Source organism: Candidatus Moraniibacteriota bacterium (genome assembly GCA_016699795.1).
In the GTDB taxonomy this organism is placed as follows: domain Bacteria; phylum Patescibacteriota; class Minisyncoccia; order Moranbacterales.
The window spans coordinates 575,500-633,170 of the sequence record CP065011.1; the positions used below are offsets into that span (position 1 = coordinate 575,500).

55 protein-coding genes, 2 tRNA genes and 1 pseudogene (2 of these 58 only partly in view) are annotated in these 57,671 nt (G+C 35.8%); 46 read left to right on the forward strand and 12 right to left on the reverse strand.

What is annotated here, in order from left to right:
- From tadA (IPN70_02805) to IPN70_02820, 4 genes are all read left to right on the forward strand, one after another.
- A protein-coding gene (gene tadA, locus IPN70_02805; GenBank protein QQS61823.1) for a Flp pilus assembly complex ATPase component TadA crosses the window boundary here: on the forward strand, positions 1-2,490 show its 3' portion. 564 nt of this gene lie to the left of the window's left edge; 2,490 of the gene's 3,054 nt are visible here — the last part of the coding sequence; its start codon lies off the left edge, out of view; it ends in the stop codon at positions 2,488-2,490.
- Between the two features lie 382 nt (positions 2,491-2,872).
- Positions 2,873-3,208: a hypothetical protein gene (locus IPN70_02810; GenBank protein QQS61847.1), complete on the forward strand. Its 336-nt coding sequence runs from the start codon at positions 2,873-2,875 to the stop codon at positions 3,206-3,208.
- A 69-nt stretch (positions 3,209-3,277) separates the two neighbouring features.
- Positions 3,278-4,684 carry a pyruvate kinase gene (gene pyk / locus IPN70_02815; protein QQS61824.1) on the forward strand — a complete coding sequence of 469 codons (1,407 nt, stop codon included), beginning with the start codon at positions 3,278-3,280 and terminating at the stop codon, positions 4,682-4,684.
- Between the two features lie 46 nt (positions 4,685-4,730).
- Positions 4,731-4,817 (forward strand) — tRNA-Ser (locus tag IPN70_02820).
- Between the two features lie 541 nt (positions 4,818-5,358).
- Here IPN70_02820 and IPN70_02825 read toward each other — a convergent pair.
- On the reverse strand, positions 5,359-5,976 hold the full coding sequence (locus IPN70_02825) for a hypothetical protein (GenBank protein QQS61825.1): 618 nt from the start codon (positions 5,974-5,976) through the stop codon (positions 5,359-5,361).
- Between the two features lie 298 nt (positions 5,977-6,274).
- On the opposite strand from IPN70_02825, the gene IPN70_02830 reads away from it, so the two are divergent.
- From IPN70_02830 to IPN70_02860, 7 genes and pseudogenes are all read left to right on the forward strand, one after another.
- Positions 6,275-6,841: a LemA family protein gene (locus IPN70_02830; protein ID QQS61826.1), complete on the forward strand. Its 567-nt coding sequence runs from the start codon at positions 6,275-6,277 to the stop codon at positions 6,839-6,841.
- The gene (locus IPN70_02835) at positions 6,841-7,722 is read left to right on the forward strand and encodes a TPM domain-containing protein (GenBank protein ID QQS61827.1); all 882 of its coding nucleotides are present in this window, start codon (positions 6,841-6,843) and stop codon (positions 7,720-7,722) included. Before IPN70_02830 ends, IPN70_02835 begins: the two co-directional genes overlap by 1 nt.
- Positions 7,723-7,831: 109 nt before the next feature.
- Positions 7,832-8,212 carry a hypothetical protein gene (locus IPN70_02840; GenBank protein QQS61828.1) on the forward strand — a complete coding sequence of 127 codons (381 nt, stop codon included), beginning with the start codon at positions 7,832-7,834 and terminating at the stop codon, positions 8,210-8,212.
- Between the two features lie 168 nt (positions 8,213-8,380).
- Complete coding sequence (locus IPN70_02845) at positions 8,381-10,216, forward strand: DNA primase (GenBank protein ID QQS61829.1); 1,836 nt, start codon at positions 8,381-8,383, stop codon at positions 10,214-10,216.
- Between the two features lie 429 nt (positions 10,217-10,645).
- A complete protein-coding gene (gene rpoD, locus IPN70_02850) occupies positions 10,646-11,779 on the forward strand; it encodes an RNA polymerase sigma factor RpoD (protein QQS61848.1) in 1,134 nt (377 codons plus the stop codon).
- Positions 11,780-11,941: 162 nt separating this feature from the next.
- A pseudogene (locus IPN70_02855) lies at positions 11,942-12,220 on the forward strand (GIY-YIG nuclease family protein).
- Positions 12,184-12,255, forward strand: a tRNA-Asn gene (locus tag IPN70_02860). The pseudogene IPN70_02855 and the gene IPN70_02860 overlap by 37 nt, the downstream one beginning before the upstream one ends.
- Here IPN70_02860 and IPN70_02865 read toward each other — a convergent pair.
- The 4 genes from IPN70_02865 to IPN70_02880 form a co-directional block, all read right to left on the reverse strand.
- A complete protein-coding gene (locus IPN70_02865; protein ID QQS61849.1) occupies positions 12,217-13,476 on the reverse strand; it encodes a recombinase zinc beta ribbon domain-containing protein in 1,260 nt (419 codons plus the stop codon). The two genes, IPN70_02860 and IPN70_02865, sit on opposite strands and share 39 nt — an antisense overlap.
- A 448-nt stretch (positions 13,477-13,924) precedes the next feature.
- Positions 13,925-14,383, reverse strand: a complete 459-nt coding sequence (locus tag IPN70_02870) for a hypothetical protein (GenBank protein QQS61830.1) — start codon at positions 14,381-14,383, stop codon at positions 13,925-13,927.
- Positions 14,384-14,794: 411 nt separating this feature from the next.
- Positions 14,795-14,953 carry a hypothetical protein gene (locus tag IPN70_02875; GenBank protein QQS61831.1) on the reverse strand — a complete coding sequence of 53 codons (159 nt, stop codon included), beginning with the start codon at positions 14,951-14,953 and terminating at the stop codon, positions 14,795-14,797.
- 58 nt (positions 14,954-15,011) lie between these two features.
- Positions 15,012-15,746, reverse strand: coding sequence for a hypothetical protein (locus tag IPN70_02880; protein ID QQS61832.1), 735 nt, complete (start codon positions 15,744-15,746; stop codon positions 15,012-15,014).
- 252 nt (positions 15,747-15,998) lie between these two features.
- Here IPN70_02880 and IPN70_02885 point away from each other — a divergent pair, with 252 nt between their 5' ends.
- From IPN70_02885 to IPN70_02915, 7 genes are all read left to right on the forward strand, one after another.
- Positions 15,999-16,319, forward strand: coding sequence for a hypothetical protein (locus IPN70_02885; GenBank protein QQS61833.1), 321 nt, complete (start codon positions 15,999-16,001; stop codon positions 16,317-16,319).
- A 7-nt stretch (positions 16,320-16,326) separates the two neighbouring features.
- The gene (locus tag IPN70_02890) at positions 16,327-16,770 is read left to right on the forward strand and encodes a hypothetical protein (protein QQS61834.1); all 444 of its coding nucleotides are present in this window, start codon (positions 16,327-16,329) and stop codon (positions 16,768-16,770) included.
- A 60-nt stretch (positions 16,771-16,830) separates the two neighbouring features.
- Positions 16,831-18,819 (forward strand): Dam family site-specific DNA-(adenine-N6)-methyltransferase, encoded by a 1,989-nt coding sequence (locus IPN70_02895; protein ID QQS61835.1) that lies wholly within the window; start codon positions 16,831-16,833, stop codon positions 18,817-18,819.
- Between the two features lie 21 nt (positions 18,820-18,840).
- The gene (locus IPN70_02900) at positions 18,841-20,655 is read left to right on the forward strand and encodes an AlwI family type II restriction endonuclease (GenBank protein QQS60816.1); all 1,815 of its coding nucleotides are present in this window, start codon (positions 18,841-18,843) and stop codon (positions 20,653-20,655) included.
- A 128-nt stretch (positions 20,656-20,783) separates the two neighbouring features.
- Positions 20,784-22,334 carry a hypothetical protein gene (locus IPN70_02905; GenBank protein QQS60817.1) on the forward strand — a complete coding sequence of 517 codons (1,551 nt, stop codon included), beginning with the start codon at positions 20,784-20,786 and terminating at the stop codon, positions 22,332-22,334.
- Positions 22,335-22,362: 28 nt separating this feature from the next.
- Positions 22,363-23,346, forward strand: a complete 984-nt coding sequence (locus IPN70_02910) for a hypothetical protein (GenBank protein QQS60818.1) — start codon at positions 22,363-22,365, stop codon at positions 23,344-23,346.
- Positions 23,343-23,903: a hypothetical protein gene (locus IPN70_02915; GenBank protein ID QQS60819.1), complete on the forward strand. Its 561-nt coding sequence runs from the start codon at positions 23,343-23,345 to the stop codon at positions 23,901-23,903. Before IPN70_02910 ends, IPN70_02915 begins: the two co-directional genes overlap by 4 nt.
- Before the next feature lie 16 nt (positions 23,904-23,919).
- Here the strand turns inward: IPN70_02915 and IPN70_02920 are convergent, their stop codons facing one another.
- Complete coding sequence (locus IPN70_02920) at positions 23,920-24,495, reverse strand: hypothetical protein (protein QQS60820.1); 576 nt, start codon at positions 24,493-24,495, stop codon at positions 23,920-23,922.
- A gap of 172 nt (positions 24,496-24,667) precedes the next feature.
- On the opposite strand from IPN70_02920, the gene IPN70_02925 reads away from it, so the two are divergent.
- The 6 genes from IPN70_02925 to IPN70_02950 all read left to right on the forward strand — a co-directional run bounded on the left by IPN70_02925 (position 24,668) and on the right by IPN70_02950 (position 27,611).
- A complete protein-coding gene (locus tag IPN70_02925; GenBank protein QQS61850.1) occupies positions 24,668-24,946 on the forward strand; it encodes a GIY-YIG nuclease family protein in 279 nt (92 codons plus the stop codon).
- Between the two features lie 106 nt (positions 24,947-25,052).
- Positions 25,053-25,409 (forward strand): hypothetical protein, encoded by a 357-nt coding sequence (locus IPN70_02930; protein QQS60821.1) that lies wholly within the window; start codon positions 25,053-25,055, stop codon positions 25,407-25,409.
- A 174-nt stretch (positions 25,410-25,583) separates the two neighbouring features.
- Positions 25,584-26,291: a hypothetical protein gene (locus IPN70_02935; GenBank protein QQS60822.1), complete on the forward strand. Its 708-nt coding sequence runs from the start codon at positions 25,584-25,586 to the stop codon at positions 26,289-26,291.
- Positions 26,281-26,454: a hypothetical protein gene (locus IPN70_02940; protein QQS60823.1), complete on the forward strand. Its 174-nt coding sequence runs from the start codon at positions 26,281-26,283 to the stop codon at positions 26,452-26,454. Before IPN70_02935 ends, IPN70_02940 begins: the two co-directional genes overlap by 11 nt.
- A 74-nt stretch (positions 26,455-26,528) precedes the next feature.
- A complete protein-coding gene (locus IPN70_02945; protein QQS60824.1) occupies positions 26,529-26,999 on the forward strand; it encodes an NUDIX hydrolase in 471 nt (156 codons plus the stop codon).
- Between the two features lie 267 nt (positions 27,000-27,266).
- Positions 27,267-27,611 (forward strand): hypothetical protein, encoded by a 345-nt coding sequence (locus IPN70_02950; protein QQS60825.1) that lies wholly within the window; start codon positions 27,267-27,269, stop codon positions 27,609-27,611.
- A 394-nt stretch (positions 27,612-28,005) separates the two neighbouring features.
- Here IPN70_02950 and IPN70_02955 read toward each other — a convergent pair whose 3' ends face one another.
- Positions 28,006-28,194 carry a hypothetical protein gene (locus tag IPN70_02955; GenBank protein QQS60826.1) on the reverse strand — a complete coding sequence of 63 codons (189 nt, stop codon included), beginning with the start codon at positions 28,192-28,194 and terminating at the stop codon, positions 28,006-28,008.
- 170 nt (positions 28,195-28,364) lie between these two features.
- Between IPN70_02955 and IPN70_02960 the strand changes: the two genes are divergently transcribed.
- The 4 genes from IPN70_02960 (at position 28,365) to IPN70_02975 (ending at position 32,924) form a co-directional block, all read left to right on the forward strand.
- Positions 28,365-28,787: a hypothetical protein gene (locus tag IPN70_02960; protein ID QQS60827.1), complete on the forward strand. Its 423-nt coding sequence runs from the start codon at positions 28,365-28,367 to the stop codon at positions 28,785-28,787.
- A gap of 505 nt (positions 28,788-29,292) precedes the next feature.
- Positions 29,293-31,116, forward strand: coding sequence for a hypothetical protein (locus tag IPN70_02965; GenBank protein QQS60828.1), 1,824 nt, complete (start codon positions 29,293-29,295; stop codon positions 31,114-31,116).
- Between the two features lie 217 nt (positions 31,117-31,333).
- Positions 31,334-32,206, forward strand: coding sequence for a hypothetical protein (locus IPN70_02970; protein QQS60829.1), 873 nt, complete (start codon positions 31,334-31,336; stop codon positions 32,204-32,206).
- 337 nt (positions 32,207-32,543) lie between these two features.
- A complete protein-coding gene (locus tag IPN70_02975) occupies positions 32,544-32,924 on the forward strand; it encodes a DUF1428 domain-containing protein (GenBank protein QQS60830.1) in 381 nt (126 codons plus the stop codon).
- Between the two features lie 385 nt (positions 32,925-33,309).
- On the opposite strand, the gene IPN70_02980 is transcribed toward IPN70_02975, so the two are convergent.
- The 5 genes from IPN70_02980 to IPN70_03000 form a co-directional block, all read right to left on the reverse strand.
- Positions 33,310-33,537: a DUF2892 domain-containing protein gene (locus IPN70_02980; protein ID QQS60831.1), complete on the reverse strand. Its 228-nt coding sequence runs from the start codon at positions 33,535-33,537 to the stop codon at positions 33,310-33,312.
- Between the two features lie 24 nt (positions 33,538-33,561).
- On the reverse strand, positions 33,562-36,819 hold the full coding sequence (locus IPN70_02985; GenBank protein ID QQS60832.1) for an efflux RND transporter permease subunit: 3,258 nt from the start codon (positions 36,817-36,819) through the stop codon (positions 33,562-33,564).
- Complete coding sequence (locus IPN70_02990; GenBank protein QQS60833.1) at positions 36,816-37,964, reverse strand: efflux RND transporter periplasmic adaptor subunit; 1,149 nt, start codon at positions 37,962-37,964, stop codon at positions 36,816-36,818. The genes IPN70_02985 and IPN70_02990 overlap by 4 nt, the downstream gene beginning before the upstream one ends.
- A gap of 23 nt (positions 37,965-37,987) precedes the next feature.
- On the reverse strand, positions 37,988-38,260 hold the full coding sequence (locus IPN70_02995) for a metal-sensing transcriptional repressor (protein QQS60834.1): 273 nt from the start codon (positions 38,258-38,260) through the stop codon (positions 37,988-37,990).
- A 289-nt stretch (positions 38,261-38,549) separates the two neighbouring features.
- Complete coding sequence (locus IPN70_03000; protein QQS60835.1) at positions 38,550-39,452, reverse strand: DUF1189 family protein; 903 nt, start codon at positions 39,450-39,452, stop codon at positions 38,550-38,552.
- A gap of 197 nt (positions 39,453-39,649) precedes the next feature.
- Between IPN70_03000 and IPN70_03005 the strand changes: the two genes are divergently transcribed.
- From IPN70_03005 to IPN70_03090, 18 genes are all read left to right on the forward strand, one after another.
- Positions 39,650-39,913, forward strand: coding sequence for a metal-sensitive transcriptional regulator (locus tag IPN70_03005; GenBank protein QQS60836.1), 264 nt, complete (start codon positions 39,650-39,652; stop codon positions 39,911-39,913).
- Between the two features lie 3 nt (positions 39,914-39,916).
- Positions 39,917-40,477: a DUF305 domain-containing protein gene (locus IPN70_03010; protein QQS60837.1), complete on the forward strand. Its 561-nt coding sequence runs from the start codon at positions 39,917-39,919 to the stop codon at positions 40,475-40,477.
- 18 nt (positions 40,478-40,495) lie between these two features.
- Entirely contained in the window at positions 40,496-42,760 is a 2,265-nt protein-coding gene (gene cadA, locus IPN70_03015; protein ID QQS60838.1) for a cadmium-translocating P-type ATPase, read from the forward strand.
- A 10-nt stretch (positions 42,761-42,770) separates the two neighbouring features.
- Complete coding sequence (locus tag IPN70_03020; GenBank protein ID QQS60839.1) at positions 42,771-43,805, forward strand: sulfite exporter TauE/SafE family protein; 1,035 nt, start codon at positions 42,771-42,773, stop codon at positions 43,803-43,805.
- 13 nt (positions 43,806-43,818) lie between these two features.
- Positions 43,819-44,223 (forward strand): cupredoxin domain-containing protein, encoded by a 405-nt coding sequence (locus tag IPN70_03025; GenBank protein ID QQS60840.1) that lies wholly within the window; start codon positions 43,819-43,821, stop codon positions 44,221-44,223.
- A 192-nt stretch (positions 44,224-44,415) separates the two neighbouring features.
- Positions 44,416-45,648 carry an SBBP repeat-containing protein gene (locus IPN70_03030; protein QQS60841.1) on the forward strand — a complete coding sequence of 411 codons (1,233 nt, stop codon included), beginning with the start codon at positions 44,416-44,418 and terminating at the stop codon, positions 45,646-45,648.
- Positions 45,614-46,288 (forward strand): SBBP repeat-containing protein, encoded by a 675-nt coding sequence (locus IPN70_03035; protein ID QQS60842.1) that lies wholly within the window; start codon positions 45,614-45,616, stop codon positions 46,286-46,288. The genes IPN70_03030 and IPN70_03035 overlap by 35 nt, the downstream gene beginning before the upstream one ends.
- Positions 46,272-47,270: a hypothetical protein gene (locus IPN70_03040; GenBank protein QQS61851.1), complete on the forward strand. Its 999-nt coding sequence runs from the start codon at positions 46,272-46,274 to the stop codon at positions 47,268-47,270. Before IPN70_03035 ends, IPN70_03040 begins: the two co-directional genes overlap by 17 nt.
- A complete protein-coding gene (locus IPN70_03045; GenBank protein QQS60843.1) occupies positions 47,267-47,440 on the forward strand; it encodes a hypothetical protein in 174 nt (57 codons plus the stop codon). Before IPN70_03040 ends, IPN70_03045 begins: the two co-directional genes overlap by 4 nt.
- Before the next feature lie 324 nt (positions 47,441-47,764).
- A complete protein-coding gene (locus tag IPN70_03050) occupies positions 47,765-50,590 on the forward strand; it encodes an SBBP repeat-containing protein (protein ID QQS60844.1) in 2,826 nt (941 codons plus the stop codon).
- A 122-nt stretch (positions 50,591-50,712) separates the two neighbouring features.
- Positions 50,713-51,078, forward strand: a complete 366-nt coding sequence (locus tag IPN70_03055; protein ID QQS60845.1) for a response regulator — start codon at positions 50,713-50,715, stop codon at positions 51,076-51,078.
- A gap of 28 nt (positions 51,079-51,106) precedes the next feature.
- Positions 51,107-52,753 carry a Flp pilus assembly complex ATPase component TadA gene (tadA, locus tag IPN70_03060; protein QQS60846.1) on the forward strand — a complete coding sequence of 549 codons (1,647 nt, stop codon included), beginning with the start codon at positions 51,107-51,109 and terminating at the stop codon, positions 52,751-52,753.
- A gap of 14 nt (positions 52,754-52,767) precedes the next feature.
- Complete coding sequence (locus IPN70_03065) at positions 52,768-53,862, forward strand: type II secretion system F family protein (protein QQS60847.1); 1,095 nt, start codon at positions 52,768-52,770, stop codon at positions 53,860-53,862.
- Entirely contained in the window at positions 53,859-54,311 is a 453-nt protein-coding gene (locus IPN70_03070) for a prepilin-type N-terminal cleavage/methylation domain-containing protein (protein QQS60848.1), read from the forward strand. Before IPN70_03065 ends, IPN70_03070 begins: the two co-directional genes overlap by 4 nt.
- A complete protein-coding gene (locus tag IPN70_03075) occupies positions 54,286-56,022 on the forward strand; it encodes a prepilin-type N-terminal cleavage/methylation domain-containing protein (GenBank protein QQS60849.1) in 1,737 nt (578 codons plus the stop codon). Before IPN70_03070 ends, IPN70_03075 begins: the two co-directional genes overlap by 26 nt.
- Before the next feature lie 10 nt (positions 56,023-56,032).
- Positions 56,033-56,542 (forward strand): prepilin-type N-terminal cleavage/methylation domain-containing protein, encoded by a 510-nt coding sequence (locus tag IPN70_03080; protein QQS60850.1) that lies wholly within the window; start codon positions 56,033-56,035, stop codon positions 56,540-56,542.
- Positions 56,520-56,933: a hypothetical protein gene (locus IPN70_03085; GenBank protein QQS60851.1), complete on the forward strand. Its 414-nt coding sequence runs from the start codon at positions 56,520-56,522 to the stop codon at positions 56,931-56,933. Before IPN70_03080 ends, IPN70_03085 begins: the two co-directional genes overlap by 23 nt.
- 216 nt (positions 56,934-57,149) lie before the next feature.
- Positions 57,150-57,671, forward strand: the start of a protein-coding gene (locus IPN70_03090) for a HAMP domain-containing protein (GenBank protein ID QQS60852.1). The gene runs 555 nt beyond the window's last position; the window shows 522 of its 1,077 coding nt (coding positions 1-522); its start codon is at positions 57,150-57,152; the stop codon falls past the right edge of the window.

Below are 57,671 nucleotides of genomic sequence, written 5' to 3' on the forward strand. Positions count from 1 at the left end.
GATATTCATTTTGAGCCCCAAGATGAAGGTGTTCGTATGCGTTATCGTTTGGATGGTGTCTTACAAGATATTGGAATACTTCCATTTGAATCATATAAATACATTGTTTCTCGTATAAAGATGATGGGAAACATGAAATTAAATATTCGAAAAAGTTCTCAAGACGGACACTTTTCCTTCGAAGTAAATAATCAAGAAACAGGCATTACAAAACATCGTATTGATATTCGAGCAAGTTTATTACCGAGTCGATTTGGAGAAACGTTGGTAATGCGTATTTTGGATCAGAAGGGTGTTTTTTTGGATATAGCAGAATTGGGTCTTCGTGGTTATGCTTTTGAGCAACTACAAGAACAGATGAAAAGAACGAGTGGAATGGTTATAACGACAGGGCCAACCGGATCAGGAAAAACAACACTTCTTTATAGTATTCTCAAACAACTCAATGAACCGGGGGTAAAAATAATAACCATAGAAGATCCTGTGGAATATGAAGTAAAAAACATATCCCAAACGAACGTTTCCAAAGAAGATGGCTATACTTTTTCAACAGGATTACGCTCTATCGTTCGTCAAGATCCTGATATTATTCTTGTTGGAGAAATCCGTGATGATGATACTGCAAATATTGCTATTCAAGCAGCTCTTACAGGACACTTTGTTCTTTCTACTTTGCATACAAATAGTGCTGCGGGTTCTATACCAAGACTTATTAATCTTGGTGTAAAACCATCACTCATACCATCTTCTGTAAATGCTTTTATAGCACAACGTTTGGTTAGAAAATTATGTTTAGACTGTAGGGAATCATATGCTCCTGCGGAGAAAACAAAAGAAATGATTACAAAAATCATCGCTCTTATCTCACCAAAAGCTAGTGTGGCAATCCCAGCGTCATTGGAAGTCCTCTATAGACCAAAAGGTTGTTTGAAATGTAATTATACTGGATATAAAGGAAGAATAGGAATTTTTGAAATACTTTTTGTAACAGAGGGTATTGTGCAAAAAATAGAGGAATTAGCTTCAGAAATGGAAATTACAACAGCTGCTATTGAGGATGGAATGATTACTATGACGCAAGATGGTATTCTTAAGGCTGTTGAGGGTATTACTTCTATGGAAGAAGTGTGGAGAGTGGGAGGACAATTTCAGTTTCTTGAAGATGTATATGAAAAATTAATGATGAGTTATCTTAACCGAGCTCTTTATATACCCTACACAATGCACAAAGAGATTCAGGATGCCGTTAGTACAGTTTCAAGCTTTCAGTCACATATAGAAACCGCCCCTTCAGAAGAATTTTTTCAGAGAATTGTTTCGTATGCAGTATCTCTTGGAGCAGAAGATATTCATGTTGAACCAGAAGAGGCTGATGTAAATATTCGTTTTCGTATAGATGGTGTATTGCAATCGGTGGCACATCTTCCTATGAGTCATTACCCAGTTTTTTTGGGTAAAATAAAACTTCTTTCTGGTATAAAAACAGAGGAACTCGCAGGACTTCGTGATAGTCGGTTTACTATAAAAAGGGAATTGGAAAATTCTTTGGATACGGAGTCAATCGATGTTCGTGTCTCAATTATTTTGGGAGGCTATGGAGAAACCGCCGTGCTTCGTCTTCTTAATATCGGAGCTCAAGCGAAGGATCTTTTTTCTTTGGGTATGAGAAAAGAAACTCAACAAAAACTTGAAGAAGCAATGAAGACTCCCAATGGTGTTATCCTTACTACAGGACCAACGGGGTCGGGTAAGTCAACAACGCTTTATAGTATTCTTTCCAAACTCAATGAACCACATAGAAAAATCATGACTGTGGAAGATCCTATTGAATATAGAATAAGTGGAGTACTTCAAACACAAACAGATGAATCAAAAGGGTATAGCTTTTCTGTAGCACTTCGAGCACTTCTTCGTCAAAATCCCGATATCATTCTTGTAGGAGAAATTCGTGATGGAGAAACGGCAACTATGGCGGTACAATCTTCACTTACGGGTCATTTAGTTTTTTCAACATTGCACACAAATGATGCTCCCTCAGCTATACAACGATTATTGAATATGGGAGTTTCCCCTCAAGACATTGTTGGTGCTATTAATTTCGTTATGGCTCAAAGACTTGTGAGGACGTTGTGTGAATGTAAGCGACAAAGAGAAGCGACAGAGGAGGAGCAACGAGATATGTACGCTTTTTATTCGCAGTATGCAAAAGTTATAAACTTAAAAACAATGCCAGATTTTTCTCATGTATACGAACCTGTTGGATGTAAAAAATGTCGAGGAATCGGCTATTCCGGAATGGCTATGATTAGTGAAGGATTCGATATGAAAGACGAAGCCTTCCGAGATATTATTATGAGAGGAGGATCGATTTATGAAATTCGTCGAATCGCTATTGAAAATGGAATGATACCAATGGTGGTTGATGGTATTGATAAGGCTATTTCTGGAGTAACAAGTTTGGAAGATGTTCGTCGTGTGACGGAATTATAAAAACAAAAAGCATCCGTATGATATATACGGATGCTCTGGAAGATTTCCTCATGTGAGAATCCGCGGAAGATCTCCCCCATCTATCGACAAAGGAGTTAAGAACAGTTCTCAGGTTTGGCCCAGCTCAGCACCAAGCCGACCTTGAAAGAAAAGTTCCCACCTGAGGAGAAAAGATAGAACTCCCCAGGGATCCGCGGATTTCCGCATAAGGAAATGAAAAAGGAACAATTTAATGTAGCATATACCCAAAGAGTTGTCAAGACCCTATTGATTTTTTTAGAAAAGAAGATAAAACTTTAAAGAAATAGAAAGGAGGTGTATTTTTATGGATCAAGAAACTGATAAAAAACAAGAAAATAGCGAGAATATTCAAGAGGCTGAAATTGTTTCCGAAAAGAAAGAAAGAACGTTTCAGGGTAATAGCTCACAAAATAATAATCTTATAGCTGCATTGGCATATATCATCTTTTTTATTCCTATTTTAGTTGCTAAAGAAGATAAATTTGCAATGTATCATGCTAATCAAGGACTCCTTCTTCTTTTGATGGCAATAGGAATTAATGTGGTGGGTACAATTATCCCCATTTTCGGATGGTTCCTCATTCTTCCTCTTGGAAATATTTTCGTGCTCGTTCTTACTATTATAGGATTTCTTAGTGCGTATAAAGGAGAAAAGAAACCTCTTCCACTTATTGGGGGATATACTATTCTCGAATAAAAGTTTTCTGTAAGCAAAAAGTCCGCTCGAAATAGCGGACTTTTTGTTTTTATGGTATTATAAAAACCTATGAAACAAACAAAAATTGTGGCCACAATAGGCCCTTCCTCAATGAGTGTTGAAATATTATCTGAAATAATAAACGCAGGTGTAAATGTCTGTCGTCTTAATTTTTCTCATTCCGAACATCCTTGGCATGCTGAATGTATTGCAAATATTCGAGAAGCATCGAAACAAACAGGAAAAACTATTGCTATCCTTGCTGATTTACAAGGGCCAAGAATACGGACCTTTATTCGAGAAGATATTCCTCTTTCTATAGGAGATGAGGCGCTTCTTGTGGAAAAAGCTATTGTAGAAGAAGGTGGGGATGGAATTGGAATAGATCAACCTCATATTCTTGAACAACTCAAAGAAGGAAAACAAATACTTATTGAAGATGGAAAAATTATTTTAGAAAGTATTCAAAAAGAAAATGGAAACTTGCGATGCAAGGTGACTATGGGAGGTGTGGTAAAAAATCATAAGGGAATGAACTTTCCTGGAGCACAGCTCAAGCTTCCTGTACTTACACCCAAAGATGAGAAAGATATTCGTTTTTCTTTGGAATATGATGTGGATTATATAGCGCTTTCTTTTGTAGGACGAGGAGAAGATATTATTACTCTTCGTAATCTTATGAAACAAATTTCCCCAGAGAAGAAACAATATCCCATGATTGTTCCTAAAATTGAGAGGCAAGATGCTATCGAAAATCTGGATGATATTATTCGAGAAGCTGATGCTGTTATGGTTGCACGAGGAGATTTGGGTATCGAGGTTGAAGAAAGTCGTGTAGTAATACTACAAAAAGAAATTATTGAAAAATGTTTATTTCAGGTAAAGCCTGTTATTGTGGCGACGCAAATGCTGGAAAGTATGATGGAAAATCCCCGTCCTACAAGAGCTGAAGTGAGTGATGTCTCTAATGCTGTTATCGATCATGCGGATGCAACAATGCTTTCGGGAGAAACTGCTGGAGGAAAATATCCTGTAGAAGTGGTGAAAATGATGACGGATATAATAAAAAATACTGAAGAATCACCATTTGATGATGTGTGCGATACTCTCGAAATGCGACTTAAAAGTAAATATGCTTTTATGGTTCGGGGAGTGTATGAATTTGCTAGGTCAAATAATGTAGACGCAATTCTTGCTACGAGTGCAACGGGATATACCGCGCGTTTATTGTCTCATTTTCGACCTAAAACATCGATTTATATAGCAACGGAAAATCCTATAACGCATAGGCAATTATCATTGGTTTGGGGTGTGAAATCCTTTCTTTTTGAAGGAGAATCTAATGAAGATGTTCTTATAGAACTTCTGGTGCAAAAATTAAAACAAGAAGGAAATATTGTTTCTGGGAATGAAGTAGTAACTGTTTTTCATGCTACTGTTAAGCTTCAGCGAGTTAAAGAAGAAAAGAAATCTTGATTTTTTCTTTCTTTTTGAGGTATAGTTTAACGGTAAAGAAAGATACGGAAGCGTGGCCGAGTGGTCGAAGGCGCTTGCTTGGAGTGCAAGTGTGCGGGAAACCGCACCGGGGGTTCGAATCCCTCCGCTTCCGCAGTGAATGAAGTGAACGAGGAAAGCGAGCAGGCAAAGAGTTTTGCCTACGTGAGGATGAGAAGGGACGTACGAAGCGACACGGTCGCCGAATGTCCCCGGCCCAAAGGGGAATCCCTCCGCTTCCGCAAAAATTACTTTTTTAGACTTTATAGTCTGAAAAAAGGAGTTTCTATAGCAGATACCTGAGGATTCGAACGGGTAGGAGCGAGTGATGAACCGAAACTTGAGAGGTGAATCAAACGAGCGTCGACAAACGCGAATGTATGAGCGTTTGGCGCCACCCCGGACAACGAGTCGTCGTTTCGATGATGAGGCGAAAATCCCTCCGCTTGGGCAGGTGAATGAAGTGAACGAGGAAAGCGAGTAGGCAAAAAGTTTTGCCTTTTTTGAAGAACTTTAGAATAAATAACTGGTATGTTTTTCTTATGAAATTTAATAAAAACAGCCGAGCGTGCATGACGATCGGCTGAGGGTTGTGATTTAGATGGGATTAGATGTTGGCGAGTTTCTCTTCGACCCCCTTTTCTTTTAAAAGGAGATCAGCATGAATTCCCCAGCGTTTCCACGTATTGTGGGCGGTGAGAGAAAGTGCTGTTATTAAAATCGCGAGCATGGTTCCATCGACTGGTTGCACTATGTGCATAAGAAGAAATAAACCAAATCATGAACACAAAAGGAATTTTGATGATTATTTCAAATACTCTATCTCGCGCTGTTTCGAGTTCGAGAAAAGAAAAATCATAACCAAAGTAACGAAGAGCAAGGCTGAACATGAACATCAAGAAAATTGATATCAATTCTACTGGAGCAGGAGCGAGCCCTTGATTTTCCAGTGTGAGGGTAAAAAAACCAGTCTGGTTTTCTTTTTCGTAATTTGGCTTTACGAGATAGTGCAATCGAAAAATCGAAAGTCCCTTTGCGGGGCAGATGGAAACCAAGTCGCCAGTTGTTTCATGGGGCACAAGAGCTGAAAGTGCACATCTTGAATCTATTTCCGGTGGTGTGGCAAAAATCCATTGGTCCTTTTGGCACGTTATGGAACTTTCTTTGAAAACAAGCGTTCCGTCACATACCGGGGGAGCAAAGGAAGCATGCGCTATAGAAATAGCCGAAAGAAAAAGAACAAGAAAAATAAACAGTTTATGAGAAACTTTCATCGAATTTACTCCTCTTCGTTTGAAGAAAAATTGTTAAAGAAAAATCCACCTTCTGATGGACGAATCAAAAGTACTTTATATTTTACGTTTTGTCTATACTTATTTTCTCTGAGTATGTGTGTCGACATACGTACGTCTGATGTTGTATAAATCTCCCTTTTTATTTATACTGAAAATGTTTTTTGGTATTATAGGAGTAAAGAGAAATTTTTAAATTCTTAATGAAGGAGGGAAAGAAATTATTTCTTTTATTTTTTAAAAAAGTAGGCATAAAAGGAATGATTCTTTAATAAAAAATATGAACAAAGCTTTTATTATTTTAGGAGGAATTATTTTGCTTGTAGGGATTTATGTTTGGACAACCTATAACAAACTTATTTCGGCTAATGAAGCAATTGATAGTCAGTGGGCTCAGGTAGAGACTCAGTATCAACGTCGTTTTGATTTGATACCGAATTTAGTAGGGTCAGTAAAAGGTGTAATGGCACAAGAACAAAAAATATTTGGGGATTTGGCTGATGCTCGATCACGATATGCTAATGCAAGTGAAACGAGCCAAAAGGCTGAAGCAGCAACGCAAGTTGAAGGCGCATTATCTCGATTATTGGTTATTATGGAAAATTATCCTGAGCTCAAATCATCAGAAAATGTACAAACTCTCATGGCCCAGCTTGAAGGAACTGAAAATAGAATAAGTGTAGAAAGAAAAAGGTATAATGACGTAGTGCAAAGTTTTAATGTCACCATTAAAAGATTTCCAGCTAATATGATCGCTCATCAACTTGGCTATTCGGAAAGAAATTATTTCGAAGCTGAGACTGGAACTGAAAAAGCACCCACAGTCGATTTATTACAAGATAAATAATGAAGATAAACTTTATAAAAATAGTATTTTTTTTGGTAGGTTTTTTTGTATGTGTACAAAGTGGAAATGCTTATACTAACCCGGGTCAACCTAAGGGTTTTGTTAATGATTATGTTGGTATATTTACCGAAGAACAGACACAAATACTTGAGAATAAACTTGTACAATTTGAAAAAAATTCAAGGAAGGAAATTGCTGTAGTTATCGTGAATACATTAGAGGGAGACACGGTTGAAAACTTTGCAGAGAAATTATTCAAAGAATGGGGAATTGGAAAGAAAAATGAAGATAATGGAGTTTTAATTTTAGTTGCTAAAGAGGATCGAGAAATGAGGATAGAGGTTGGATATGGATTGGAGGGTGATCTTACAGATGCTCAATCCTATTGGATAATTAATGAAATAATGAAACCGGCATTTCAGAATAACGACTTCTATAAGGGCTTAGATGAAGCTACAAATAAAATAATTAAAGCCGCAAATAGCGAAGAGATTCCAAGTCTTGAGGTGGATCAAAAACAAGATGATACTCTTGGTGGAGAAACAATTCTCGGTTTTATTTTTTTTGGTTTTATGTGGCTGTCTGCTATTTTGGGAAGAAGTAAATCGTGGTGGCTTGGTGGGATGTTGGGAGGAATACTTGGGGTGGTGATAGGGGTAATAAAAGGCTTTCTTTATTTTGGGTTTATTTCATTAAGTATTTTAATTTCACTGGGATTATTATTTGATTATATAGTTTCCAAAAAATATAGCGAAGGAAAGGATCGAGGAAATGTTCCCTGGTGGATCGGCGGAGATTCTTGGGGAAGCGGAAAAGGTGGTGGCTTTGGTGGATTTGGCGGTGGGATGTCTGGCGGTGGTGGGAGTAGTGGCCGATGGTAATACAATTTTTTCTTAGAAATAAAGAAAAAAATATTACATTTTGCAAATTTAATATTTATGGTATTTTCAGTAAGGGAATAACGAGTTCTTTTTTTAGGAGGAAGCTATCATGATCAAAACTCCAGACGTTTACTTTTTCTTTTTCAGAGGAATTCTTTGGACTGGATTTTCTGAAAATATGATGCGTAAAGTATATTCTGTGAAAAAAGGGGATTTCGTTTGTTTTGAAGATGGAGAGGTAAGATGTCTTCGTTGTGGAGGAGAATTTATTTTGAAAACGGATATTAATCTTCCTAAATTTTTATTTTCTTGGGATACAGATTGTTTAGAGGAGAAGCCTTATTGTGCGCGACAAAGAAGCTTCTATTCAACATTAATCTGTCGAAATTGTGACAGACGTCCTTATGTGGAGCACCACGCAAATATTTTATTCGTTGAACAAGAGAATAAGCAAAATAATAACGTTCATCTTTTACAGAAGATGAGTTAACTTTTTTCAAAAAGAGTATCTCTGAGATACTCTTTTTTCTAAATAAAATAAACAATTTCTCAAACTAAATTTAGAATGAAATAATGAGAGAAATTTAAGAATGTTACATTTTCTTTTATTGCTTGTAGTTGTTAGAGTAAGCTCTCTAGGATAGTTTTTGATTTACAAATGAACGAAATAGAAGAAATTAAATCAAAAGTCAATATTGTAGACTTTATTGGAGAATATGTCCGATTAGTAAGATCGGGCTCAGGGTATAAGGGATTATGCCCTTTTCATAATGAAAAAACACCATCTTTTACTGTTTCCGAAGAACGACAGGGTTTTCATTGTTTTGGATGCCAAAAGGGTGGAGATATATTTACTTTTCTTATGGAAATGGAGGGTTTAGATTTTCGAGATGCTCTAGAGATGCTTGCCGAACGTACAGGTACAGAATTGAGAAAAAAAGAAAATTCTTTTGTAGCTATTTCTTCGGAACGATCCGTGGATCCTAAAAGATTATTTCTTCTTTTGGATTTTGCAACAGCTTTTTATGAAAAACAACTTTATGAGGGACAAGGAAAATTTCATGCCAGAGGCTATCTTTCGGAACGGGGAATGTCTGAAGAAATACTAAAGAAATTTAGAATAGGATTTGCCCCTGCTGGTTGGAATAATATTGAGAATTTTCTTGTTTCGCGAGGTTTTAGCTTGGAGGAAATAGAAGAATCGGGCTTGCTTATAAAAAAAGAAGAAAATGTGGGAAGATCTTCAATTCGAAGATATGACAGATTTCGTGAACGAATTATGTTTCCCATTATGGATTCATTAGGAAGGATTATTGGATATAGTGGACGAGTCCTTCCTGATTCGGATGATCAAGGTGCTAAATATATTAATACACCAGAAACCCTTATTTATCATAAAAGTAAAGCGGTATACGGCTTGTTTCAGTCCAAAGAAGCAATTAAACAAAAAAAGAATGTTATCGTAGTAGAAGGAAATATGGATGTTTTAGCTATGCATAAATCTGGATTCGAAAATACAATTGCTGTAAGTGGCACAGCATTAACGAATGAACATTTAAATATTTTGAAACGTTATGCTCGAGAAATTTATTTTTTCTTTGATATGGATGATGCTGGCCAAGAAGCATCGAGAAAAAGTGTAGAAATGGCTAATCAACTAGATATCCCTTCTTGTGTTATTGCTATTTCCGGAGGTAAGGATGCTGCTGATATGGCTATTGAACACACAAAAGAATTATCTCAATTTATTGCAGGAGCTGTGCCTTCTATGGAATATTTTCTAAATAGCTGGTCTTTGAAAGAAAATATGAACGATGCTCAGGGAAAGAGACGATTTGCAGAAAAAGCTCTTTCTATGATTTTTACTATGCAAAATGAAATAGAAATTTCTCATTGGATGTCACGACTTTCCGATCGTTTAGGGGTTGAAATAAATGCGCTTTACGCTATGCTTAAAAAAAGACAAAAAGACGAACGAGTGTACGGGAAGAAGGAAGAAAAAAATTTTAGTGATGAGTCGCGGAGTTTCGGAAGTCGAAGTAGAACGGATATACTGGGAGAAAAAATAGCATCATTTCTTTTTTTTCATAAAAAATTGTGGGAGAAATATGCTCAAGAATTTGAAGAAAAAACAAATCGTATGAAAAATATAGCTCCAGGAACTTTTCTCTTCGAAGTTCTTTTTCGAGCCCGGGATTCTCTTTATGATTTTGATTCTTTTCGACTTATTATTCCGGACACTATTCGAAAAATGGCTGAAAAAGCTCAACATGATATGGAGGTTCAAATAGGACAAACAGGAAATATTTCCCAGACAGATGCTCAAAAAGAAATAGAATATATTTTGGAAGAAATTCAGAAAGAATATTTGAAACAACAGTCCAAGCGAGTACAAGAACGATTGAGTGAAGCGGAAAAGTCTGGAAATTTTCAGGAAATTGCTCAACTGGGAAAGGAAATGACCAATCTTATGATGCAGATTCATAAGAAATAAATTTTTTAAAAAGAAGTAAAGTTATATAATTATTTATTTAAACAGAATGCCATACACGTTAGAAAATAATGTGTACAGTATGCTTTTCGTATTATGGTGGAGAAAAAAATCTTAAAGAAAGAAGTTCGTAGTCGAAAAAATACTTCTACTGAAAAGAAAAAACCTCAAGAATTAAAAGCTAAGAAGGAGATAATAAGAAAGAAAGGTGCTTCGGAGGTAAAAAATTTGAATAAAACGGATTTGCATATTCGAACTATGAAAAAAGATATAAAGAATGTGAATCTAAAAACAGTTTTGAAGGAGAAGAAAATTATTATAAAAAAGGAATCAAAGAAGGATATTTTGAGAAGATCAGCGGAAGAATCTTTGAGAAAAAAAGAACTTGCCTCAAAAAAGAAATATGATTTAAATATTTCTCTTGAGGTTTCTATGGGGGATGAATTTAGTGAAAAATTAATACAAGGCGCCATTGACGAGCTTTTTGCAAAGGGAAAACAACGTGGCTTTGTTACAGAAGACGAAATCATTCATGTTATGCCGGATATGGAGGATACCGTGGATGATGTTGAAAATTTATATGAAAAATTTGAAACAGCAGGTATTCGAGTTTTAAATTCAGACGAGCTTTTACGAATGGATGCCCCCCTGAAAGATAAAAAATCAACAAATAGTAAAGAGGCTGTATCTCGAACTGATTATCTTGTGCATCCTCGAGAGGGTGAAGAAGATGGAAATAGTTCGGATCTCGTTCAGATGTATCTTCGAGAAATTGGAAGGGTAAAACTTCTTACTTTCGAAGATGAAATTCATCTTGCTAAACAAATTGAAAAAGGAGATCCTATATCAAAACAAAGACTTACTGAGGCAAACCTTCGACTTGTGGTGAGTGTTGCTAAGAAATATGTAGGACGATCAAAAAGTTTATCACTTCTTGATCTTATCCAAGAAGGAAATATTGGATTGTTTCGTGCTGTGGAAAAATTTGATTATCGTAAAGGATATAAATTTTCGACATATGCAACATGGTGGATCCGTCAAGCGATAACAAGAGCACTTGCTGATCAGTCTCGAACTATACGAATTCCTGTGCATATGGTAGAAACAATCAATAAATATATGCAGATAAATCGTAGGCTCGTTCAGGAACTTGGAAGAGATCCTCTTGCTGAAGAAATAGCTGCAGAAATGGATGTAGAAGTGGAAAAAATTCGTTATATTCAGAAAATTTCTCAAGAGACGGTTTCTTTGGAAACATCTGTGGGAGAAAGTGATGATGATAGTGTTTTGGGGGATTTTATCGAAGACACAGAAACCCTCATGCCTCATCAAGTAGCTTCTCAAAAACTTCTTAAAAAACATATCGATGAAGTTCTTGCTGATTTATCACCAAGAGAACAGAAAATTCTTACGATTCGTTTTGGTTTAGAGGACGGAGTAACGCATACTCTCGAAGAAGTAGGTCAAGAATTCGGAGTAACTCGAGAACGTATTCGACAGATTGAAGCAAAGGCTTTAGAGAAGATTCGAGAGAATGATCGATCTAAAAAACTTAGGCACTATTGATTTCCTTTTCTTTTTTTGGTAACGTGGGAGATGTTGGTTTATGAAAGGACCAGCATCTCCTGAAAAAGTTTCAGAAAAGAAAAAAAGAGATAAGAAATAAAATTCCGGGATGGCGCTCCGCCAGCTGGCGGAGGTAGCGCAGTTGGTTTGATACATATCTTCATGTATACAGTGTACGTGATTTACAACAAACAGTGTGATAAGATATATATCGGGCAAACAAAGAATCTTAAGAAAAGATTACAGTTTCATAATGAAAAAGTATTCAAAGGATATACTGCTTGATTTGAAGGAGTGTGGGTTGTAATCTATTCTGAAGAATATAAGAGTCGAAAAGAAGTATTAGTAAGAGAAAAACAACTCAAAAGTTATCAGGGTAGAAAGTTTATTAAAAAATACTATATTCCGGGATGGCGCAGCGGTAGCGCAGGTGACTGTTAATCACTTGGTCGTCGGTTCGAATCCGACTCCCGGAGCAGAACTGGAGAACTAGAGTATAAAAGCTCTAGTTTTTCTTTATCTTCGGGCAAATTCGTAGGTTCGAACTGCTTGAATATCGTCTTTATCTCAGAAGAGATTTTTTCAAGGCCGACTAACTTATTATTGGCTTCAATATTGAGTTTTTTCTCAGAAAGTGAGAGGTTCGAACCAATTGCCTTGAATATCTCTTTTCGCTTTTCTTCGTCGCCATCCTTGAATTTTTCTAGTGCATCTTGGGCGAATGCAAGCCATTCCTTGGCTTCTTCAAGTTGGTCTATCCAGTTGGTTGAATTGCTCTCAGAAGCGTCCAAACTTGCTCTAAGGCGTGATTTTTCTTGGGATATGGTATCTTTCTTGGTAATGAACTCACCTTCGCTTAGCTCGCCATTTATTCGCATATCTAGGAGTCTATCTAGCTTTTTGTCACAAGCTTCGAATTCTTTTTTGTGATCCTCGAGTGCTTGTTTCTTTTCTTCGATTTCATCCCTATTTTCTTCCATCAGTTTTTTGATTGCCCATTCCAAGAAAGTTGGATGAATCTTTATTTTCTTGAGAATTTTTATAATTTCTTCTTCAAACTTCTTTTCTTCGACCACTTTTTGATCACATTTTGGATCTAGTCGATGACTGCAATGATAGTAGATGTAATAATGGGTGTTTCCATTCTGACATTTTTTAATTTTGTGTTCAGCTACAACTGATGCTCCGCATATTCCGCATCGTGTTGCTCCAGTATATTTGAAACTATATTTTCTTGGCCTAGTCGTTCCTCGTCGGCCGAGAATCATTTGAGTCTTTTCAAATTCCGCTTGAGAGATCATTGGCTCATGCTTTCCTTTATGCCATTGTCCGCTATCAGATGGGAATTCATACCAGCCATAGTAGAATGGGTTATTCATCATTGCATACCATGAGCTGATGGAAACTTTTTGACCATGCTTGTTTGTAAATTTCCAATCGCTAGTTCCTTTTCTATATGCCTCCGGGGGAGTGAGCTTTCCTGAAGCTACCATCTTCAGCATTTTTTGAATCGTTTCAAATCTTTCAGGGTCTTTTTCAATTTCTTTTTCACCTTTTAGTTTGATGGGATTGTGTTTGTATCCGAGTGGCGACCCATTAGGATACCAACCTCGCTCTGCTTTGTTTCGTAGCCCTCGCTTTGTGTCAGTGCTTAAGTCTCGAATGAATTGATTTGCCATTCCTTGCTCTACAGCCATCACCAGAACATTATCTTCAGGGTAATAACTTCTTCCGAATGTAAAAATATGTTTTATCATCTTACCCTGTAGCATCCAACTTATCGTACCGCTATCTACAGGATTTCTAGACAGGCGATTAAGTTTCCAACAAAGTATTCCATCAGCTTCACCCCGTTTTATTTTTTCAAACATTTCGTTAAAAACTATCCTCCCAGGCTCTTTGGCTGATTTGGATTCATGCATAATTTCAGATATATTCAACCCGTTTTCTTCTGCGAGTCTTTTTAACTCTTCTATTTGTGAGTCGATTGATGCCATTTGTCGATCCTCACTTTCGGATGATTTTCTGGCATAGAGGATGTATTTATTTGCCTTCACTTCTTGGTTCATTGTTTTTATATTAATTGATTAGTTTCTTCAACAAACATCATACTCTAAAACGTTACTAAAGCTAGTGGATAAAAAGCTACATTTCGTACCAGTTAACATCCTCATTAGCGTTGCTTTTGCTGTCCTTCTTTTCTTCTTTTTCCTCTTCATCGTCATCAAACATGTCCATTATGAGGCTTGGCTTTTTAATTTCAAGCTCTTTTTTCTCTTTGAATCGTTCAGGTTCCATCCTTTCAAGCCACCATGCTCCAGCCTTCCAATCTTTCAACATTCCTACTTTTATGCTCTTGTGAGCGAGCTTATGGGTTTCTAATTTAGCAGTCTCTAATCGTTCGCAAAACCCGCAAAACCTTTTTTTATGTCTTATGATTGTGTCCTCACTTATACCCACATAAACACATGCTTTTGATTGGCTCATGCCGTCAGACAGAAGGTTTATAAGGATAGTTTCTTTATCTTTCGTAATTGCAAAAGGACGACCGTTTTTACTGCCTTTGATTTTTTTGTTTGATTTAACCTTTAATTGTTTCGTCATGTTTTTGTTTGTTTCTTTTATGCCAGTTCAAGAGTGTTGAGATACAGAGAAGCCATTTGCGATTTAATTTTCGCATCATATTACTAGAATATTGGACTTTTCTTAGGATCCTTTCTTTCTTCTTTTATGCCGTGTTCTGTCGGATGAGGTTTTGATCAGAATATTATTCACTTTGATTCTGATAGAAGTTTCTTATGTTGCCTCGGAGATTTGGCCTTGGGGTTTAATGTGATGTTCTGCAAGGAGACTTCGTTTTGCAAAACGCCCAATGCTTCTTTTGAGTCGCCCTTGTTGACTACGACTATGACCTAAGATTTGCGGTGTGGTTACCGGCACTATCCTGCCCAATATTTTTTCAATTATGTAGCGTAGGGTTTTATAAGGATCACATTGGATCAGTTTAATCCCGACCTACGCATTTTTTTCGCTTGGTTTATATACTGCAGTTAACAAATCCAACAAAGATTGAGCACATTCAATAGCCTGTTCGTCGCTTATTTCTTCGCCGAACTCTCGTAGATGCATCTTTTTCAATTGTTGGATTTCTTCTTTTGATAACATAAAAACCATACATTATTTGTATGGTAATTATAAAAGTTATTATTTTTACTGAGTTACGCTAAGTGGACTACTTAATGTAACGCTTCAATCTGTGCTTGTTTGTTTTGAATTTTGAGATTGCTTTTTCAGGATCCTTGTCTATTTTATCTTGATATTTTTCATCATCATCGTGTATTCTGTATAAAATATCGAGGTAATTTTCAGTTTCGTACTCATTTGTGTTTCCATCGAGGGATGTTCTTTTTGTTATCTTTGAAGCTTTAATTTGTTCCTCGATGTTTTTAAAAAATGTCTTTGAAATTCTTCGCCTAGGTGATTCACTATTATCTAATCTACTTGAAATGATTGGCCAGCTATTTCTTAGATCGTTTAGAGTGGCATTTTTATCAAGACGCAGAACAACATCTCCCTTGTCGGATTCTATTTTGATGCTAGTTGTTTCGGGTGGGCAATAATAACCACAGGCTATAAAATTCAACACTGGAATTTCCCATGTTTTTGACAGGTTGAATTTAGAGAAGAATCCATTGAACCATGTCATGAATTCAATATCCTCATCTTTTATAATTTTTTCACCAAGCGTTGCTCCATATTCATGTGCAAGTTTATGATTTTTAAAACTTTTGATCGAAAAAATATCACCAACCATTTCGTCGGTTAGTTTAAGTTTAATGTGCCATTCAAGTATTTCTTCAAAAAACCTTGTATTTTCATACATCTTTTCCATGAAAATCTGGTGGTTTTTGAAGAAATTTCTCTCAAAATAGCCTAATTTAGTATGAGCCCTTCCTGTTTTACTCATAATTTCATTGTAGTCTCTCATTCAAACCAAGTAAATGGTTGTATTTAAAGCAATTTGATGGTATTTTATATGTGATACCACAAGTTAATAAATACTGAGGCAAAACCCTGGGTTTTTTGTCCTATCACGCCCTTTAGCGGGCGGCTCGATGCACATGATAGGACACCTCGGTGTTTCTTGACTTGTGGTATCCGTCGGGTCGTCCACTCAAGCGGAACCACTCGGCGACTTAATTATTAAGTCGTTTTTATTATGGAAAATCATCAAGAGGAGCCACAAGCAAAAAGCAATTCAAATCTTGAACAAAAATGGTGGTTCAGAATTGCGAAAGTGGCATATATTTTTTTGTACTTGTTTTTTGCAATATTAATTATCGCTTCAGGAGTGGATAATTTTTATAGTTATGACACTGTTATGAAATCGAATAGTTATACTCCAGGATTCGCATTTCTCAATATGCTAATAGTTATTGCTATTGGTTTTATCATAACTAAAATCACAAAGATAACATTTTTTTACATATTTCTTGCACAAAAGCCTAATTGGAAAAAAGAATTAACTAAGATATTTTAATAGCCCAATGAATAAAAATATTAAAATTATTACATCTATAACACTCATAGTCATCGTGCTCGGTGGTGTTTATATGTTTGGGGAACACAGAGGCAAGAGCAATTCGCAATCACTTGATAAGCAACAGCTTGAAAATCTGATGCGAAGTATTGATGAGCAATCATCTAAAATTGATAACTTGCAAGAAGAAAGTGTTGCGACAAAAAAGAGTAACTCTGTTATTGATACTCAGGCAATAATAAAGTCGTCTATGGAAAAGAGTGACCGTGAAGAACAGGCAAAATGCCAGCAAGAGTTAAGTGAATACAGTGCTTGCTTAAGTGAATATAATTCTAAGATGGCAGAATATAATTCATGTCTGACTGAAAGTTCTGACCCAAGCTCTTGGCGTTATAAATCCTATTGCTCAAAACCTTCAAATTATTGTTTCAAGCCAGTTTGTGCTTATTAAATTGCCTACAGTAAGACTTGCTGGTTTACACAATTTACGGAAATATGCTATCCTATAAACATGAACGATGCATATTTTGGAAATAAAAAGATTTGTATAACGCAAAGACGTTATCTTGGCTCTAAAACTAAGCTACTATCATTTATAGATAGTATACTTGAAGGTGAGAATATAGAGTTTAATTCTTTCGCTGATATTTTTGCTGGAACTGGCACTGTTGCCAATCATTTTTATAATCGCTCTAAAATTATAGTGAATGATATTTTAGATTCAAATTCTCATGTCTACACAGCGTTTTTTGGTAAGGACATAATCAGGGAACAAAAACTGAAAGAACGACTAAAACATTATAATGACATTGAAATCAAAGAATATGATGAAAATTATTTTTCAAAAAACTTTTCAAACACTTATTTTGACGCAGAAAACGCTAAAAAAATAGGAATTATTAGGGATGATATTGAAAAATTATTTGAAGAAAAAATAATTACCAGTAGAGAAAAATCTTATTTACTGACATCTTTGATTTACGCACTTGATAGAATTGCCAACACGGTTGGCCATTACGACGCATACAGAAAAATTGATATTCCAAATAAAAAACTATTCTTGCTACCCCTTGATATAGCAAACTCTCGCTACTCTGCCAAAATCTACAAAGATGACGCTAATGAGTTGGTAAAAAAAATAAAAGCAGATGTTGTTTATATTGACCCGCCGTATAATTCTAGGCAGTATTCAGATTCTTATCACTTATTAGAAAATATCGCTACTTGGAAAAAGGAGACAGTTTTTGGTGTTGCCAAAAAAATTGACCGCTCTCACATCAAAAGCGAGTACAACATGAAATCTGCAGGCGTTGCCTTTGGCGATTTAATAGATAATATTAATGCGAAATATATCCTTGTTTCTTATAATGATATGGGGACTTCGGGTAATGCTCGTTCACAATCACGTATCAGTGACCATGAGATTTTGTCGTCGTTAAAACGGCGAGGTGAGGTAAAAGTCTTTGAAACCAACTTCAAACAATTCACTACTGGAAAATCGAGCAAGGATGATCTAAAAGAACGCATATTTTTGTGTAAGGTAGACATTGTCTCAAGAAACAATAAGGCGATAATTGCCTCAAAAAATAATCCTGTTCAAGCTGGCTTTGTAAAATCACCCCTTAACTACACTGGCGGAAAACATAAACTTTTACCGCAAATAACAAAGTTATTTCCAGTTGGTATAAAAACTTTTTATGATGTATTTTCTGGCGGTGCGAATGTTGGAATTAACTCTACGGCTAAAAATATAATCTGTATTGAAAAAAATCGTTATGTAGTAAGTCTGTTGAAGTTAATACAAAATGATAATTTTGAAGATTTGAATCAAAAAGTGATTGACATTATAGATAAATTTGGTTTAAGCCAGAGCTATATAAAGGGCTACGACCATTATAATGTGGATAGTTCATCGGGTCTTGGTCAATACAATAAAGACGCTTTTCTAAATCTTCGCAGTGAGTTTAATAAAGAAAAAACAAGAATTGATTTATTGTTGGTGCTTGTTTTGTATTCTTTCAATAACCAAATTAGATTTAATTCAAATGGCGATTTTAATTTACCAGTTGGAAAACGGGATTATAATGGTAGTTCGAGGAGAAATGTTGCGTCTTTCAGCCAAGTATCAAACGAGAAAAAAATAGCATTTAAAAATTGTGATTTTCGTGATGTTGAAAAAATGTCATTAATGAAAGATGATTTTGTGTATTTAGATCCACCATATTTGCTGGGTCTTGCTAGTTATAATGAAAAGGGAGGCTGGACAGAAAAAGATGAGAAAGACTTATATATACTCTTGACCAGACTCGATAAGAAAGGAATTAGATTTGCTTTATCAAATGTTTTAGAGCATAAAGGCAAAACTAATACAATTATGAAAAACTGGGCAAAAAAGCATAGTTACAAGATTCATAAACTAAACTATGACTACAAAAACTCAAATTATCACTCTACTGCAAAAAATAATAAAACCGTAGAGGTGCTTATTACAAATTACTGATTTTTGTGGCATACTGAAATTATGTTAAAAGCGTGGTCAATTACAACAACAGTTAGAAACCCGGAGCGTCTTCGTGATTTTTTGGTTGCTTTAAAGCCCCTTGAAAATAAAACTTGGGACAATGCTAATCAGGAAAATTATCAAAAACTTTTAATCAAGAACCGTCTATATGGTTTTGGTAATGCACAATTTTATAATGGATTGACTGCAGATATTGTAAAGATGATAAATGATACCGACAGTGAAATTAATGACAACACGGTAGATGAAATCATAAGATTGAAGAATTATACGGAATTTGCAATGCGTGGTCGTCAATCAATAAATCCTCTTACAAAATTTGGATTTGTAATTATAGATAATGGCATAGTTAAAATAACAGAGCTTGGAAAGAAACTTATAGCTAGTGAAAAAGACGCTGGTGATGTGTTTCTGAAGTCGTTTATAAAATGGCAAATACCAAACCCAGCTAGTAACGATTTTCCAGATGATGGCGATTATGATGTCGTGCCTTTCGTTGCAACTCTTAAATTGATAAGCGAAGTTAATAGAATTGAAGCAGGGAAAGGAAATAATGCAGTTGGAATTAGTAAACGAGAGTTTTCATTATTTGTTCCATCATTGGTTAAGTATGCGGATATTGAAAAATATGCAGAGGAAATTGTTAAATTACGAACCCTGCAAAAAGGAAAAAAGAAGCAAGAACGAAAAGAGATTCGAGATAATTATCGTAAACAATTCGCAACCAACTTTTTGGGCACGAGTAAACAGACTGCGATCGATAAACTACTCCAAAATCTGAGGGATTATGGGGATAATGCAATTAGGTATTTCCGTCTAACAAAGTTTATCCGTATTCGTGGCAATGGTTTTTATATTGATTTGGAGCCAAATCGTCGCATTGAGATCGAAGCTTTATTTGAAAGTGAATTTTATAAGCCAAAACATTTTGCAGATAGAAATGAATATGTTTCCTATATGTCTGATGACAACTTGCCTGTATTGCCTTGGCAGACAAAAGATAAATTATCTAAAATTGCTAGCGATGTCTATAAGGATGTAATTGAATTGCAGAGCAATCTTGGTTTGGCGGTTGAAAGCAAGAAAGAGATATCGGCAATGTCTGAAAATGATCTAGTATTGTATGTTAATGATTTGCGAGAAACTCGTAAGGAATTGCAAGAAAAGGACAATCATATCAAATCTCAACCAGTTTCATCAATCACTCAATATATTGAGCAACTAGAAGGAATTTTTGAATTTGAAAACCGTGCTTTAATGCTTGAATATCTCTCAACAATGGGACTTCACGCACTCAATGACGCAAAGGAAATTAAACCTAATTATCCAGTTGGAGATGATAACGAGCCGACATCAACTGCTCCTGGCGGTATGGCAGACATTGAATGTTTTTATGACAACTTTAATATGATCTGTGAAGTTACGATGTTGAATGGCCGTGACCAATGGTTTAATGAAGGACAACCAGTTATGCGACATTTGCGTGATTTTGAAAACTCACACGACAATGCTTATTGTATTTTCATTGCACCAAAAATTCATACTGATAGTGCTGAAACTTTCCATATTGCTAACACAGTTGGATATAAGGGTAGCAAGCAAAAAATTGCACCGCTCACGATAAAACAATTTGTTGAATTATTAAAAACACTCAAAAAAATACGTGAGGCAAATAAAAATTTCACGCACAACAGTTTGAAAATTTTAATTAACGATATTGCTGATAGTGCCAACAGTATTAGTAATTCTGATGATTGGGTTGCAAATACACAGAATATCGTCAATTCTTGGGCTATTAGTTTAGTAAGTGCGTAGCTCTTCCAAATTTTCCTACAAGTAATGCTCCTTGCGGAAGCATTATCTATATGATTTATAGATAAAAAATTTTCGTTATTTTAGATTAATAACTCTCCTTAACTCTCTTTTTGTGCTATTTTTTATATATGGTACAGAAAAGAGAAAATATCTTCGAAGTATATAAGCCTCTAAGGAACCACTTGAGAAAGTGTGAACTTGCTAATTCCTTGGAGGTAATAAGAGCATATGCTCAAAATTTGCAATTTGGTAATAATAACTTTCCGCCTTATGTAGAAGTTTTAAATGAATTTTTGCAAAAGGATCATATTCAGAAAACAAGATGGGTTTCCGAATGGAATCTGGAAATTCTAGCTAAAGAAGTAATAATAAATTCACCTATAAATGAGTGGAACGCAAAAACATTTAGACGGTGGTCGTATTTTATTGGTGCTGTTAATAAGCTTAAAGATATAGAAGGTAAAATTGCTACTGATCACATAGATGTATCAAATGTGCTTCGAGAATTAGAAAGAATGGCTCATGGTCAATTTGGCTGGCAAATCGGTCGCCCAAGTGCGGAGCTAATGGCAAGGTATTATAGAATTTATAGCACGTCCGAAATGGATACCTTAATAAGAGGTGCTATTGGATTAACAACAAAAGAGCTTTATTTTATGGGAGTTGCACTTACAGGATCATTTTTAACGCATTTTGCTTTGCATTATCCTCCTAAAATTGAAATTCCTGGATTAACTCAAGAAGCTATGGATAAATTTCTAAAGCATTTTTCATCCGATATTACTACTTTGAAAGAAAAATTAATATGCGAACAAAACATAAATGAAAATTATTTTTACGCCTTTTCTTCCTTGAGAGGATATCCAATTATAAAGATGGATTTTGAAGGCAGATTTTGCTTAACTTGTCCCATTCCTACGCTTTTATTCTGGAGAATCACTAGTGGATTATATTACGAAGTGGTCGATCAAAAAGGTTTTGACAATGCATTCGGAGCTTCATTTCAAAAGTATATTGGTGATTGTATTTCTGCTTCAATTACTAATGAGAATATAACGGCATTACCTGAGGAAAAAATTAGAGAAGGAAAAAATGAAAAAGATACGGTGGATTGGATAATCGATGATGGTAAATCTGCTATTTTTATTGAGTGCAAGGCAAAGAGAATGACAATGCCTTCAAAGACTGAGTTGGTTATAAGTGATGCTTTCAGGAGGGATGTCGAGAAAATGGCTGGTTTTGTTGTTCAGGTTTATAAAACCATAAAAGACTACCGAGCTGGAAAATATCTATCATATAGTTATGATGAAAAGAGGAAAGTATATCCGCTCGTGGTAACTCTCGAAGACTGGCACTTGTTCGGGGATAATGATTTATTGAAAGCCAAGATTGAAGAAAAATTAAAGGCGGAAAATATATCACTGGATTGGTTGTCTAGTATGCCTTATACGATATGCTCGGCTCAAGAATTTGAAGAAATGATTCAGATTATTCAATTTAAGGGCATAGATGGAGTTGTTGGTAAAAAATCGAAAGATCCTGAAAAAGTTAAATGGGCAATGGCAAGTTTTCTGTCTTCTGAATATCCAGATGAGCATAAAAATACTAAAGCTTTATTTTTGAAAGACTTCAATTCTATTTTTCCAGATGAGATAGTCAAAAAAATAAAGATCAAATAAAATTATGACATTGATTCTAGGTGTCCACATGGCCACAAAAACATTTTTAATATCAGATACTAGACTTACTAAGCAAATGAGCGATGGCAGTTTTAAGTATGAAGATACTATCAATAAATCTTTTTCTTTGAACAAAAGAATGAGTGGGATAGCGGCAGGACATGTTCAGCTTGCCGCTTTTGTGTTGAAGAAATTGAGGGAAAAAATTTCAGATGATTCTTTTATGATGGACTTAGAAAAAACAATCAATGAAAATGCAAACGATATCATTAAGGATTTTGTAAATACAACAATGATGACTAATCAGTTTACGGCAATGATATTCGCAGGATTTGATCGTGGTAGGGGGAAGAAAATAGGGGCAGCCATGCTTGGAAATGTAATGTCTGCAGAGTTAGCCTCTAGGGGAAATGGTTCGAGAATGAATCAGGCCGTTCATGCTAAAATTAAAGATGCATTAGCAGAAAATCTGATAAAAAGGGGTACGCTTGGAAAGGACTCCTTTATTGATGTAGATTTACCAAATTCAAGAATGCTTTCCCTGAAAATTGGAACTCGTCAATATGCCAATGGAAACTTCTATGAATTAAAAGAAATTGAATGCTATAACTATGTTTCTTTCTATCCTGATCAAGAATTCAAGAGCGTTATTTTGCCAAATACCTTGTTAACAAGTATTGAATTTCCTGAATTTGAGACTGTTTCCCCAAAAGAAGATGCTTTTGTTTATAGTGACTCAATCAAGCTTATCAATTTTGTAAGGAAGGTTGTTAGGGAAAATAACTTTGTAAATGTTGGCGGCAATATCTTTCCTTTAATAGTTTTGCCTGAAGGGAGTATATTTCCTACGGGAGATATTGCAGTAATGGAAGATGGGAGACCCAAGATTATTGGGGGAATTCATTCTATCGATAATGTTTTATGCTATACATTGCCTGATGGCACAAAAGGTCAATTTCAAACTATTGAGGGCTTGGGCGAAAATCCTTCAGTTACTCAATTACAAATATGAACAATGACGATTTGAAAAAAATAAAGAAGTACATTGGAGTTGCTGAAAAAATAAGGAATTCAAACTTCATCAAAAATACAAAGCAGGTTAGTTTTAAGATGAATATCGAAATAGACAAGCCTGTTCGTTTTGAATCCACTGGATTTGATGAAGACCTGCTCAAATCAGCCTTGATGGATTTTAGAAAAATATACATGAAAAAAGACAGCACTAATTTTTTTCGTATATATAACTTGATATACAAAAATACCGATGATATTGCGATTAAGAACAATATAGAGAAGTGTAGAGAGATTTATGCGAAAATACTTAGTAGACCGACATCCATAGGAATATACATAAACAAAGAGCTTCAAAATGTCGAAAAGATTATAGATGATTGGCTATACGGATACTATTTTCATGAAGATGATGAGAGAGAAGAAAAAATGCAGGCCATAATGATAGGGCAACTATTTCATAGAGCATCATTCGTAACTTCCATTATAGATCTGATGAAAATTGCTATTGTTATGTCTAATAATGCAAAAAAGATTATATCGGAGTATGAGAGTTGACCTTTATTCGACTTGGTTAGCTTTTGTAAGGAGTGCTTTTGGGCAGTAGTAAATCATTTTTTTCAAAAAAATCTTTCCATACATACATGCACCCTTGCACAACTCCTTTCAGGTCGTATTGATTACCTTTAAAGGTTACTAGATAATTACCCATAAATATCCCTTCCTCTTCTTTTAAATGTAGCGTTTCTTTTCTTTCTTGAGCCTCTTTAAGTTCTTTTGTAGATGCCTTAAAAATAGAACCCCCATAAGGCACTATTTTTGTGTCAGGATCATTTGGCTTGTATTTTAATACTGCATGCTTTGATTTATTGCATAAATCACGACACATCTGGAATTGCACAGGAGAATCATGATTTTCGAAAGTTGGAAGTTTATCCTTTATGAGTTTATCAACCTTGCCATCTTCTTGAACCCACTCTCTGAGGTGATAGCAAGTTAGGAGGAAATCATAAACATCATCTAATCTCTCCTGAGAACTTTTTGAAAAAGTAGTACTTTCAAAATCGGCTATGATCTTGTCATGAACTCGCTCCATACGCCTGTATTGACTTTCAAGGCTTTCTGAATAATCTTCTCTTGATTTTGTCATAAGATTAGGGTTAATAATTATATTATCAATTATAGCATTTTATGCCTAATGGGTTCGTATCATTTTCAACTCGTGGAGCCATCTTTCGCCAAGGCTACAGAATGGCATGCCACAATGGTAAACTATTTATGTAACTATTGGTCTTAAACTATGCTATGCACACTACACCTATATCCTCTTGAGTTCAAAATCTCATATTTTTTATTTTGGCTCAACAAATAATCTCAAAGAAAGAATAATTTCGCACAATACAGGAAAAGTAAAATCAACAAAGCCACATCTACCGTGGAAGATTGTTTGGTATGGAGTATTTTCTACAGAGAAAGAAGTAAGAGATTTTGAACTCTATCTCAAAACGGGTTTAGGTAAGGCCTTTGCGTATAAACGACTTATTTCTGTAGCTTTGGCGAAAGATTTTTTAGGGGGTCGTAATGGTATTACGAAACTTTAGTGAAGTATACCGACTCCCGGAGCACATGTAAAAAGAGCTTTTTAAGGCTATTTTATGCTATTATATTTATTTTGATTATTTAATAATCTTACTAAAATAAATTTCTATGAATAATATTCCACAAATTGAAATGTGGGGAGGATGTGATGGTGACAAAAAAGGCATCGAAATAAAAGGCAATGGTTGTAATTTATATGGAGGTAGTGTTAATGTTAATATTCATGGCGTTAAAATGAGTGGCGTTGGGATAAAGAATGATGAAGGATCAACCGCAATTATTAGTGATATTGAAACAGATTCCCAAATAATCAATATGGGAGGAAGCTTTCTTAATCTTGAAAGAGCTAAAATTTTTATTAAGAGTGAAAAAATAAAATTACTGGATAATGTTTTTGTGCGAGCAATTAGCTTACTTTCTTCTGTAGCTGGTTTAGTTACTTTTATCTATTGGCTTTTTGCTTAGTTTTTGAAATTAGTTTTAACTTCCTCCAGACATCGGAGCCAATATTTTTTAAGGGCTTATTCAAAACTATTTTTTATGCCTGAGTAGGTAGGATAGTAGAACTTTTTGTGATAAAATAAAATTATAAAAATAACATTCAAAAAAGTGAAACAAAATAAAAAAGGCAACATCGCTGTGATAACAATTATTATTGTGATTGTGGCAATTACGGCAGGAACTATCGGCTGGTTGTTTGCGAAAAGAACACAAACACCAATAATGCAAAATCAAGCAAAAGAAGAAAATCTACCTCTTACACAACAGGATAAAAGTTTGAAATATGACATTCATTTTCCAGACCGATATTCGGGAACAGGATGCTATAAAAAAGAAGCTGATGGAACCGAGAATCAATATGAATTTAGGGAAGACTTTAATATCGATGCTCCGACAACGACAGTCAAATATTCGAATACTGAAAAAGGAATTTCTTTTGATATTCCATTTAATCCAAACTGGGGGAATGAAGATTGTAAAGTAAAACCATATATTGAATTTACGCACTCTTCCGGCGACATTTCGATTGAATTTAGCAAGCCGACGGCGCCGGTGGGAAGGGAGTTCGGCCTAATAATATCAAAATATAGACCAGCGGAAGATATAATTACTGCTGAACAGAAAGATGTTTACCCAAATCCTAATCCTCGGAAAAAAACTATCGGAGATAAAAATATGATAGTTTATGATGACTACGGAATGATCCAAGTAACACATTACGAAGTTATTGGAAAAAAGTATAACTACATATTTAGTTATAGCAACTACGATTCTTCTCTCAATGATAGTCTCATAAAATCACTAGAGAGTATAATTGCTGACATGGAAATAAAGAATGTTGAATAGCACAGTATGGCAACTACGTGATCATCAAGCAGGTTCTAATGGCGTCCCAGTCCGCGGAGCTCTTAAAAAAAATCGCTTACCCAAGATTTTTTTTGGTATCAAAAAATGGGATGGGAACTGGAAATTAGAATTGGAGACGATAGAGATGCAAGAGATAATATAATTCTCACAAAAAACCACGTACAATAAGAAAATTTTTTTAATAGACAGAGGATATCAATTTCTAACCTTAAAGATGTGGACATTCAAATAAAAGTTGGAATTATAGTAATAAACGAGCGGGGGGACATTCTCCTTATTAAAGAAAAGTTGGAAAAGAACTCAATCTCTCTTTGGAATATTGTTAAAGGGTCCTACCAAGGGGGGGAGACCATTATGCAAGCAGCAATAAGAGAATGTATGGAGGAGGCTTCTGCAAACGTGAAGCTCCTATCTTCTTTGGGGACGTATGTTGCTGAAGAGCAAGGTAAGATTAGGGCGCAATTTAATTTCTTGGCTCGAGCTAATTCTGATATCATTGCTCTGGCGTTGGAAAAAGATCAACAGTCGAGAGGTGAGGCGATTGAAGACACTTGTTGGTTCACGAGGGAAAATGTGGGAAAGATTGGAAAAGAAGAGTTCGCTTCATTAAGGGCATACCAACTTATTCAAGACTGGTTGTCTGGAAAAGAGTTCCCTATCGATTCTATTCAGCAGGTTTCCATGTAGAAAGGAAGAATAAGTAAAAGAAAAAGAGTCGTGCTAACTCTTTTTAATTATGTCTCCCGATACTAGGGATGACTTATATTTAGTATGAGCGTTTCGTGAAATCTTTTTACATCTATTTTCAGTGACAGGAGTCGAAGTTTATGTCCTTTAGGGTAAATCCTGCCGCCGGAGCCAACAAAAAACGAGGCTGTAAAAAGCCTTGTTTTTTGTTACCCGGGATAGGATTCGAACATGATTATCTACAAAGCACACGCGGTGAAAATTGACATGGCAAGACAATGGCGTTACTGTAATTGCGAGCCTATAAACTCTTATGGAGGAGTTACCATGCGTACGTTCTTTTCTCGATATACAATTGGATTATTGGTCGGAACTATTCTCGGGCTTGCTTATCCGGCGTCGGCATCGGTATGGAGTTTTTTCATCCTTCTGGGAGTTCTTGTGGTGAATGAACTCATGGGTAGGTGGGGCTTCGGGCAACACTGGAATGGATATCGACTCTCTTCGTATGCGCTTCATTTTGGGTTTTTGGCATGTATCTGGCTGGGTATCCAATTCGGAAGTGGAAATATCGGTACCTTCCTTGTTTTCGTCGGCGAAAAAATTAGTTAGACTTAAACCCCTACCTGCAGAAACCTGCTTCGGTGGGTTTTTGCTTTTTAAGGACATATAGTGAAAAGTGGGGTGTAATAAACTCTACATACCTTCAATCTGAAATAGTAGAACTTTGAGGTTTTATCCTCCTGTACAGAGGTTCTAATAGTGTTCAGCAGGCGGAGCCACAAATAAAACGACGTCCTTGAAGGACGTCTTTTTTATTTTTTCTTTGAAAATGGTTTTCAAATAGAAAAAAGTCGCGAAAACACTTGTTTTATTTTACTTCGAGGACTAATTAAAAATAGATAATGATAAAAATGGATATGAGAAACTTACTCTAATATAATAAGAAAAGCGACGTGGTATGCTATACCAAATCGCTTTTAGAAATCTTGAGGGTACTTATTTATTACTTCCTAATAGTGGCGAATTTCGTTCCTACTTTTTTCAGAAGTTTTTTATACCATTTCATTTTTGTCTTTTTTGGCATGTCTTGTGAGACTATTATTTCAACACTTGTTTCAAGTGCATCTTTCATCATTCCTGACACCACAACGCTTTCATAATGATTGAGCATTTGTTCTCGTTTCCTACTCATTTTACCTATCTCGATTACTGAACCTTTTCAGATTTTAGCATAGAAGTTGTGCTAGTCAATGTATCGTACTCTAAATTTTTTTGCTGTAATGTTACTAAGGTAACAGTAAGAGGTGACATCATTTACAACAATCCTTAAAATGTAACCTTGGCTACGCAATAGTACATGAATTGACGTTAAATGAAGGGTATATTAGGATTGAATTGGTTCTTAATGATAGGCTAAATGAAAATCATCTGGAGGTTGACGTGACAACACTTATTCATAACTCAACACTTTTTCAGAGTAGACAAGATGTACTGGAGATACTAGATAAACTCTGGCCAGGACTTCCTGATAAAAAAAGAATGATAGCTTCTATTTGTCAACTCAGTGCTCCTGAAGATATCACTGAAGAAGATCTTATAAGAGGAGCTGAGTCTATAGAGTTTTCTTATCGGCCATATAATACGTACGATGATGATTGCTATTGGCTTGCGCAAAGCCCTTTCAATAAGAAATGGTATTTATTTGTAGCTTGCTTTGTGTGTAGTTATCTTCCAAGTAGGCCTGCTTATGAAGAAGAGGAATACCCAATGTGGTTTGATAAATAAAAAGAAATGATTTTAAATAAAAGAGCTTGACGAGCTCTTTTTTCTTTGAACTCATTTATAAATCAAGGTATTACTATGACGGGAGATGTTTAATGAAAGATTGAAAGTGACGATGAAATAAATAGGAAAGTCTGCTATAGATTTCACTATTTTTATTTTGAAAAAGAATTTTTTATTTTAAATATTTTTGTTTTTAGTTCCAAGATAAACATGAATCAAAATTTTTGCTTAGACGTTTATACTTACATTGCGTTCTAAGAATTCATAGAGTATCATTACTACTATAACCTAAAAAACACACAACTATGTTTTCAAAAAAAACAAAAAAAAACAAAAAAAAGATTCTAAAATACAAATCATTTCTCTTCTTCTTGTCATAAGCTTTTTTCTTGGAAGTATTCTTCTTATTCAAAAAACAACAACATCGAATATCTTCTCAGGAATTTCTTTTGATTTACCATTTTCAGATGCTGCTACTCCAACAATAAAACTTTCAAATGGTGATATGGAGCGAGTTGTAAATGGTAAGCCTAAGGATTGGGATTCTGGTGGACAGGCTGGAATTTCCGGTCTCACCTTGGCGAGTATGCAAGCCCCAATGAGTAGTACGGGTTCTAAGAATGGTTCTTACTATTTGCGTGCAATGAATGCAATCGGAAAAGACGGTGCGTGGATGTGGATTACAAATTCAGAACGCATAAACACGCAAGGAGCTACAGAGATACGAGTTAATGGTTTCGTCCGTAGTAGCGGTATAGACCTAATTATTTTTGGTATTAAAGAACAGGATGCGAATGGAAATGAAATTCAAAGTCCGACTGGACCTGCAATGAGAACTCCTTCATGGGCATGGCATGAATACACAGCCAATGCAGGAAGTCATTGGTTCAAACTTCATCCGAATACACGAACAATTTCATTTTATCTTCTTGCAAAGCCCTATACTTCAGTTCAGACATATCTTGACCTCGATCAAATTTCACTGGAGGCTAAGGGAGGCGTGACGGGACAACAAACTCTTACTGTAGCAAAAGCTGGTACTGGAGCAGGAACAATAGTATCAAATCCTTCTGGAATTAATTGTGGTACAACATGTTCAAAAACATTACCTCAAAATACAAAGGTTACACTCACAGCTTCACCTCAAAGCGGAAATACTTTTGAAGGATGGGCAGGAGACTGTAGAGGAGCAAGTAAGACGTGTTCTGTATCTCTTACACGAGCTCGTAATGTAACGGCTACGTTTAAGGGTTCGAACACGGGAGGCTCTATCACCGTCTCTCCGGCTACCATTGTTTCGAATAATTCTTCCGTAATGCAAGGCATACTTTATAATACACAACTTGATGCTCCACTTGTTATGGTTCCTGGGGGTATCTATTGGTATGCATCAAATTTTGTTTGTTCTGGAGGTATAAAACATGCTCAACTTAAGGGATCTTTGGATAATCCTTATGCGACACCAACCTGGTTTAAAGATACGTGTCAGAGAAATTCTAGCTATTTTTGTACTAACGCAACTTCGGTAGGAGCTAACCTTTTCACAACATTCAATCCGAGTTTGACGGATGTTGTGAATTTATGGTTGATGGGTGTGTATCAAATTCAAGGTGCTGAACTTTTGGGAATAGTGCATGAAGAAAATGTAGGCACCTTTACTCCTGGAGTTGGTTTAACTCGGATTGGTTTAGCGTGGTCGAATGATAGTGGAAATACCTGGAAATATTTAGGTCGAATAGTATCTCGTAACAATGATGTTAGTGGTGATAATATTCAAGGAGCTCCTTATATAGTAAAAGATGGGTATTTATATGTATATTTTCATGACTACCCAGGTTTTATTGCAGTGGCAAGAGCAAATTTAAGTAGTGTTATATCTTCAGCTAGAGCAGGGCATGTCGGATCGAATATATGGAAAAAATATTATAATGGCACATGGACGCAACCGGGTTTGGGTGGATTAAGTAGCCAATTAGGACTTCAAGGAATTTCCCATACTCAGATGGTGTACAGCACAGTGAAAAACAAATATTACATGGTTACAACTAAACTTTCATATTCTGGTGGTAATACAAATGTCAATCTTTATGAATCTACTGATGGCGTAAGTTGGAAACAATCAGCTAAAATTGCTGATGAACCCGCAAGTCAACAAGGAACTAATGGTGGTTATCAGTATTGTTCTATTGCAAGTACTCAAGGAACAGCGAATCATTCCGTGGGATCTGAATTTTATGTCTATTGTATGAAATTTTATTCAGGTGTAGTGGGTGTTTGTGGTTCTAAAAATCAACAAAATTTGCATCGTTGGAAAATTACTTTACAATAGAGAAAAATTATAAAGTCTTGACCATCCTAAATAAAAGAGTATCATTACTACTATAACTTAAAAAAACATACAACTATGTTTTCAAAAAAAAAAAAAAAAAAAAAAAAAAGATTCTAAAATACAAATCATTTCTCTTCTTCTTGTCATAAGCTTTTTTCTTGGAAGTATTCTTCTTATTCAAAAAAAAGCAACAACGGAGAGCTTCTCAAGAATCTCTATGGACTTACCATTTTCAGATGCTGCAAATATCGATTTGCCACCTTCAGATGCTACAGATGTTGATTTACTATCTTCAGATGCCGAAGATGTTGATCTACTATCTTCAGATACTGCTGAAGTTGCACTTAAAACTCTTATCGTGGCCAAGGTGGGTGCTGGAGCGGGAAAGATAATATCAAATCCTTCGGGAATTAATTGTGGCACAACCTGTTCTAAGGCCTATGCGAACGGTACCAGAGTTACTTTAACAGTAACACCTGCTCAGGGCAGTACCTTTGCGGGTTGGGGTGGTGCTTGTTCCGGTACGGGTACGTGTAGAGTTTTGATGGACGCTGGAAAAAAAGTAACGGCGAGATTTAATACAAAAATACAAACAGAAACCCTCAAAGTATCCAAAACCGGCTCAGGAACGGTAACATCAGAACCTGCTGGTATTAATTGTGGTGCCACCTGTTCTAAAGATTATGAGAAAGGAATCAAAGTTATTCTGACAGCGGTCCCTGCACAGGGAAATAGCTTTGGTAGTTGGAGTGGTGGACCTTGTCTTTCTGCTTATTCGTACAAGTGTACGGTTTCAATGGATTTTGCAAGAAATGTGACAGCGAATTTTATTACAGGAACCACACAAACACTCACCGTATCTAAAGCTGGTACTGGGTCAGGAACAGTAACATCATATCCTGCTGGTATTGACTGTGGTTCGGCTTGCACTAAATCCTACACGAATCAAACCGCTGTTTCTTTGAAAGTAATCCCTGCGGCAGGTAGTGTCTTTGCGGGTTGGAGTGGGAATTGTTCTGGTTTGTATTCATGTGCGTTTCAAATGAATGCTCCGAAAAATGTGACGGCAACATTCAATAAAATTCAATAAAAGTATATAAATAGAAATCCTCATTGTAGCCAAAGCTGGTACTGAGTCATGAATGGTGTGATGTTAGATTTGTTGCTAATAGTATTTGAGGCACGCCCATCTATTCCGAAGCTTGCCTAGGTGAAATGGAGAAATTTTCATAAATATTGAGGCATTTCATGCTATTTCATAGTTCTAAAAGGGGTTACCTTGAGTTTTTACGGTTCCGCAAAGAGATTTCGTCGTGCCCAATTCTTGGAATAAATAGAGCTTACATACAAGTATTTTGTATAATTTTTTGTGTTATAAAATATTCTGTTTGATTGTATTAATCTTGTAATTTTAAATATATAAAAATATGGAAAAGTATGTAGACGGATTCGTGCTTGTAGTTTCAAAAGATAAATCTGAGGAATACAAGAAAATGGCAGAGGGTGGCCGTGATATGTGGATGAAATTTGGCGCTCTTTCATATTATGAATGTCGGGGGGAAGATCTTATTTCACAGGAAGAGGGAGATGAAAAAGCTCGCGCATTTACTGAGATGACTGGAGCAAAAAGTGATGAGATGGTTTGGTTTTCATTTATAGTTTTTAAATCTAAAAAACATCGAGACGAAGTTAACGCTAAGGTGATGGAGGAAATGAGTAAACAGATGGAAGGAAATAAAGATATAGCAATGCCTTTTGATATGAAACGAATGGCTTATGGGGGCTTTCAAGTAGAAATAGAAGGTTAGAAAATGAATTTAGAATCATAAAATTACTTTCAGCAAAATGGGGACAGTCTTGATGTAATTTTTTTAAAATACTTTTTTGAAATGTAGTGAGTGAGGATGCTTCTCAAAATCATAGAGTAAATGGATCTTTCTATGCGTACTGTGCGAAATTTAAAACAAGCACTACTAACATAGGTAGTTCACAAAGAAATTCTCAAGCACTACATCGTTGGAAGATAACTTTACAATAGAGAAAGATTTTCAGATATAATTTTGAGGTTTTTTGGAAAATTTCTTTGAATAAAAACGTGTAGACGTGCGTAATGCTATACTTTTTAAGGGATATTTGAACACTAAGAAAGACTTAAAGTTTTATGTTTTTACTCTATTGAGAGTGTGAAAACATTTAAAACTTATTTATTTTTTTAGCAAGAAGTATTGCTAGGGGACAATAGCCAGTGAGAGAGAAAAATATAAGCATACCACCTACAAACAAAGCTCCATAATGATAATGGGGATGTACAAAAAATCCTAAAAGGGAAAATATAACAATAAATATTCCTGCGAGAAGAAAGACTAAACGTTCAATTTCCCATTTTGATGTATCAAGGTGGTAGATTTTTTTCTGAGACATATATTTTTTCAGTAAGATGAATTATTATTTCCAATATTTTCTTTGAAAGATAAAATAGAGAAGAGGAAAAATGATAAGAGTGAGAAATGTTGATGCAGAGAGTCCAAAAATAAGTGCCCAAGCCAAACCTTCCCAAACAGGATCACTTACAATGGTAAAAGATCCGAATATTGCCGTGAGAGAGGTGAGTAAAATGGGAAGTAAACGAATACGCCCAGTTTCTACAAGGGCTTCTTGTAAGGTTTTTCCAGCATGCTTCATAGGTTCAAGATATTCAAGGAATATGATGGCATTTTTTACTGAAAGACCTGACAGTGCAATAACACCGATCATAGAAGTGGCGTTGAAATACGTTCCTTTAAAGAAATGAAGAAAAGCAAATCCCGGAAGTATTCCAAGAAGTCCGAGAGGTATACTTGTCATAATAAGAATGGGTATAAGGAGCGATTGTGTTCGTGTTGCTAGGACAAAGAAAATAAGAAATAAGACGAGACCCATAACAATACCAAGATCACGAAAGACTTGTATGGTTAACTTCCATTCCCCATCTATTTCAATTTGATACTGTTTATGGGTAATTTGATCTTCATATGTTACTTGAAGTGGTGACCATGAAATAACCTTTCCATTTTTAGTGGGAAGTTCATAGTGAAGAAGTTCTGGAAAGAGGTCAAGAACTGCATAAACAATGCTTCGATCTCCCATTTCAGCAGAAATAAAAGTGGTTTTTATACGATCATCAGAAAGAATAGTTTTTTCCAGGGGTTCATTTGTTTTTTCTAGAACTTCGGTGAGAGAAATGATTTCCCCAGATTTACTTTGAAGTTTTATAAGGTTAAGATCTTGATTCTCATTTCTATATTCTTCGGCAAATCTAATTATGATATTTTCTTGTTCTGCTTTTTTGAAAATATCTTGATCCGTTTCATGATAAAACCCTATAGAAGAACCAGAAAATGCTACTTGAAGGGCTTGTGTTATATCTTTTGGATTAATGCCAAGTAATTGTGCTTTTTCATACTGGATGCGATACGTGTTATAAATACCCCGTTCAGGAATGGAAGTGTCTTGATCCACAATGCCATCAATTTGGGTAATTTTTCCAAATAGATCCCTTGCGATAGCTTCTCGAATGGTATCATCTTCACCTTTTATTTTTAAAAGGAAAGTAGAAAGAACTGGTGGTCCCGGAGGATCCTCGATGATACGAAGTGTGGCATTTGGATATTCCTTTTTTAAAGGATTAAAATTATTTCGAATACGAAAGGCAATTGTTTCAGATGTATCTTTTCTTGTATGGGGAGGGGTAAGATTTATTTTGAGCGTTGCTTGATTTTCATAAATTCGTCCAGAACTTCCTTTAAAGAGACCATTAAAATCAATAACTTGAGATGTTCCAATAAAGCTTTCTACAGAGAGAATTTCTGATTCTTTTAAAAGGGATTCCTCAAGAGCTTGTGTTGTTTTTTGGGTAATATTGATAGTTGTTTCATCCGGAAGATCGAGATAAATATAAAACTGTTCTTTGTCGGCTTTAGGAAGCATTCGAAAAGGGAGTAATGATGTAAAGGGAAGGATGAGAACGGCAATAAGAAATAGTAATGTGAGGCCGAGAGTAATTTTTTGTTTTTTTGTATTTTGTAAGAGATGAGAAAGTGTCCTTACATAAAATAATTCAATTTTTTCTAATAGCTTTGAAAATAGGGTTACTTTTTTTGTTTCAGGATTTTCTGTTTTTGGAAGAAGTATTAATGCTAAGAATGGATTAAGTGTGACTGAAAGTAGTAGTGAGGCAAAGAGTGCGACAGGAACAAAGAAAGGTATGGGTCCCATGTAAGGCCCCATCATTCCGGTTACAAAAGCCATTGGAAAAAAAGCAAGTGCCATTGTTACAGTAGAAAGTGTAAGAGCACCCCCAACTTCGTTTACAGCCCGCACGATAAGTTTAATTTTATTTTCCTTTGGGTATAAACGGAAATAGCGAGCAATATTTTCCATGACGACAATAGCATCATCAACAAGGAGTCCTAAGGAAAGGATAAGAGCGAAAAGAGTTATTCGATTTATAGTTTGTCCAGCGAGAAGACCAATTCCAAAAACAACCAAAAGTACTAAGGGTATAGAAATGGAGGTTATGAGTGCATTGCGAAATCCTAAGAAAAGAAAAAGAAGAACAGCAACAATAATAATTGACTTAATAAGATCAAAACTAAGTTTGAAAATTTCTTCACTTGCAGTATGACCTTCGTCACGTAATACAAAAACATTAACATCTTTAGAAATTATGTTTTCTTTGAGTTCTTCTAATCGCGTGAGAGTATTTTGAGAAACGGTTGTGGCATTTTCACCCTTACCTTTTGAAAGAGCTATGTGCACCACTGGAACACTTGCTTTATCTTTCTCTGAAAGATGTACAAAATGAGTTATTTCTCCAGGATTGTAGGAGATATCAGCAACATCTTCGAGACGGAGAAAGGTATTATTTTCTGTTTTTAAGATAATTTTAGAAAGATCTTCTATCCCTCTAATAGAACTAGAAATACTAACAATAGAATTCTTTTCTCCAGACTCAATAGCACTGATAGCAAATGACCCATTCGCTTGACTGAGTGTGTTGAGTACTTGAGTGAGTGAGATATTTTTTGAAGCGAGCGCTGAACCATTAAGTTCAATTTGTAATTGGTTTACATAACCACCCTTAATTTCCGTTTTAGATATTCCCGGAGTATGTTTGAGCTCATCAGAAATTTCTATAGCAATTTTTCGAAGAGATGTTTCTGAAAGAGTTGTAGAAGAAAGTCCGATATCTAAGATGGGAACATTTTCTGGATCAATAACTTCAATATAAGGTTCTGAAGCGCCAAGCGGACGAGAGATTTGTGTATCCTTTAATTTCTGTGAGAGTTTGAGAATAGCCTCTTCTTGGGAAGATCCGACAATAAATTGTACTAAAACAATGCTTTTTCCACCAGCAAAAGATTGAGAAGAAATAGTTTCCAAATTTGGAAGATTCGCAAGAGAGTCTTCTATATGACGAGTAAGAAGTTTATGCGTTTCTTGTGCTGAGAACCCAGGAAAATCTGTAATAATGGTAAAAGCCGGAGCGACAATTTCCGGATTATATTGTTTGGGCATGAGAAAAAACGAAAGACCTCCCCAGAGTGCTAATATGAGTAACGTAAGAGCGGATATCTTTCCATTTTTGAGAAATATTTGGGTAAGTTTTCCCGCTAAACTGAGAGAATTTTCATTTAAATTCACTTTTTCTTCTTTATTGTTCATAGACCTTCTTTGATACTCATATTTTCAGACAGAGCATGCATACCTTCAATTATTAAAAGATCGCCAGGATAAAGACCTGAAATAATTTCTCTTTTATCTCCCATATTCGCTCCTAAAATAACAGATCTTTTTTTTGATTTCCCATCTTCAGAGATAAAAACGAACATATCATCATATTGATGAATTATTGCGGATTCGGGAATAAGAATAGCATCCCGTTTTGGCTCGAGAGGGAAATATACTTCAGCGTATTGACCAATGAGGAAAGAAGAAGAATTTATATTTTCTTTGATTTGAATACGAACAAGGGATTCTCCTGTATTTTTTCGAATAGTGGGGGAGACAGAAGAAACTATTCCTTGAAAATGGTCTTTTGAATTTTCTGGAACTATAGAAACGGAAGATCCTTTTGAAAGTTGGTTTACAATACGAGCTGGAACAGAAACGCTTATCTCGATATGGGAGGGGGAGGTTATTGTATAAAGGGGTGTGTTTGGAGAAGTGAACGATCCAACAGATACTAATTTTTCCATAATAACTCCAGAAAAAGGAGCTTTAATAAAAAGATTTTCAGACATAACTTCTGCAAGATTAGAATTTCCTTGTGCAGAAATAACACTAACTTCAGCTCTAGCTATTTCAGAATCACGAAGTTTTTCGGCACTATTTATCAATTCTTCTGCTACAAGAACATCCTTACTCGTTGCATTTCCCTTATCCCGATCATTTTTTACTTTCTTGAGATTTGCTTCAGCTTCATCCACTTTTTGGTTAAAATATCTTTTCGTTTCTTCGAAAGATGTTTTGGTGGTATTAAGAAAATTTGAAGCATTTTTATTTTCAGTAGTAAATTCATCTCCTTCCAAAATAGCAAGAACTTCTCCGGCGATTACATCATCACCAGGTTCTTTTTTGAGTGAAAGTACATAGCCATTTATTTTTGGAACAATATCTACTTGTTGAGCGCCTTGTAGAGTTCCAGAAAATTTTTCTGTTGGTTGAAAAGAATTTGAAATCACCGTACTTGTTCGTACTGGTTGGGGATCTAAAGGAATAGCTCCCAAAACATCTTTTTGTGAAGAAAAATATACTCCAATAATAAAAAGAAAAGTTAAAAAAAGAATTATCAAAAAATATTTTTTCATATCAGTAAAGTGAAGATTCTTGCTTATTTATTCTGTGCAGTTTGGATAATTTTAAGGAGTTCTTTTTGAAAAATTTTAAATTGTTTTGTTTGGGAGCTGGGTAATTTTTTTGAGGAACGTTCCATATGACTTTCTAACATTAAGAGATTTACAGACCTAAGAAGTCCTATGACGGAAAGATTTTGCTGAATAACAGAGAAACAATCAGGATCTTCAGCTTCAATAAGAATAAGAATTTTCTCAAGACTGGTTTTCGCTTTTTTAAGAGCGATTGATATTTTTTCTTTTTGATTCATATGGAGATATATATAAATAAATTATAATACCATTACCTGTGGTATAGGTATTATGATAGAGTGAAGTAAAGAGGTTGTCAAGAAGATCTTGAATTCAATAATTATTTTTTAAAACAGAAAGTATTTTGAAATGAGTAAATTTCTTCCAAGAAAAAAAAGAATAGTTGGACATTAATTTTTTGTATTAAGCTTTTATTTTGGAGCAAGTCTTTTCGTGATAAAAAAGCTTTTAATTTAAGCTGTGGATATTTCTGTAAAAATAAAATGATAGTTAATGCTACCAGGATTCTTACGCTTTTTCTGGTTGGACACCTGTTTCATTTTTTAGATTTTCTTCGTTCTCGTTAGTTTTTTCAGGGAGAAAGGAAAAATCTTTATTTTCAAGATTTATTACCGCAAGGGCGATGAGTGCGATTGTTCTTAAAAATGGTATATACAAACCAAATTTTCCATTGAAAAGAAAAAGTACTTCGGGAAGTGTGATTAAATACATTCCTATTTTGTATGATTGGATATAGGTATAGGGAAGGTTTTTTATTTTCACCACGAGCCAGATGAAGAGCGTAGCAAAAAGCAAATAGAAAAGAGTTCCAAAAAATAAAAAGAAAAATAGTAAAAGAGGGGTAGCTACTAGAAAGATGAGAAATCCTATTTTCTTTAAAAAATGAGTAACTTTTTCGAAGAGCTCCTCTACCAAGAAACGGTCTATAGTTATTTGTATTTCAGAAGGTATTTCGACAGTTTCGAATGTAAGACCGTCATCGTAGATAGCAATGGAATTTTTTCCAACAATCATGAGTGTCTGGTACTCCCGAAATAATTCTATCGTAGGGGTATTTTTGGTGTCGATTACTGCTATATTTTTCAGAGGATTTTTTTGTTCCCCTTGAGGAAGTGGATTTGAAAAAGGTATTTCATAGGGCTCGTTTTGATTGAGAGATACTTCTCCTTTGTTTATGAATAAAACTAGTTCATCGGGGTAAATTTTTTGAGATTCTTCCATAAATCGGTCAACGGTTCCATTGAAAAGAAAATATGAAAAAACTGATATAAGTATGAGAGAAACTAACACAGAAAGAAGTGCTATAGATTTTGAAAAAAAAGCTAAACTTTTAAGAAAAGACTGGTGAGGAACTTCTTTATAAAATTCTTTATTATAAAAACTTTTTTTGAGAGATGTAAAAAAATGCATAGAAGTTTTTTTAGAAATATATAGTTAAAGGTTATATATTTTTTTGAAAAAAGTCCACAGGCATAGAGGAAGATATAAATAGTAAAAAAAGAAAAATAGGAATACTTTCAAAAAATTCTTTATTTTTAAAATTTTCTTTGCCTATTTGACATACCCCCAGGGGGGTATTATAATGCGCAGTACATTAAAATATTTTTATGACTATAGAGAAAGAAAAACTTATTCGTCGACTTAAGATTATTGAAGGACAAATTAGGGGTCTACAAGATATGATCCAAAAAGGAACGTATTGTATTGATGTTATAACGCAAACTTCCGCTGTAAAACAGGGTCTTACAGCTGTTGAGGATAAATTAATGGAAGGTCATCTTGAAAGTTGTGTAATAAGACAAATGCAAAATGGAGAAGAGGCCAAAGCTAAGGCGGAAATTTTAAAAGTGTATCAATTAAAAAGAAAATAGAGTATGAAAGTTTCAATATATATTGTTCTTGGTTGTGTAGTTGTCTCTCTTTTTTTGGGTATGAGCATAGGCTTCTATTTTACTCCAGAATATCAGTTCAATAAGTATGATAAAACAAGTATGGATCTAGGTATGGCAGATCATTGGCTTGATTTGAGATATATAAATGCCATGATTGAGCATCATCGGGGTGCGATGCTTTTGGCTAATCAAGCATTAAAATATACAGAGCGAAAAGAAATGAAAGAGTTAGCAGGAAAAGTTCTTACAGATGAACCTCTCGCTATAGCAGAGTTGTATGAATGGAAAAAACAATGGTATGGCGATAAGAAAACGGTCCGCGATCCAGTTGTTTCAAACTTGGGAACGTATGATGAAAAATTTGATTTAAGATTTCTTAATGCACTCATCGCTCATCATGAAGCGGGTTTTATTATGACAAGTGATGTAAAGAAAAAATCAAGCAGAACAGAAATATTAAATAATGCGGATGTTGTTGATGTATTTCTTTCTACGACACTTAAAATTTTCAAGGATTGGAGAAAAGAGTGGTATAGCATTTAATTTTTTTGACATATCACTATGACACAAAAGAACATACAAGTAAAAGGAATGCACTGCGCAAGTTGCTCTGCTATTATTTCAAAAAAAATAAAGAAACTTTCTGGTGTAGAAGGGATAGAAATTAATTTTGTTACGGAAAAAGCAAAGATTATATTTGATCCTAAAAAAATCTCAATTGATGAAATGAATGAAGAAATTGAAAAAATAGGATATCGTTTTGAAGAATACGAAGAGAATCAACAATATGATAAAGAAAAGAATAAAAAAACATCAAAAAATGAGGGATTAAAGAATCTTTTAGAGATGCAAGAAAAAGTCCAATTCGTTTTTCCTATTACGATTCTGGTATTTGTTTTTATGATTTGGGATATTGGGGCAAAATTATTTTCTTTTATTCCCAATATTCCCTTTTCAATGGAACTGTTTAATAGTATGGGGATGATTGTCTCCACTATTGTTTTATTTTGGATAGGACAACCTTTTATACAAGGAGTTATAAGATTTGTTCGTTATCGAGTTGCGAATATGGATACTCTGGTAGGTATAGGAACAATGACTGCCTATATATACAGTATGATCATAACTCTATTTCCTCAGGCTAAAATTTTTTTCAAGCTTCCTGAATATACCTATTTTGATGTAACCATAGTTGTTATTGGCTTTGTTATTTTCGGTAAGTATCTTGAACTTCGATCGAAACGTCATACAGGGGAAGCGATAGAGAAATTACTTGATTTACAGGCAAAAACCGCATTGCTTTGGAAGAATGGTAAAGAAATAGAAGTTCCTATTGAAGAGGTTCAAATCGGTGATGTGGTGGTGGTGAAACCCGGGATGAAAATTCCTGTTGATGGAAAAATTATTGAGGGACAATCAACTATTGATGAATCAATGATAACAGGTGAGTCTGTTTTTGTAGATAGAAAAATTGGAGATTTTATTTTTGGAGCTACGCTAAATAAACAAGGAGCTTTTAAGTGTATTGCAACAAAGGTTGGGAGGGAAACGCTTTTAGCTCAGATTATTAAAATAACCCAAGATGCTCAGGGATCAAGAGCACCGATTCAGGATCTTGCAGATAAAATTTCTCGTGTTTTTGTTCCTATAGTTTTGATTATTTCTTTGAGTACTTTATTTATTTGGTTGTTATTTGGTTCTACGGTACTTGGTTTTTCTAGTGCTTTGTCTTATGGAATTTTATCCTTTGTAGGTGTTCTTGTTATTGCTTGCCCTTGCGCATTAGGACTCGCTACCCCTACGGCAATTATTGTGGGTATAGGAAAGGGTGCAGAACGAGGTATTCTTATAAAAAATTCAGAAGCTTTGGAAAATTTGAGCAAAATAAATACGATAGTTTTTGATAAAACGGGAACCATCACAAAAGGAAAATTAGAAGTAACGGATATTATTATTCTTGATTCTCAATGGAAAGAAGAAACAATTTTACAGTGCGTTGCAAGCGTAGAAAATTCGTCAGAGCATCCTCTTGCGCAAGCCATTGTTCGAAAAGCAAAAGAAAGAAAAATTGATCTAAAAAAAGTAGAGAATTTTAGAGCTCTTGAAGGAATTGGTGTTAAAGCTCATATACAAGATGCGAGGGTTTATGTTCGAAGACCAGATGAAAATGATAAAAATAATGTAGAAATAACATCACTTCAGAAAAAGGGAAAAACGGTAATAGTTGTTGAAGTTAATGATAAGAAGATAGGACTTCTTGCCTTGGCGGATACTTTGAAACACGAAGCAAAGACGGTTATTGCCCAGTTACAAAAGAGAGGTATTGAAGTTGTTATGCTTACAGGAGATAGCTATCTTACAGCCAATTCAATAGCAAAACAGGTGAATATTAAAACAGTTATCGCAGGGGTTTTACCAACGGAAAAAGTGGATAAAATTAAAGAATTACAACTACAGGGAAAGCGAGTGGTTATGGTTGGAGATGGTATTAATGATGCTCCAGCATTAGTTCAATCAGAAGTGGGTATTGCGATGGCAACAGGAAGTGATATTGCTATTGAATCGGCGGATATCACCTTACTTCACGGAGATATACAGAAACTTTCACAAGCTATTCAATTATCTCAAATGACGATGCGAACAGTAAAACAGAATCTTTTCTGGGCTTTTATGTACAATATTATTGGCATACCTCTTGCAGCGGGACTTCTTTACCCTTTATGGGGAATTATCCTTAATCCGATATTTGCAGGATTAGCTATGGCTGGAAGTAGTGTTTCTGTTGTTACTAATTCTCTTCGATTGAAGACGATGAAATTAAAATGAATGAATTCTTATGACTAAACAAGAAAAAAAATATACGTTATATGTTCGAGGTATGCATTGCAATGCTTGTACACTTTTGATTGAAAATGAGATAGGAAATCTTCCAAATATTACGTATGTAAAATCGCATTTAAAAAATAATTCTGTTGAATTTGAGGGCGATTTTGGAAATAAATCATTAGAACAAATTGCACAAGAATTTACAAGATTACTTGCGCCTCACGAGTATACATTTTCCACAGAAAAACAGAATGAAAATAAAAAATGGTCTGATTTTATAATTGCCATACCTATCGCTTTGGGATGTATTCTTTTGTTTGTATTTCTTCAAAAAATAGGAATTGTTGAAATGATACATGCTGAAAAAGTTACCTACGGTACAGCTTTTTTGATTGGTATCGTGGCTTCATTATCAACTTGTATGGCTGTTGTTGGGGGGCTTCTTCTTTCTTTGTCAGCTACCTTTGCTAAAGGGAATGGTTGGATGCGTTCACAGATTATGTTTCATGTCGGGAGAATAATAACCTTCTTTCTTTTTGGAGGAGTTCTTGGATCGATAGGGTCTGTGTTTACCCTAAGTGAAGTAGCGAGTTTTATGATAAGTTTTATAGTAAGTTTTGTTATGTTGATACTGGGCATAAATCTTTTGGAGATAGCTCCTTGGATGAAGAGATTACAGCCAACAATGCCAAAATTTATTATACAAAAAACACAAGGAATCTTGAAGATGAAATACACAATTACTCCATTATTTGTCGGTATGATAACTTTTTTTCTTCCTTGTGGTTTTACACAGTCAATGCAGTTTTATACACTTTCAACGAAATCATTTTTAGAAGGAGGTTTGACTATGTTTTCATTTGCATTGGGTACCTTACCAATACTTGCTCTTATTAGTTTTAGTCCCTGGGGAATACAGAGTGGAAAAATAAAATCAGGTATATTTTTTAAGGTAATTGGACTTATTGTGGTGAGTTTTGCTCTTTTTAATGTGATAAATAGTTTTGTCGCTATCGGACTTATTTCTCCCGTATTTAATTTTTAATGAGAATAATTGTATGAAAATTATTTTTCTTGTTTTTGTAGGAATCGTTGTTTTTTCTTTAAGCTTTCTCCTTTTTCGAAATAATACTATTGAGAAAGATATTCAAGTACTTACTACTTCAGGGGAATCAGATAACGTCTTTATGGAGGGAGAAAAACAAATTATACATATAAAGGCTAAGGGTGGTTATACTCCTCGAATAAGTAAGGCAAAAGTAAATATACAAACAATACTAAAAGTAAAAACGGAAGGGACATTTGATTGTTCTTCTGTTATAACGATCCCGAGTATGAAAATAAGTGAAAACCTTCCGCCAACAGGGGAAACGGAAATTGATTTAGGAATCCTTGAAGAAGGAACTATTCAGGGCACGTGCGGAATGGGAATGTATTCATTTCAAATTGACGTGAAAGAATAACGGAGTATTTTTTTGAGAAAAGAAAAATAAATTATAGAGATCTTACTTTTTTGTAAAGATAAAATCTCGAAAAAATTTTCTTAAAAATAAAGAAGAAATTTTCTATTTTCAAGGTGTTGAGTATTCATTTCATTCTCTTTTATGAATATGATAGAATAGGAGAAAGTAAAAAGACAGAATGAAATAAAAAATATGAGAATTTTTTCTTATAAAAAATCACATCTTCTCCCTACACTTTTCGGAATGTTCTTTGTTTTCTTTTTTCTTTCGAGTCAGGCTTGGGCAGCAACAGTCACACATGAGTGGGCAAAGCGGTTTGGGGGAGTGGGAAGTGATGGTGGTTTTAATATCACTCTTGATTCTTCAGGAAATATATATGTTACAGGATGGATTACGGGCGATGTCGACTTAAATGACGATGGAGATTTCATTGATCCTTATGAATCAGGAACAGGATTTGGTAGTAATGATATTTTTATTTCTGTCTTCACTTCCGAAGGCTCCCATCTCTGGGCTAAGCGATTGGGAGGAATCGGGAATGACAGTAGTTCTAGTATCACAATTAATTCCGCAGGAAATATACATATTACAGGATCTGTTACAGGAAATGCCGACTTAAACGGCGATGGAGATGTCACTGATCCCTATGAATCAGGAATGGGATTTGGAAATCTCGATGTCTTTATTTCCGTCTTCACTTCCGAAGGCTCTCCCCTCTGGGCTAAGCGTTTAGGAGGGATAGATTCGGATAATGGTAGTAAGATAACCCTTGACTTCTCAGGAAATGTATATATCACAGGACAAATTAGAAACAATGTTGACTTAAATGGCGATGGAGATTTCACCGATCCCTATGAATCAGGAATAGGATTTGGAAGTTGGGATGCTTTTATTTCCGTCTTCACTTCCGAAGGCTCTCATCTCTGGGCTAAGCGATTAGGAGGAGTAGGGCTTGATAATAGTTCTGGTATAACAATTAATTCCGCAGGAAATATACATATTACAGGATCTGTTACAGAAAATGCCGATTTAAATGGTGATGGAGATGTCACCGATCCCTATGAATCAGGAGCAGGATTTGGTAATAATGATGCCTTTATTTCCATCTTCACTTCCGAAGGTTCCCATCTCTGGGCTAAACGGTTAGGAGGAGTGGGGAGTGATGGTGGCTCTGGTATCACAATGGATTCCGCAGGAAATATATATGTTACAGGATTAGTTACAGGAGATGTTGATTTAAACGGTGATGGAGATTTTACTGATCCCTATGAATCAGGAACAGGATTTGGTAGTAATGATATTTTTATTTCCATCTTCACTTCCGAAGGCTCTCATCTCTGGGCTAAGCGATTAGGAGGAGTAGGGAATGATAGTAGTTCTTCTATAAATCTTGATTCTTCAGGAAATATATATTACAGGATATAGTACAGGAGATGTTGATTTAAATGGTGATGGAGATTTTACTGATCTCTATGAATCAGGAACAGGATTTGGAGGACTTGATGCTTTTATTTCCACCTTCACTTCTGAAGGCACACATCTTTGGACAAAGCGTTTAGGAGGAACAGGGACTGATTGGATTCGTGGTACAACCCTTGATTCTTCAGGAAATATATATAGTACAGGATATGTTACAGGTGATGCTGATTTGAACGGTGATGGAGATTTTACCGATCCTTATGAATCAGGAACAGGATTTGGATTAGCTGACATTTTCCTCTCCGCCTTCTCTTACGACACCACTCCTCCCTCCCTCACTCTTACTCCCATCTCCACACCAACTTCAGACACTACATTTACCATAACAGGAACAACAACAGACACTCTCTCTGACATATACCAAGTCCACTATCAAATAGACTCCACAGAAGGAGAATGGATTCCTTGTACTCCAGATGATTCTCTCTTTGATTCACCTTCCGAATCTTTCTCTTGTCCCGAACAAACCTTCCAAGAAGGTACGCATACCATATACATCAAAGCAACAGACAATGCTCTTTTGCAAAACGAAACACTACAATCTCTCACCTTCACCATAGACCTCACCTATCCCTCCCTCACTTAACCCTCTCCCAGAACTCACCAATGACTCCATCCTTACCCTCACAGGAAGAGTCAGAGACCAAGATGGAACCATACAATCAGTAGAATACCAAGTAAACTCCACAGACAATTCTTGGACACTCTGCCAAGCAACTGACAATACTTTCAATCAACAAGAAGAATCTTTCTCTTGTACCATAGAGAATCTCCAAGATGGATCTCACACTATATATATACGAGCCACAGACAATGTAGGAAACACAACGCAAATCACTACCTCCACTTCTGAACAAACTACCATAGATACCGAATCTCCTGATCTTGATCTCAAATCAAACATCACCCTCACTCTTAACGGAGGATCCAAAACAAACATAGAAGAAAACAAAACATTTTCTACAAGAAAAGAACGTCCTACACTTAAAGGAACAAACAAAGAAGCAAAGAATGGAATCATTACTATATATCAAAAAACATTCTTTGGATCAAAAAAAAGAATAGCTACTATCTCTATAGATAAGAATGGAAAATGGAACTATTCTCTTCCAAAAAAAGAAAATGATTCCCGATACTATGCAATAAAGCTTACCGACCAAGCAAACAACGCATCTGATATCTCAGATTGGTTTAAAGTTATCTATGACAAAACTCCTCCAACATTTACCACCACCCTCCCAGAAACTCTTACTGCACAAAGAGGAACCAGAATAGATTTCCCTGCAACCGATGAACAAGAAGGACTCAAAGATCAATCAGGTATAGAAAAGTACCAAGTCAAACTCATAGGGTATCATAAAGATTGGATGCCTACTCCAGGAAAAAATGATCCTTTCTTCATTATCCCTGAAGCCGTTCCTTATGGAACCTACCCACTTGATATCAAAGTATCAGACAAAGCAGGAAATCATACCTATCATACGATTACGCTTACAAAACAAGAGGTAAAGGGAGTGGAGACAGAAAAAAAAAAGAAAATCAAAAAGAGAATCAAGAACAAGAAATGAATACTCAAACAACTCCTTTACCATCTCAAACAACATCTTCAACTCCTAATGCTTATCAAACACAAGAAAGAGAGTCTTCTTCCAATACACCTCCTTTTGAGACTCTTGATACCACATCTTCATCATCATGTACTTCTCATTGGTATAATCCTTTCTCTTGGGGATGCTAGGAGAGGGGAGGAGAGGAGAAAAGAAGAAAGAAAAATACTTTCTTTTAATTCTGCGAGAAATCCTGAGTTTGTCTAAGGATGGACGTGACAATCTAGAATTTAAAACAAAGAAAAGAAATTCAAATAGATTGCTTCGCAAAACCTCGCAATGACACAGAGTGAATTTCATATATTGTAAAGAAAAGAAGAAAATACTTCCCCCCTTTTTTTTTCTGTGGTATACTAAAAAGAGTAAAAAAGATAAAAAGAATCTCTATGCGTTTTTCAAAAAAAATATTCCAAAGTTTCTTTGTAAAGAATACTCAAATAATACATGCTATACCTATGATTTCTTTTTTTAAAAAAACATCGTATAAAAAAATATATCCACTTCCTGTATTCTTGGGAATGTTCTTTATTTTCTTTGCATTTTCTTTGGAAGTTCATGCTGGTTCGGTCACTCCCGAATGGGCGGAGCGGTTGGGTGGAGCGGGCTATGACTACGGCCTCTCCATCACCACCGACGCTGACGGTAATGTACTGGTCACAGGAAGTGTAAACGACACCGCCGACCTCAACGGCGACGGTGACACCACCGACCCCAATGAAACCACGGCATCACCCTATGGAGGCGACGACGCCTTCATCTCCGTCTTTGACGCCTCGGGTACCAATCTGTGGTATACGCGCCTTGGTGGAGCGGGCTATGACTACGGCTACTCCATCACCACCGACGCTGACGGTAATGTACTGGTCACAGGAAGTGTAAACGACACCGCCGACCTCAACGGCGACGGTGACACCACCGACCCCAATGAAACCACGGCATCACCCTATGGAGGCGACGACGCCTTCATCTCCGTCTTTGACGCCTCGGGTACCAATCTGTGGTATACGCGCCTTGGTGGAGCGGGCTATGACTACGGCTACTCCATCACCACCGACGCTGACGGTAATGTACTGGTCACAGGAAGTGTAAACGACACCGCCGACCTCAACGGCGACGGTGACACCACCGACCCCAATGAAACCACGGCATCACCCTATGGAGGCGACGACGCCTTCATCTCCGTCTTTGACGCCTCGGGTACCAATCTGTGGTATACGCGCCTTGGTGGAGCGGGCTATGACTACGGCTACTCCATCACCACCGACGCTGACGGTAATGTACTGGTCACAGGAAGTGTAAACGACACCGCCGACCTCAACGGCGACGGTGACACCACCGACCCCAATGAAACCACGGCATCACCCTATGGAGGCGACGACGCCTTCATCTCCGTCTTTGACGCCTCGGGTACCAATCTGTGGTATACGCGCCTTGGTGGAGCGGGCTATGACTACGGCTACTCCATCACCACCGACGCTGACGGTAATGTACTGGTCACAGGAAGTGTAAACGACACCGCCGACCTCAACGGCGACGGTGACACCACCGACCCCAATGAAACCACGGCATCACCCTATGGAGGCGACGACGCCTTCATCTCCGTCTTTGACGCCTCGGGTACCAATCTGTGGTATACGCGCCTTGGTGGAGCGGGCTATGACTACGGCTACTCCATCACCACCGACGCTGACGGTAATGTACTGGTCACAGGAAGTGTAAACGACACCGCCGACCTCAACGGCGACGGTGACACCACCGACCCCAATGAAACCACGGCATCACCCTATGGAGGCGACGACGCCTTCATCTCCGTCTTTGACGCCTCGGGTACCAATCTGTGGTATACGCGCCTTGGTGGAGCGGGCTATGACTACGGCTACTCCATCACCACCGACGCTGACGGTAATGTACTGGTCACAGGAAGTGTAAACGACACCGCCGACCTCAACGGCGACGGTGACACCACCGACCCCAATGAAACCACGGCATCACCCTATGGAGGCGACGACGCCTTCATCTCCGTCTTCTCCTACGACTTCACCCCTCCTGTACTTACGCTTGATTCTCCCTCTTCTCCCACCGGAGACTTCACTCCCACCATTACCGGAGTTGCTACTGACGCAAGAAATGCTCTAGCAAGCGTCGAGTACCAAGTAGACTCCACCTCCGGTTCTTGGAGTACTTGCACCGCAGACGACGGCACCTTTGACTCTTCCTCCGAAGCATTCTCTTGCCAAACCCAAGAACTCTCTGAAGGTACGCACACCATATACCTACGATCAACAGATAGTGCAGACAATACCACCCAAGAAGGAGAAGAATCAGAAGTCTCTATTCAAATAGACCTCACCTATCCCTCCCTCACGCTTAACCCTCTCCCTCCTCTTACCAATGATTCCACTCTTATTCTTACCGGAACAACAAAAGATACTGATGGAACTATCCAAAACGTAGAGTATCAACTCGACTCTCTCTCAGGATCATGGACTCCATGCACCTCAAACGATTCTCTCTTTGAAGAACAAGAAGAATCATTCACCTGCACCCTCACCAATCTCTCTGATGGAAACCACATCATATACATACGATCAACAGACAATGTAGGAAATAGTACAAGCATACAAACATCTCCTTCAGAAGATACTACTATAGATACAAAAGAACCTACCCTCGAACCAAAATCTCAAATCACTCTCGAACTCAAAGGAACAAAGAAAACAAACATAGAAGAAGGAGAAACCTTCTATACACAAAAAGAACGTCCCAAACTTAAAGGAAGGAATGAAGAAGCAAAGAATGGAACTGTCGTTGTGTATCAAAGAACCTATCTTGGAGCAAAAAGAAAAATAGCTACTGCACGTATAGATAAAGATGGGAATTGGGAATACTCTCTCCCAAAAAAAGAAAATGATTCAAGACACTATGCTATCAAACTTATAGATGAAGCAGGAAATGAATCTGACATCTCACAATGGTTTAAAGTAATCTATGATAGAAAAGCTCCAACCTTCAAAACAGAACTTCCAAAAACACAAAACGTAACAAGAGGAACAAGAATAGACTTTCCTGCAAAAGATAACTTCTCTGGTATAGACTCCTATCAAGTAAAACTCACTCCCTATCATAAAGAATGGAAAAAGATACCAAACAAAAAAGATTCTTTCTTCATCATCCCTGAATCTGTTTCAAATGGAATCTACACCCTTACTCTCAAAGTAACAGATAAAGCAGGGAATCGTCTTACTCATAGTATGACGGTTACTGTGGGGGATGGGAAGTAGGAGAGAATATTCTAAGCGGAAATATTTTCTACATGTATCTTAATTCTATTTTGTTTTTTATGAGAATATGGAGTATACTCGAAAAATAAGGTTAAGAAATGAATGAATGTGTAGATATTTTTATGTCTAAATCGATAATTATTGTTGAAGATGAGATTTCAATAATGAAAGCAATGAGCATTAAATTACAGAATGCCGGTTTTCAAGTTGAGGGCGCAAAAGAAGCGAATGAATTTTTTGAGAAAAAGGGAAAGAAGAAGTTCGATCTTATCTTATTAGATCTTATGCTTCCAAAGATTTCAGGTTTTGAAGTATTGGAAAAATTAAGAAAGGAAAAAAATAAGGTTCCTGTTATGGTGGCATCGAATTTAAGCCAAGAAGAGGACAAAAAACGAGCTCAAGACCTTGGCGCAGTGGATTATATTGTCAAATCGGACACATCACTTAATCAGATTGTTGAAAAAATACAATCTTTTTTAGAAAAATAAAATAAGTTCTAAGAAATAAAATAAAGAAATGGCTATCAATGAAAAAGATATCCTTGATATCGTATTACGAGAAGGATATGTCTCACAAGAGGATTTTGATAAGGCTCTTCATAGAGAAAAAAAAGGAAATGCATCTGCCTTAGATTATTTGTTAGAGAATAATGTTTTAAGTTTGGATTTGGTTGGTCAGGCCATGGCTGAGTATTACGGAGTTCCTTATGCGGATTTGAATACCAATGAAGTAAGTTCAGAACAGGTATTAAGAATTCCAGAAAAAATGGCAAAAAAGCTTAATGCTGTACTCTATAAGGAAACGAATGATTCTGTGGTAATCGCAACGAGCGATCCGAGTAATCCTGAAATTAAGGAAAAATTAGTATGGATTTTTAATACAAAAAAAATAAAACTTGCATACTCAATGTATGTAGATATTGAGAAGGCTTTCTCTTATTATAAAGAGAATTTAGCAGATCGCTTTACAAATATCATTCAATCGGAAAATAAAGTTGCTCCAGAAATGGTACTGGAAATTTTAAAAGATGCGCTTAATAGAAGTGCTTCTGATGTTCATTTTGAACCAATGAAAGAAAAGGTAAGTATTCGTTTTCGTGTGGACGGAGTCCTTCAAGAGGTTGGCGAAGTAACACCACAGTATTATCAAAATATTATAAATCATCTTAAAATAAGCGCTTCTCTTAAAATTGATGAACATAAGACGACTCAAGATGGCGCACTTCATTTTTATATCAATAAAACAGAATTGAATTTGAGAATCTCAATCGTTCCTATTGTGGAAGGAGAAAAAATCGTACTAAGAATTCTTTCGAGACAAAGTAGTAGTCTTGGCTTAGAAAATCTTGGTCTTTCACAAAAAGATCAAGAAATATTTGAGACTACGATCAGAAGGCCTTTTGGAATGATTATTATTAGTGGTCCGACAGGTTCAGGAAAGAGTACAACATTATATTCTTTACTTACAAAAATAAATAATTCTGAAATAAATATAACTTCTATTGAAGATCCTGTTGAATACATTATTCACGGAGCAAATCAAATTCAAGTTAATCTTGATTCTAATATCACCTTTGCTCGGGGACTTCGATCTATTGTTCGTCAAGATCCCGATGTTATTTTTGTAGGAGAAATTCGTGATTCGGAGACAGCGGATATCTCTGTTAATGCAGCACTTACGGGACATTTTCTTTTTTCAACATTTCATGCGAATAATGCTGAATCCACCTTTCTTCGATTGATGGATATGGGTGTTGAGAGATTTTTGTTAGCATCAACATTGAATCTTGTTGTCTCACAAAGATTGCTTCGAAAACTTTGTGAAAAGTGTCGCTATAGTAAAGAAGTTACTTCAGAATACGCATCTCAATTTCCTGTAGAATTTTCTAAATATCTCAAGGGACTAAAAAATATTTATCAAGGAAAGGGGTGCTCTGTTTGTCGAGGAACTGGATATAAAGGACGTATAGCGGCCTTTCAATTAATTCAAGTAACTCCAGAAATCCAAACACTTATATTGCGAAGTGCTACTTCGCAAGAAATTTGGGATGTAGCAAAAAAACAGGGAGCAAGATCTCTTTTTGAAGATGCTCAAGATAAAGCTAATTTGGGAATTACGAGTTATGAGGAAATTTTTAGGGTAACACCTCCAACTGTTGAGTAAAATACATAGTGAGTATGAAAAATGAAAAAAAAATTCCTCGTTGGTTATCTCCATTTTTGTATTTTGGATTGCAAAATAAGGCATACGAATTTATAGAAAATTTGTCATATTTTCTTTCAGCAGGACTTTCTCTTTCCGAGGCTTTGGAATCACTCAAAGAAGAAACATCTTCAAAGAGAATGAAGAAAATCATTGTAAAAATAAAAGAAGCTATTGACTCTGGAGAAATGCTATCAACTTCGTTAACGCAACAAAATTTTTTCGAAGAAGATATAATAGAAATTATTCATGCGGGAGAATTATCTGGGAATCTTGTCAATAATCTCAAACTAGTAGTACTTCTTCATGATAAAGATCGAAAATTAAAAGCAAAAATCAATTCCTCACTTTTATATGGAGGAATTATTCTTGTTGCTACCATGATAGGTGGTGTGGGGACTGCATGGTTTTCGTTACCACAAATTGCCAAAGTATATGCTGATATGAATGTAGAACTTCCAATGTTGACTCGTATACTCGTTCAATTTGGTGTTTTTGTTTCAAAATATGGATATATATTTTTCCCAATATTTTTTCTTATTGTGGCTTCGATGTTTTATTTCTTATTTAGCTTTCCAAAAACGAAATTTATCGGAAATATTTTTTTGTTTCATATCCCTTTCGTGAAAAAACTTATTCAGCAAAGTGAGGTAACTCGATTTGGGTATCTTATGGGAAATATTTCTCAATCAGGATTATCCATAAATCGCGCATTTCAGATTATGGTAGGAGCGACAACTTTTGATAATTATAAAAAACTCTATGAATTTATCGCAGGGAAAGTAACGGAAGGCATCTCTATTTCGGAGAGTTTTAAAATGTACCCAAAATCAAAAAAACTTATCCCTTCAAGTGTATTGCAAATGCTAACTTCTGCAGAAAAAACAGGAAAACTTTCAGAGACATTCTTTCGTATTAGTGATCTTTATGAATTAAAATTGGAAAATACCTCAAGAAATTTACCTATTATTATCGAGCCACTCCTTTTGATTCTCATGGGATTAGGTGTGGTTATCTTCATACTTGCAACTATGCTACCAATTTATAATCTTACAAATATTATTAAATGAGAAATTATTTTTTTAAAAAGGAAGAAAAAGGAATTTCATTGATAGAGGTTTTGACAGTAATGGCTGTTATTGGAATTTTCGCAAGTATAGGTGTGAGTGGATTTTTTTCTTTTAAAAAAGGAAATGATTTTCTTCTTTCCATAGAACAGGCAAATAATACTATTAGATTAGCGAGAATGAAGGCTTTAAATGGTAATAATGATGATGATTGGGGGGTTCATATTACTGCGAGTCAAATACTTGTTTTTAAGGGAAATGATTTCATCAATCGAAATATTTCTTATGATGAAGTCGTTAGCCTTTCGGAAGTAGCGAGCGTTTCAGGTCTTACGCAAATTATTTTTTCTAAAATGAGTGGTCTTCCTTCAGATGTGGGTGTAATATATTTTAATGATGGGAATCAAAATAAAAGTATAGAAATCAATGAAAAAGGAATGGTTATTAAATAGAAAAGGATTTAGCGTTGTTGAAGCTGTTGTTGCTACGGCAATTTTTTCTATTATAGTTGCTTCTATAATGACGAGTATTTTTTCTACCAATAGAATAGTTTTTTTCTCTGGAGAAAAATCACGAGCAACATTTCTTGCTGAAGAAGGCTTGGAAGCTACAAAAAGTATACGGGATAAGGATTTTGAAAATTTAATTGATGGTACGTATGGGCTGGATACACAGGGTGGGGAATGGATATTTAGCGGAAGTCAGGATATACAAGATATTTTTACAAGAAGTATTACCATTTCCTCTTTGAATGAAAATACTAAGAAGGTACAATCGACTATACAATGGACTCAGGATTCGGAAGAGAAAATAGTGACATTAGAAAGTCGTTTGACGAATTGGAAAATTTCAAAAATGCAAACGAATCGAGGAATGCTCGTTTTTGGAGATGGGGGAACAACTTCAGATTCGATAAAATATCGCATGTATGAAGAAGAAAGTGGCACGTGGGGTTCAGTCGCCTCTCTTGCTGATATTGATCAAACAACAACGAATAAAGCTTTGCGAACAGCTCGCGTCTATGCTTCAGAGGATCGTGATGAATATATTGCTATTTCCAGACATTTTAATGGAACACAACAATCTATTTATGCGCAGGTATATAATGGTTCTTCTTGGGGGAATGTGCAATTACTTTCTAGTTGGAATGCGAATACGTTTTTGTATGCACAAAATTATGATGGAGTTTATTTGAGTAATGGAGATTTTGTGGTAATCTACAGTGATTTTACCAATACACCAAAATTTCGAGTGTGGAATGGAACTTCATGGGGAGTACAAGTTTCAATGAAAACAGCTTCAACATATCCAAATTTTGTAGTCGCGAAGGCGAGGCCGGAGACAAAAGAAATTATGGTTGCCTTTACGGGACAAAATAGGCGTGTTTTCACACAATATTTTAATGGAGGATCGTATACTACAACAAGTTGGACATACCTCCAGCATACTACGAGTGGTGTTGCTAATACCGTTCGATTAGCAGATTTTTCTTGGAGTCCAGAAAATACTTCTGTGGGTGCTATGGTGTATTCTGAAGGAACGACAAGATACATCTCTGTAAAAGTATTTACTGCCAATGGAAGTGGTGGTGGGGCATGGTCTTCTCGTGTGAATAGTCCAACGCAAAGTAATAGTTCTATGAATGTCATGATACAAGGGCGAGAAGGAGCAAATCAATTTATGACTTGTTATAAAGATAATAAAAATCCACAGCAATTTCTTTGTTTTGAGGTGAATAGTTTTACACCCACAATAGCTACGCCAACGAATAATATAATAACAACTACAGCAGTGAGTGCTACGGGGGTTTTTGGTTTAGATTTTAATTATGCACCTAATGGTCTTTCTGGAGTCGTTGTCTATTCTGATAATACGGCTATACCAAAAATGAGAACATATAATCCATCATCTCATATATTTAGCTCAGCCATTTCTTTGCCGTCCTTAGGAAATACGGTGTATACGAATAAAATTATTGTTAATCCAGATTCTGAAGAAGCGATGTTTCTTTTTGGGGGCAGTAACAGAAGCCTTTATTCTATAGCTTTTGATTCGGTAAGCGGCACTGTCTACACAACGCCTGCTGGAAAAGCTTTGAATACACAAGGAACTAATGGATCAGCAAATACGGATCAGTGGTATGACTTTGTGTGGAAAAAATAGTTATAAGGATATGATGAAAATATTTTGCCATAATAAAAAAGGAATATCATTGATAGAATTACTTATATACATTGCTATAATGGGTATACTTTTAACGTCTATAGTTTCATTTATTACTGTGAATGAAAATATGAAAAAAAGAAATCAAGCGATTTCAGAAGTAGAAATTCAAGGTTGGGAAGCAATGCGCTTTATAACAAAATCTATCAAGAATGCACAGAGCATTACAGGTCCTATTTTTGGTGAAAATTCAGCCGTGCTTACTCTCGTTGTGGACGATGTGACTAAGAGTCCTACAATCTTTGATTTGAATGCTGGTGCTTTGCGAATAAAAGAAGGACTTTCTGATCCTGTTACTCTTACGGATTCTCGAATGATTGTGGACACACTCTCTTTTACTAATTTTGGATCAAGCACAACAAAGGGAAGTATAAAAATACAGTTTAATGGAAGCTATTTCGATACAAGTGAAAATACTGATTATCAAAAAACATTTTATGGAACAGCAACCCCGAGGTAAAAATAAAAAAGGCTATGTTCTTTTGGTTTCAGTGATATTTTTAGGATCAATAATTCTTTCTTTATCGCTTTATTTTTCTTGGTTGGCATCTTTTATGCTTCGAAATGGAATAGATTTCGCTCAGGCTCAGCAGGCTGAATATTTAGCTGATCTTTGTGTTGAGACGGCACTTCAAGAACTTTGGGACGACGGCGCTTTTACAGGTTCGTTAGTCATTGCTGATTCCGGAGGAGAATGTTCATATCAAGTAAATAATACAGGAGGAGAAAATCGACAAATAAATGCAACGGGAATAGTGAATGGAAAAACTAAAAAAATGCAAGTAGCGGTGGATGCTGTAAACGCAAATGTGAGTGTTTCTTCTTGGAAAATAGTGGCAGATTTTAATTAAAAGAAGACTATGAAAAGAGATTTTTTAAAAAAAATGAAAATAGGAACGAAACTGATTCTTTTTATGCTTCTTTCGAGCATAACTATATTGAGTATTTTTTATTTTTTTGGAAATAATTTTCAACGCGAAATATTATACTGGGAAGCACATAGAAAAGTAAGTATTTTAAAGAAAAGATTTTCTAGTTTGGAACAGACAAATATCAAAAACTTATCTATGGGTTTGGAAATTTTTTCTGAAAATTCTGAAATAAAAAATAGTTTTCTCGAAAAAGATCGTGAAAAATTATATACTTCAGTAGCCCCACTATTCAAAGGACTTAAAGAGCGATATGCTTTAACGCATTTATATTTTCATCTCCCGGACAGAACAGTTTTTTTACGTTTACACGACAAGTCATTATTTGGGGATGAAGTAAAGAGAAAAACACTTCTGAACGCAGAAAAAACGAAAGAAATTAGTTCTGGGCTAGAATTAGGAAAAACAGCTTTCGCACTTCGATCAGTCATTCCTTATTATGATAAGGATCAATTGATTGGCTATTTGGAATTTGGAAAGGAAATAGATGAATTCTTGGATATTTTGAAACAAGAAGTTGGAGATGATTTTGTCTTTTTGGGAAAGAAAGAGCTGATGGAAAGATCTGAATGGGAAAAAACAATGTCTTTGAAAGATGTATCTTCTCGTTGGGATGATAATGAAACTTATGTTTTTTTGGGAAGTACTAATAAGGATACC

Coding starts and splice junctions, on each gene's coding strand:
- pyk (QQS61824.1), top strand. CDS start 3,278: ATGAAACAAACAAAAATTGTGGCCACAATAGGCCCTTCCTCAATGAGT.
- IPN70_02825 (QQS61825.1), bottom strand. CDS start 5,976: ATGAAAGTTTCTCATAAACTGTTTATTTTTCTTGTTCTTTTTCTTTCG.
- IPN70_02830 (QQS61826.1), top strand. CDS start 6,275: ATGAACAAAGCTTTTATTATTTTAGGAGGAATTATTTTGCTTGTAGGG.
- IPN70_02835 (QQS61827.1), top strand. CDS start 6,841: ATGAAGATAAACTTTATAAAAATAGTATTTTTTTTGGTAGGTTTTTTT.
- IPN70_02840 (QQS61828.1), top strand. CDS start 7,832: ATGATCAAAACTCCAGACGTTTACTTTTTCTTTTTCAGAGGAATTCTT.
- IPN70_02845 (QQS61829.1), top strand. CDS start 8,381: ATGAACGAAATAGAAGAAATTAAATCAAAAGTCAATATTGTAGACTTT.
- rpoD (QQS61848.1), top strand. CDS start 10,646: ATGGGGGATGAATTTAGTGAAAAATTAATACAAGGCGCCATTGACGAG.
- IPN70_02865 (QQS61849.1), bottom strand. CDS start 13,476: ATGGCTGTAGAGCAAGGAATGGCAAATCAATTCATTCGAGACTTAAGC.
- IPN70_02870 (QQS61830.1), bottom strand. CDS start 14,383: ATGACGAAACAATTAAAGGTTAAATCAAACAAAAAAATCAAAGGCAGT.
- IPN70_02875 (QQS61831.1), bottom strand. CDS start 14,953: ATGGTTTTTATGTTATCAAAAGAAGAAATCCAACAATTGAAAAAGATG.
- IPN70_02880 (QQS61832.1), bottom strand. CDS start 15,746: ATGAGTAAAACAGGAAGGGCTCATACTAAATTAGGCTATTTTGAGAGA.
- IPN70_02885 (QQS61833.1), top strand. CDS start 15,999: ATGGAAAATCATCAAGAGGAGCCACAAGCAAAAAGCAATTCAAATCTT.
- IPN70_02890 (QQS61834.1), top strand. CDS start 16,327: ATGAATAAAAATATTAAAATTATTACATCTATAACACTCATAGTCATC.
- IPN70_02895 (QQS61835.1), top strand. CDS start 16,831: ATGAACGATGCATATTTTGGAAATAAAAAGATTTGTATAACGCAAAGA.
- IPN70_02900 (QQS60816.1), top strand. CDS start 18,841: ATGTTAAAAGCGTGGTCAATTACAACAACAGTTAGAAACCCGGAGCGT.
- IPN70_02905 (QQS60817.1), top strand. CDS start 20,784: ATGGTACAGAAAAGAGAAAATATCTTCGAAGTATATAAGCCTCTAAGG.
- IPN70_02910 (QQS60818.1), top strand. CDS start 22,363: ATGGCCACAAAAACATTTTTAATATCAGATACTAGACTTACTAAGCAA.
- IPN70_02915 (QQS60819.1), top strand. CDS start 23,343: ATGAACAATGACGATTTGAAAAAAATAAAGAAGTACATTGGAGTTGCT.
- IPN70_02920 (QQS60820.1), bottom strand. CDS start 24,495: ATGACAAAATCAAGAGAAGATTATTCAGAAAGCCTTGAAAGTCAATAC.
- IPN70_02930 (QQS60821.1), top strand. CDS start 25,053: ATGAATAATATTCCACAAATTGAAATGTGGGGAGGATGTGATGGTGAC.
- IPN70_02940 (QQS60823.1), top strand. CDS start 26,281: ATGTTGAATAGCACAGTATGGCAACTACGTGATCATCAAGCAGGTTCT.
- IPN70_02950 (QQS60825.1), top strand. CDS start 27,267: ATGGCAAGACAATGGCGTTACTGTAATTGCGAGCCTATAAACTCTTAT.
- IPN70_02955 (QQS60826.1), bottom strand. CDS start 28,194: ATGAGTAGGAAACGAGAACAAATGCTCAATCATTATGAAAGCGTTGTG.
- IPN70_02965 (QQS60828.1), top strand. CDS start 29,293: ATGGAGCGAGTTGTAAATGGTAAGCCTAAGGATTGGGATTCTGGTGGA.
- IPN70_02970 (QQS60829.1), top strand. CDS start 31,334: ATGGACTTACCATTTTCAGATGCTGCAAATATCGATTTGCCACCTTCA.
- IPN70_02975 (QQS60830.1), top strand. CDS start 32,544: ATGGAAAAGTATGTAGACGGATTCGTGCTTGTAGTTTCAAAAGATAAA.
- IPN70_02980 (QQS60831.1), bottom strand. CDS start 33,537: ATGTCTCAGAAAAAAATCTACCACCTTGATACATCAAAATGGGAAATT.
- IPN70_02985 (QQS60832.1), bottom strand. CDS start 36,819: ATGAACAATAAAGAAGAAAAAGTGAATTTAAATGAAAATTCTCTCAGT.
- IPN70_02990 (QQS60833.1), bottom strand. CDS start 37,964: ATGAAAAAATATTTTTTGATAATTCTTTTTTTAACTTTTCTTTTTATT.
- IPN70_02995 (QQS60834.1), bottom strand. CDS start 38,260: ATGAATCAAAAAGAAAAAATATCAATCGCTCTTAAAAAAGCGAAAACC.
- IPN70_03000 (QQS60835.1), bottom strand. CDS start 39,452: ATGCATTTTTTTACATCTCTCAAAAAAAGTTTTTATAATAAAGAATTT.
- IPN70_03005 (QQS60836.1), top strand. CDS start 39,650: ATGACTATAGAGAAAGAAAAACTTATTCGTCGACTTAAGATTATTGAA.
- IPN70_03010 (QQS60837.1), top strand. CDS start 39,917: ATGAAAGTTTCAATATATATTGTTCTTGGTTGTGTAGTTGTCTCTCTT.
- cadA (QQS60838.1), top strand. CDS start 40,496: ATGACACAAAAGAACATACAAGTAAAAGGAATGCACTGCGCAAGTTGC.
- IPN70_03020 (QQS60839.1), top strand. CDS start 42,771: ATGACTAAACAAGAAAAAAAATATACGTTATATGTTCGAGGTATGCAT.
- IPN70_03025 (QQS60840.1), top strand. CDS start 43,819: ATGAAAATTATTTTTCTTGTTTTTGTAGGAATCGTTGTTTTTTCTTTA.
- IPN70_03030 (QQS60841.1), top strand. CDS start 44,416: ATGAGAATTTTTTCTTATAAAAAATCACATCTTCTCCCTACACTTTTC.
- IPN70_03045 (QQS60843.1), top strand. CDS start 47,267: ATGAATACTCAAACAACTCCTTTACCATCTCAAACAACATCTTCAACT.
- IPN70_03050 (QQS60844.1), top strand. CDS start 47,765: ATGATTTCTTTTTTTAAAAAAACATCGTATAAAAAAATATATCCACTT.
- IPN70_03055 (QQS60845.1), top strand. CDS start 50,713: ATGTCTAAATCGATAATTATTGTTGAAGATGAGATTTCAATAATGAAA.
- tadA (QQS60846.1), top strand. CDS start 51,107: ATGGCTATCAATGAAAAAGATATCCTTGATATCGTATTACGAGAAGGA.
- IPN70_03065 (QQS60847.1), top strand. CDS start 52,768: ATGAAAAATGAAAAAAAAATTCCTCGTTGGTTATCTCCATTTTTGTAT.
- IPN70_03070 (QQS60848.1), top strand. CDS start 53,859: ATGAGAAATTATTTTTTTAAAAAGGAAGAAAAAGGAATTTCATTGATA.
- IPN70_03075 (QQS60849.1), top strand. CDS start 54,286: ATGAAAAAGGAATGGTTATTAAATAGAAAAGGATTTAGCGTTGTTGAA.
- IPN70_03080 (QQS60850.1), top strand. CDS start 56,033: ATGATGAAAATATTTTGCCATAATAAAAAAGGAATATCATTGATAGAA.
- IPN70_03085 (QQS60851.1), top strand. CDS start 56,520: ATGGAACAGCAACCCCGAGGTAAAAATAAAAAAGGCTATGTTCTTTTG.